This window comes from Mesorhizobium sp. U510 (assembly GCF_059180695.1).
Genome location: NZ_CP180532.1, coordinates 1,118,608 through 1,172,664, shown reverse-complemented (window position 1 = coordinate 1,172,664; position 54,057 = coordinate 1,118,608). Strand labels below are relative to the sequence as shown.

At 64.4% G+C, this 54,057-nt stretch carries 58 protein-coding genes (2 of these 58 cut by a window edge); 35 read left to right on the top strand and 23 right to left on the bottom strand.

The window, feature by feature from the left end:
• From gcvA to ACLGL5_RS07700, 8 genes are all read left to right on the top strand, one after another.
• On the top strand, nucleotides 1-961 hold the 3' portion of the coding sequence (gcvA, locus tag ACLGL5_RS07735; RefSeq protein WP_019862499.1) for a transcriptional regulator GcvA. 14 nt of this gene lie to the left of the window's left edge; only the last 961 of its 975 coding nucleotides appear in the window; its start codon lies beyond the left edge, outside the window; its stop codon occupies nucleotides 959-961.
• A gap of 135 nt (nucleotides 962-1,096) precedes the next feature.
• Entirely contained in the window at nucleotides 1,097-2,401 is a 1,305-nt protein-coding gene (gene pncB, locus ACLGL5_RS07730) for a nicotinate phosphoribosyltransferase (RefSeq protein WP_069090704.1), read from the top strand.
• 171 nt (nucleotides 2,402-2,572) lie between these two features.
• Complete coding sequence (locus tag ACLGL5_RS07725; RefSeq protein WP_069090703.1) at nucleotides 2,573-4,009, top strand: hypothetical protein; 1,437 nt, start codon at nucleotides 2,573-2,575, stop codon at nucleotides 4,007-4,009.
• 155 nt (nucleotides 4,010-4,164) lie between these two features.
• Nucleotides 4,165-5,487, top strand: coding sequence for an ABC transporter substrate-binding protein (locus ACLGL5_RS07720; protein WP_064985252.1), 1,323 nt, complete (start codon nucleotides 4,165-4,167; stop codon nucleotides 5,485-5,487).
• 217 nt (nucleotides 5,488-5,704) lie between these two features.
• The gene (locus tag ACLGL5_RS07715; RefSeq protein WP_069090702.1) at nucleotides 5,705-6,586 is read left to right on the top strand and encodes a branched-chain amino acid ABC transporter permease; all 882 of its coding nucleotides are present in this window, start codon (nucleotides 5,705-5,707) and stop codon (nucleotides 6,584-6,586) included.
• Nucleotides 6,583-7,545, top strand: a complete 963-nt coding sequence (locus ACLGL5_RS07710) for a branched-chain amino acid ABC transporter permease (RefSeq protein WP_069090701.1) — start codon at nucleotides 6,583-6,585, stop codon at nucleotides 7,543-7,545. Before ACLGL5_RS07715 ends, ACLGL5_RS07710 begins: the two co-directional genes overlap by 4 nt.
• A complete protein-coding gene (locus ACLGL5_RS07705) occupies nucleotides 7,542-8,267 on the top strand; it encodes an ABC transporter ATP-binding protein (protein ID WP_027047612.1) in 726 nt (241 codons plus the stop codon). The genes ACLGL5_RS07710 and ACLGL5_RS07705 overlap by 4 nt, the downstream gene beginning before the upstream one ends.
• Nucleotides 8,264-8,986 (top strand): ABC transporter ATP-binding protein, encoded by a 723-nt coding sequence (locus tag ACLGL5_RS07700; protein ID WP_069090700.1) that lies wholly within the window; start codon nucleotides 8,264-8,266, stop codon nucleotides 8,984-8,986. Before ACLGL5_RS07705 ends, ACLGL5_RS07700 begins: the two co-directional genes overlap by 4 nt.
• Here ACLGL5_RS07700 and ACLGL5_RS07695 read toward each other — a convergent pair whose 3' ends face one another.
• Both ACLGL5_RS07695 and pncA read right to left on the bottom strand, forming a co-directional pair.
• A complete protein-coding gene (locus ACLGL5_RS07695; protein ID WP_069090699.1) occupies nucleotides 8,987-10,396 on the bottom strand; it encodes a sodium:proton antiporter in 1,410 nt (469 codons plus the stop codon).
• Between the two features lie 45 nt (nucleotides 10,397-10,441).
• Nucleotides 10,442-11,056, bottom strand: coding sequence for a bifunctional nicotinamidase/pyrazinamidase (pncA, locus tag ACLGL5_RS07690; protein WP_064985256.1), 615 nt, complete (start codon nucleotides 11,054-11,056; stop codon nucleotides 10,442-10,444).
• Between the two features lie 297 nt (nucleotides 11,057-11,353).
• On the opposite strand from pncA, the gene ACLGL5_RS07685 reads away from it, so the two are divergent.
• Genes ACLGL5_RS07685 through ACLGL5_RS07660 form a run of 6 tightly spaced genes read left to right on the top strand, consistent with a single transcriptional unit; the run spans nucleotide 11,354 to nucleotide 18,670 of the window.
• Nucleotides 11,354-12,214 carry an FAD binding domain-containing protein gene (locus ACLGL5_RS07685; protein WP_032920839.1) on the top strand — a complete coding sequence of 287 codons (861 nt, stop codon included), beginning with the start codon at nucleotides 11,354-11,356 and terminating at the stop codon, nucleotides 12,212-12,214.
• Nucleotides 12,215-12,231: 17 nt separating this feature from the next.
• The gene (locus ACLGL5_RS07680; protein WP_083246508.1) at nucleotides 12,232-15,213 is read left to right on the top strand and encodes a molybdopterin-dependent oxidoreductase; all 2,982 of its coding nucleotides are present in this window, start codon (nucleotides 12,232-12,234) and stop codon (nucleotides 15,211-15,213) included.
• Complete coding sequence (locus ACLGL5_RS07675) at nucleotides 15,210-16,751, top strand: hypothetical protein (RefSeq protein WP_038651250.1); 1,542 nt, start codon at nucleotides 15,210-15,212, stop codon at nucleotides 16,749-16,751. Before ACLGL5_RS07680 ends, ACLGL5_RS07675 begins: the two co-directional genes overlap by 4 nt.
• Nucleotides 16,751-17,635: a UPF0280 family protein gene (locus tag ACLGL5_RS07670; RefSeq protein WP_069093237.1), complete on the top strand. Its 885-nt coding sequence runs from the start codon at nucleotides 16,751-16,753 to the stop codon at nucleotides 17,633-17,635. The genes ACLGL5_RS07675 and ACLGL5_RS07670 overlap by 1 nt, the downstream gene beginning before the upstream one ends.
• A complete protein-coding gene (locus ACLGL5_RS07665; RefSeq protein WP_064985259.1) occupies nucleotides 17,628-18,212 on the top strand; it encodes an amino acid synthesis family protein in 585 nt (194 codons plus the stop codon). Before ACLGL5_RS07670 ends, ACLGL5_RS07665 begins: the two co-directional genes overlap by 8 nt.
• Entirely contained in the window at nucleotides 18,209-18,670 is a 462-nt protein-coding gene (locus tag ACLGL5_RS07660) for a MarR family winged helix-turn-helix transcriptional regulator (RefSeq protein ID WP_019862484.1), read from the top strand. The genes ACLGL5_RS07665 and ACLGL5_RS07660 overlap by 4 nt, the downstream gene beginning before the upstream one ends.
• A gap of 32 nt (nucleotides 18,671-18,702) precedes the next feature.
• On the opposite strand, the gene ACLGL5_RS07655 is transcribed toward ACLGL5_RS07660, so the two are convergent.
• The 5 genes from ACLGL5_RS07655 to ACLGL5_RS07635 all read right to left on the bottom strand — a co-directional run bounded on the left by ACLGL5_RS07655 (nucleotide 18,703) and on the right by ACLGL5_RS07635 (nucleotide 23,885).
• The gene (locus ACLGL5_RS07655; protein WP_069090698.1) at nucleotides 18,703-19,497 is read right to left on the bottom strand and encodes an inositol monophosphatase family protein; all 795 of its coding nucleotides are present in this window, start codon (nucleotides 19,495-19,497) and stop codon (nucleotides 18,703-18,705) included.
• Nucleotides 19,498-19,634: 137 nt separating this feature from the next.
• Complete coding sequence (locus ACLGL5_RS07650) at nucleotides 19,635-20,636, bottom strand: LLM class flavin-dependent oxidoreductase (RefSeq protein ID WP_069090697.1); 1,002 nt, start codon at nucleotides 20,634-20,636, stop codon at nucleotides 19,635-19,637.
• Nucleotides 20,633-21,469 (bottom strand): arylamine N-acetyltransferase family protein, encoded by an 837-nt coding sequence (locus tag ACLGL5_RS07645; protein ID WP_069090696.1) that lies wholly within the window; start codon nucleotides 21,467-21,469, stop codon nucleotides 20,633-20,635. The genes ACLGL5_RS07650 and ACLGL5_RS07645 overlap by 4 nt, the downstream gene beginning before the upstream one ends.
• A 71-nt stretch (nucleotides 21,470-21,540) precedes the next feature.
• Entirely contained in the window at nucleotides 21,541-22,710 is a 1,170-nt protein-coding gene (locus tag ACLGL5_RS07640) for an AI-2E family transporter (protein WP_032921437.1), read from the bottom strand.
• Between the two features lie 113 nt (nucleotides 22,711-22,823).
• Nucleotides 22,824-23,885, bottom strand: a complete 1,062-nt coding sequence (locus ACLGL5_RS07635; RefSeq protein ID WP_069090695.1) for an LLM class flavin-dependent oxidoreductase — start codon at nucleotides 23,883-23,885, stop codon at nucleotides 22,824-22,826.
• A 221-nt stretch (nucleotides 23,886-24,106) separates the two neighbouring features.
• Between ACLGL5_RS07635 and ACLGL5_RS07630 the strand changes: the two genes are divergently transcribed.
• Complete coding sequence (locus tag ACLGL5_RS07630; protein WP_027047610.1) at nucleotides 24,107-24,535, top strand: DUF6481 family protein; 429 nt, start codon at nucleotides 24,107-24,109, stop codon at nucleotides 24,533-24,535.
• A 100-nt stretch (nucleotides 24,536-24,635) separates the two neighbouring features.
• On the opposite strand, the gene sugE is transcribed toward ACLGL5_RS07630, so the two are convergent.
• Both sugE and ACLGL5_RS07620 read right to left on the bottom strand, forming a co-directional pair.
• Nucleotides 24,636-24,950, bottom strand: coding sequence for a quaternary ammonium compound efflux SMR transporter SugE (gene sugE / locus ACLGL5_RS07625; protein WP_010912766.1), 315 nt, complete (start codon nucleotides 24,948-24,950; stop codon nucleotides 24,636-24,638).
• Nucleotides 24,951-25,153: 203 nt separating this feature from the next.
• Nucleotides 25,154-25,420, bottom strand: coding sequence for a hypothetical protein (locus ACLGL5_RS07620; protein WP_167470445.1), 267 nt, complete (start codon nucleotides 25,418-25,420; stop codon nucleotides 25,154-25,156).
• 72 nt (nucleotides 25,421-25,492) lie between these two features.
• Between ACLGL5_RS07620 and ACLGL5_RS07615 the strand changes: the two genes are divergently transcribed.
• From ACLGL5_RS07615 to ACLGL5_RS07600, 4 genes are all read left to right on the top strand, one after another.
• Nucleotides 25,493-26,302 (top strand): transglutaminase-like domain-containing protein, encoded by an 810-nt coding sequence (locus ACLGL5_RS07615; protein WP_069090694.1) that lies wholly within the window; start codon nucleotides 25,493-25,495, stop codon nucleotides 26,300-26,302.
• A 124-nt stretch (nucleotides 26,303-26,426) separates the two neighbouring features.
• On the top strand, nucleotides 26,427-27,380 hold the full coding sequence (locus ACLGL5_RS07610) for a cation diffusion facilitator family transporter (RefSeq protein ID WP_069090693.1): 954 nt from the start codon (nucleotides 26,427-26,429) through the stop codon (nucleotides 27,378-27,380).
• A gap of 76 nt (nucleotides 27,381-27,456) precedes the next feature.
• Entirely contained in the window at nucleotides 27,457-27,861 is a 405-nt protein-coding gene (locus ACLGL5_RS07605; RefSeq protein ID WP_069090692.1) for a GFA family protein, read from the top strand.
• An 81-nt stretch (nucleotides 27,862-27,942) separates the two neighbouring features.
• Nucleotides 27,943-28,755, top strand: coding sequence for a class I SAM-dependent methyltransferase (locus ACLGL5_RS07600; RefSeq protein WP_069090691.1), 813 nt, complete (start codon nucleotides 27,943-27,945; stop codon nucleotides 28,753-28,755).
• Between the two features lie 9 nt (nucleotides 28,756-28,764).
• Here the strand turns inward: ACLGL5_RS07600 and ACLGL5_RS07595 are convergent, their stop codons facing one another.
• Nucleotides 28,765-30,036, bottom strand: coding sequence for a DNA recombination protein RmuC (locus ACLGL5_RS07595; RefSeq protein ID WP_027047609.1), 1,272 nt, complete (start codon nucleotides 30,034-30,036; stop codon nucleotides 28,765-28,767).
• A gap of 103 nt (nucleotides 30,037-30,139) precedes the next feature.
• Between ACLGL5_RS07595 and def the strand changes: the two genes are divergently transcribed.
• From def to truA, 4 genes are all read left to right on the top strand, one after another.
• Nucleotides 30,140-30,670 (top strand): peptide deformylase, encoded by a 531-nt coding sequence (gene def / locus ACLGL5_RS07590; protein ID WP_069090690.1) that lies wholly within the window; start codon nucleotides 30,140-30,142, stop codon nucleotides 30,668-30,670.
• A gap of 8 nt (nucleotides 30,671-30,678) precedes the next feature.
• Nucleotides 30,679-31,632, top strand: coding sequence for a methionyl-tRNA formyltransferase (gene fmt / locus ACLGL5_RS07585; RefSeq protein WP_069090689.1), 954 nt, complete (start codon nucleotides 30,679-30,681; stop codon nucleotides 31,630-31,632).
• A complete protein-coding gene (locus tag ACLGL5_RS07580; protein ID WP_019862469.1) occupies nucleotides 31,629-32,135 on the top strand; it encodes a GNAT family N-acetyltransferase in 507 nt (168 codons plus the stop codon). The genes fmt and ACLGL5_RS07580 overlap by 4 nt, the downstream gene beginning before the upstream one ends.
• A 121-nt stretch (nucleotides 32,136-32,256) precedes the next feature.
• Nucleotides 32,257-33,006 (top strand): tRNA pseudouridine(38-40) synthase TruA, encoded by a 750-nt coding sequence (gene truA / locus ACLGL5_RS07575; protein ID WP_069090688.1) that lies wholly within the window; start codon nucleotides 32,257-32,259, stop codon nucleotides 33,004-33,006.
• A 105-nt stretch (nucleotides 33,007-33,111) separates the two neighbouring features.
• Here the strand turns inward: truA and ACLGL5_RS07570 are convergent, their stop codons facing one another.
• Both ACLGL5_RS07570 and dapE read right to left on the bottom strand, forming a co-directional pair.
• Entirely contained in the window at nucleotides 33,112-33,744 is a 633-nt protein-coding gene (locus ACLGL5_RS07570) for a hypothetical protein (RefSeq protein WP_019862467.1), read from the bottom strand.
• A 5-nt stretch (nucleotides 33,745-33,749) separates the two neighbouring features.
• Nucleotides 33,750-34,943: a succinyl-diaminopimelate desuccinylase gene (dapE, locus tag ACLGL5_RS07565; RefSeq protein WP_019862466.1), complete on the bottom strand. Its 1,194-nt coding sequence runs from the start codon at nucleotides 34,941-34,943 to the stop codon at nucleotides 33,750-33,752.
• Between the two features lie 125 nt (nucleotides 34,944-35,068).
• On the opposite strand from dapE, the gene ACLGL5_RS07560 reads away from it, so the two are divergent.
• Nucleotides 35,069-36,121: a 2-dehydropantoate 2-reductase gene (locus ACLGL5_RS07560; protein WP_083246909.1), complete on the top strand. Its 1,053-nt coding sequence runs from the start codon at nucleotides 35,069-35,071 to the stop codon at nucleotides 36,119-36,121.
• On the opposite strand, the gene ACLGL5_RS07555 is transcribed toward ACLGL5_RS07560, so the two are convergent.
• The 4 genes from ACLGL5_RS07555 to dapD form a co-directional block, all read right to left on the bottom strand.
• Nucleotides 36,024-36,797, bottom strand: a complete 774-nt coding sequence (locus ACLGL5_RS07555; RefSeq protein WP_019862464.1) for a hypothetical protein — start codon at nucleotides 36,795-36,797, stop codon at nucleotides 36,024-36,026. The two genes, ACLGL5_RS07560 and ACLGL5_RS07555, sit on opposite strands and share 98 nt — an antisense overlap.
• Before the next feature lie 127 nt (nucleotides 36,798-36,924).
• Nucleotides 36,925-37,302, bottom strand: coding sequence for a DUF805 domain-containing protein (locus ACLGL5_RS07550; RefSeq protein ID WP_019862461.1), 378 nt, complete (start codon nucleotides 37,300-37,302; stop codon nucleotides 36,925-36,927).
• On the bottom strand, nucleotides 37,295-37,648 hold the full coding sequence (locus tag ACLGL5_RS07545; protein WP_019862459.1) for a DUF805 domain-containing protein: 354 nt from the start codon (nucleotides 37,646-37,648) through the stop codon (nucleotides 37,295-37,297). Before ACLGL5_RS07545 ends, ACLGL5_RS07550 begins: the two co-directional genes overlap by 8 nt.
• A gap of 72 nt (nucleotides 37,649-37,720) precedes the next feature.
• A complete protein-coding gene (gene dapD, locus ACLGL5_RS07540) occupies nucleotides 37,721-38,575 on the bottom strand; it encodes a 2,3,4,5-tetrahydropyridine-2,6-dicarboxylate N-succinyltransferase (RefSeq protein WP_069090686.1) in 855 nt (284 codons plus the stop codon).
• A 225-nt stretch (nucleotides 38,576-38,800) separates the two neighbouring features.
• Here dapD and ACLGL5_RS07535 point away from each other — a divergent pair, with 225 nt between their 5' ends.
• Nucleotides 38,801-39,646 carry an LOG family protein gene (locus ACLGL5_RS07535; protein WP_081296171.1) on the top strand — a complete coding sequence of 282 codons (846 nt, stop codon included), beginning with the start codon at nucleotides 38,801-38,803 and terminating at the stop codon, nucleotides 39,644-39,646.
• Between the two features lie 48 nt (nucleotides 39,647-39,694).
• Here the strand turns inward: ACLGL5_RS07535 and ACLGL5_RS07530 are convergent, their stop codons facing one another.
• Complete coding sequence (locus ACLGL5_RS07530; protein ID WP_069090685.1) at nucleotides 39,695-40,423, bottom strand: pyrimidine 5'-nucleotidase; 729 nt, start codon at nucleotides 40,421-40,423, stop codon at nucleotides 39,695-39,697.
• Nucleotides 40,424-40,585: 162 nt separating this feature from the next.
• Between ACLGL5_RS07530 and ACLGL5_RS07525 the strand changes: the two genes are divergently transcribed.
• From ACLGL5_RS07525 to ACLGL5_RS07515, 3 genes are all read left to right on the top strand, one after another.
• Entirely contained in the window at nucleotides 40,586-41,347 is a 762-nt protein-coding gene (locus ACLGL5_RS07525; protein WP_019862455.1) for a GGDEF domain-containing protein, read from the top strand.
• Between the two features lie 184 nt (nucleotides 41,348-41,531).
• A complete protein-coding gene (locus tag ACLGL5_RS07520) occupies nucleotides 41,532-41,729 on the top strand; it encodes a hypothetical protein (RefSeq protein ID WP_027047606.1) in 198 nt (65 codons plus the stop codon).
• Complete coding sequence (locus tag ACLGL5_RS07515) at nucleotides 41,726-43,165, top strand: GMC oxidoreductase (RefSeq protein ID WP_069090684.1); 1,440 nt, start codon at nucleotides 41,726-41,728, stop codon at nucleotides 43,163-43,165. The genes ACLGL5_RS07520 and ACLGL5_RS07515 overlap by 4 nt, the downstream gene beginning before the upstream one ends.
• A gap of 43 nt (nucleotides 43,166-43,208) precedes the next feature.
• On the opposite strand, the gene ACLGL5_RS07510 is transcribed toward ACLGL5_RS07515, so the two are convergent.
• Both ACLGL5_RS07510 and ACLGL5_RS07505 read right to left on the bottom strand, forming a co-directional pair.
• Nucleotides 43,209-44,420, bottom strand: a complete 1,212-nt coding sequence (locus tag ACLGL5_RS07510; RefSeq protein ID WP_069093236.1) for an FAD-dependent oxidoreductase — start codon at nucleotides 44,418-44,420, stop codon at nucleotides 43,209-43,211.
• Nucleotides 44,421-44,422: 2 nt separating this feature from the next.
• On the bottom strand, nucleotides 44,423-44,590 hold the full coding sequence (locus tag ACLGL5_RS07505) for a hypothetical protein (protein WP_171903235.1): 168 nt from the start codon (nucleotides 44,588-44,590) through the stop codon (nucleotides 44,423-44,425).
• A 95-nt stretch (nucleotides 44,591-44,685) separates the two neighbouring features.
• Here ACLGL5_RS07505 and ACLGL5_RS07500 point away from each other — a divergent pair, with 95 nt between their 5' ends.
• Nucleotides 44,686-45,183 (top strand): MarR family winged helix-turn-helix transcriptional regulator, encoded by a 498-nt coding sequence (locus ACLGL5_RS07500; RefSeq protein WP_069090683.1) that lies wholly within the window; start codon nucleotides 44,686-44,688, stop codon nucleotides 45,181-45,183.
• 50 nt (nucleotides 45,184-45,233) lie between these two features.
• Here the strand turns inward: ACLGL5_RS07500 and ACLGL5_RS07495 are convergent, their stop codons facing one another.
• On the bottom strand, nucleotides 45,234-45,866 hold the full coding sequence (locus ACLGL5_RS07495) for a TetR/AcrR family transcriptional regulator (protein ID WP_069090682.1): 633 nt from the start codon (nucleotides 45,864-45,866) through the stop codon (nucleotides 45,234-45,236).
• A 102-nt stretch (nucleotides 45,867-45,968) separates the two neighbouring features.
• Here ACLGL5_RS07495 and ACLGL5_RS07490 point away from each other — a divergent pair, with 102 nt between their 5' ends.
• The gene (locus ACLGL5_RS07490; RefSeq protein ID WP_038651191.1) at nucleotides 45,969-46,373 is read left to right on the top strand and encodes a VOC family protein; all 405 of its coding nucleotides are present in this window, start codon (nucleotides 45,969-45,971) and stop codon (nucleotides 46,371-46,373) included.
• A gap of 66 nt (nucleotides 46,374-46,439) precedes the next feature.
• Here the strand turns inward: ACLGL5_RS07490 and phhA are convergent, their stop codons facing one another.
• Complete coding sequence (gene phhA, locus ACLGL5_RS07485; protein ID WP_069090681.1) at nucleotides 46,440-47,276, bottom strand: phenylalanine 4-monooxygenase; 837 nt, start codon at nucleotides 47,274-47,276, stop codon at nucleotides 46,440-46,442.
• Nucleotides 47,277-47,415: 139 nt separating this feature from the next.
• On the opposite strand from phhA, the gene ACLGL5_RS07480 reads away from it, so the two are divergent.
• The gene (locus tag ACLGL5_RS07480; protein WP_019862445.1) at nucleotides 47,416-47,892 is read left to right on the top strand and encodes an Lrp/AsnC family transcriptional regulator; all 477 of its coding nucleotides are present in this window, start codon (nucleotides 47,416-47,418) and stop codon (nucleotides 47,890-47,892) included.
• Between the two features lie 112 nt (nucleotides 47,893-48,004).
• Nucleotides 48,005-49,570, top strand: a complete 1,566-nt coding sequence (bchE, locus tag ACLGL5_RS07475) for a magnesium-protoporphyrin IX monomethyl ester anaerobic oxidative cyclase (protein ID WP_038651186.1) — start codon at nucleotides 48,005-48,007, stop codon at nucleotides 49,568-49,570.
• A 6-nt stretch (nucleotides 49,571-49,576) separates the two neighbouring features.
• Here bchE and argB read toward each other — a convergent pair whose 3' ends face one another.
• Nucleotides 49,577-50,470 (bottom strand): acetylglutamate kinase, encoded by an 894-nt coding sequence (argB, locus tag ACLGL5_RS07470; protein ID WP_038651183.1) that lies wholly within the window; start codon nucleotides 50,468-50,470, stop codon nucleotides 49,577-49,579.
• A gap of 162 nt (nucleotides 50,471-50,632) precedes the next feature.
• Nucleotides 50,633-52,129, bottom strand: coding sequence for an amidase (locus tag ACLGL5_RS07465; RefSeq protein ID WP_069090680.1), 1,497 nt, complete (start codon nucleotides 52,127-52,129; stop codon nucleotides 50,633-50,635).
• A 137-nt stretch (nucleotides 52,130-52,266) separates the two neighbouring features.
• Between ACLGL5_RS07465 and ACLGL5_RS07460 the strand changes: the two genes are divergently transcribed.
• The 3 genes from ACLGL5_RS07460 to ACLGL5_RS07450 all read left to right on the top strand — a co-directional run.
• Nucleotides 52,267-52,806 (top strand): sigma-70 family RNA polymerase sigma factor, encoded by a 540-nt coding sequence (locus ACLGL5_RS07460; protein ID WP_019862441.1) that lies wholly within the window; start codon nucleotides 52,267-52,269, stop codon nucleotides 52,804-52,806.
• On the top strand, nucleotides 52,803-53,525 hold the full coding sequence (locus ACLGL5_RS07455) for an anti-sigma factor (protein ID WP_027047605.1): 723 nt from the start codon (nucleotides 52,803-52,805) through the stop codon (nucleotides 53,523-53,525). The genes ACLGL5_RS07460 and ACLGL5_RS07455 overlap by 4 nt, the downstream gene beginning before the upstream one ends.
• A gap of 225 nt (nucleotides 53,526-53,750) precedes the next feature.
• Nucleotides 53,751-54,057, top strand: partial view of a fasciclin domain-containing protein gene (locus ACLGL5_RS07450; RefSeq protein WP_069093235.1) — the 5' portion only. The gene runs 251 nt beyond the window's last position; 307 of the gene's 558 nt are visible here — the first part of the coding sequence; the start codon lies at nucleotides 53,751-53,753; the stop codon falls past the right edge of the window.

Sequence of the window (54,057 nt, the reverse complement as noted above, 5' to 3'; positions counted from 1 at the left end):
GCCACCCCTGAACCCGCTGCGCGCCTTCGAGGCAACGGCGCGCCATGGCTCACTGACCAAGGCGGCGAGTGAACTGAATGTCACGCATGGCGCCGTCAGCCACCAGATCAAGGCGCTGGAGCAGTCGCTTGGCGTCAAGCTGTTCGAGCGTATTGGCCAGCGGGTCAGGCTGACGCCGCATGGCGCGGAGCTGTTGCCGGCGGTATCGACCGCCTTCGACGGCATCGCCGCCGCCACGCAGCGGCTTACGCGGCCGGCCAGCAGCGGCGCGCTGTCGGTATCCTGCGTGCCGGCCTTGCTGCTTTTGTGGATGACGCCGAGGCTGGGCAGCTTCACCGCGCAATATCCCGACATCCAGCTGACGCTGATCCCCTCAAACGACCCCAGGGATATCCGTGCGCCGCATATCGATGTCTGCGTGCACTATGGCGATGGCAGCTGGGCCGATTGCTGGATGCGCAAATGGTCGGGGCTGGAGCTGTTTCCCGTGGTCAGCCCGACTTTGATCAACAACCGGCCGATCCGCAGCGTCAGGGACTTGGCCGACCATGTCTTCCTGCATGGCGACGACGGCCGCGAATGGCACACCTGGCTGGCGGCCGCCGATGCGCTGGACCTCGAAAAGGGCCGCCGCCATCATCTGGGCGACGCGCGCATGGCGGCCGAGGCGGCGGTGCATGGCCATGGCGTGGCGCTTGGCGATTCCGTGACGGCAAGCGCGCTGCTGGCCAGGGGCATGCTGATCGCGCCGTTCAGCCTTTCGGTGCCGGCGGTCGACGATTTCTATGTCGTCTGCCGCAACGAGATGCGCGCGACGCCGATCGTGCAGGTGTTTATCGACTGGCTGTTTGCCGAGAAGGCCGGAGATGACGGCCGTGCCGACGCTCCGGTCGCCGGCCGCATCATCAGCCGCCGCAAGCGTCCGCAACTCAAGGTCATCGGCGCGAAGGCGGTCGGCTGAGACCGGCTGCTCATGGCCATGCGCAGGCCGTTCTTTTTGTCGGGCCAGCCTGAAAGCGGGCAGCGCTTTGGCCAATTCGATGCTATGAGGCCTGTCGCGGTTATGGATGGCAGGCAGCGAAGGCGGTGTTGAAACATGGCTAAGACCGATATTGCGCGGCGTGTCTACAACCACACCTGGAAGCTCGACCCGATCGTGCGCAGCCTGCTCGACACGGACTTCTACAAGCTTTTGATGCTGCAGATGATCTGGGGCATGTACCCCAAGGTCGACGCCACCTTCTCGCTGATCAACCGCACCACCTCGGTGCGTCTTGCCGACGAGATCGACGAAGGTGAACTGCGCGAACAGCTCGACCATGCCCGCACCTTGCGCTTCTCCAAGAAGGAAATGATCTGGCTCGGCGGCAACAATTTCTATGGCCGCAAGCAGATCTTCGAACCGGAATTCCTCGCCTGGCTGGAAGGCTTCCGGCTGCCCGACTACGAGCTGTCGAAGCGCGACGGCCAGTACGAGCTCTCCTTCAGCGGCCCGTGGATGTACACCACGCTGTGGGAAATCCCGGCGCTCGCGATCATCAACGAGCTGCGCTCCCGCGCCGCCATGCGGGCCTTCGGGCCGTTCGCGCTCGATGTGCTCTACGCCCGCGCCAAGGCCAAGATGTGGGCTAAGACCGAGCGGCTGAAGGCGCTGCCCGGTATCCGCATTTCCGATTTCGGCACGCGCCGGCGGCATTCCTTCCTGTGGCAGCGCTGGTGCGTCGAGGCGCTGAAGGAAGGCATTGGCGAAGCCTTCACCGGCACCTCCAACGTGCTTTTGGCCATGGACAACGACCTCGAAGCGCTCGGCACCAATGCGCATGAATTGCCGATGGTGTTTGCCGCCCTTGCCAATTCGGAGAAGGAGCTGAAACAGACCCCCTACAAGGTGCTGCAGGACTGGCAGCGCTATTATGGCGGCAATCTTTTGATCGTGCTGCCCGACGCTTTCGGCACCGCCTCCTTCCTGCGCGACGCGCCGGACTGGGTGGCCGACTGGACAGGCTTCCGCCCCGACAGCGCGCCGCCCATCGAGGGCGGCGAAAAGATCCTGTCCTGGTGGCGCGAGAAGGGCAAGGACCCGAAGCAGAAGCTGCTGATCTTCTCCGACGGCCTCGAGGTCGAAACCATCGAGGAGACCTACCGCCACTTCAAGGGCAAGGTGCGCATGTCCTTCGGCTGGGGCACCAACCTCACCAATGATTTCGAAGGCTGCGCGCCGACCGAAACCAACAGCCTCGATGCCATATCGCTGGTCTGCAAGGTGACGGAAGCGAATGGCAGACCGGCGGTGAAGCTGTCCGACAACCCGGCCAAGGCGACGGGGGATGAGAAGGAAATTCAGCGGTATCTCAGGATTTTTGGGGAGAAGGACCGGGTGGAGCAACTGGTCAAGGTGTGAAGAACAGGCGGGCTCTTGGATAGGTCGAGTTCCTTGGCGCCCCCCTCTGTCCTGCCGGACATCTCCCCTCCGAGGGAGGAGATCGGCTGTGATCTCCGCTTTCGCCAATTTTCAACGTCGCAAGAAGGGCGCCGATCGTGTCAACTGCCGATCTCCCCCCTTGTGGGGGAGATGTCCGGCAGGACAGAGGGGGGCGCCGTAGAGTGCCGTTGCCTGTCGTTGGCCTTGTTGTTTGTCGCGCTGCTTATCGCCCCCACACCCGCCTTCGCCCACGCCTCCGACCGTGGCCACGTCCTGCTCCTCCCAACCGGCTACTACCTGATCGGCGGCGCATTCGCCGTGGCCGTCAGCTTTCTCGTGCTGGCACTGCTGCCCGCGGCCTCCCTCGACCGTTTCTGGCGTAGGCGCCTGCCGCTGTTCACCCTCGGCGACAGCGCCCGCAGCGCCATCAGCCTGATATGCTTTGCCGGCTTTGCAATTCTCGTCGCCGCCGGCCTTTTCGGCAGCCGCGACCCGCTCTCCAACCCGCTGCCGCTGGTGATCTGGACGCTGCTTTGGGCCGGCCTGACGCTGTTGCAAGGGGTTTTCGGCGATCTCTGGTCATGGCTGAACCCTTGGTATGGGCCGCGGCGCCTCGTCTCGCGCCTGCTCAGCACAGACGATGAGGGACCTTGGCGCCTTCCACGATGGGTCGGCTGCTGGCCTGCCGTCATGCTGTTCTTCGCCTTTGCCTGGTTCGAGCTGATCGATGCGGCGCCCGACGACCCGGCACGGCTCGCCTTTGCCGCCGGCCTCTACTGGCTGTTCACATTCCTCGCCATGCTGGCCTTCGGCTATCGCGACTGGAGCCGGAGCGGCGAGTTCCTGACCGCGTTCTTCGCCATGGTGGCGCGCTTTGCACCGGTCGAGCGCGACGAGGCAGGCCGGCTAGTACTGTGCTGGCCGGCCGCCAAGCTGCTGGCGGCGGAGCCATTGCCGCCCAGCGGCATCGCCTTCCTGCTGCTGGCCCTGTCCTCGGTCTCCTTCGACGGCCTGTCGAAAACCTTCTTCTGGCTCGGCCTGTTCGGCGTCAATCCGCTTGAATTCCCGGGCCGCACGGCGGTGATCGGTAGCGGCACTTTTGGGCTCGTTCTGACATTCGTGCTGCTGGCAGCGGTGTTCCTTTTCGCGGTCTGGCTCGGCCAGCGCCTGGCCGGCAGCGGTCCGCCACTTGGCCAGGCGGCCGGACTGCTGGTGTGGTCGATCGTGCCGATCGCCCTCGCCTACCATGTCGCACACTATCTAACGGCGCTGCTGGTCGACGGCCAGTATGCACTAGCCTCGTTGTCCGACCCGTTCGCACTGGGCTGGAACCTGTTCGGCTCCGCCGACATACAGGTCGAGGCCGGCATCGTCGCCGGCGCGGAGTCGGCCTGGTGGCTGTGGAACATGCAGGCCGGCGCCATCATCCTGGGCCATGTGCTCGCCGTCCTCGTCGCGCACGGCTTTGCCTGGCGCCTGCATCCGCAGCCCGCCCGCGCCGCGCTCAGCCAGTTTCCGCTCACCCTGCTGATGATCGCCTACACGGTCTTCGGCCTCTGGCTGCTTGCCACGCCGACCGTCGGATGACAAAAGGGCGGCCCCGATGTCGTTGGGGAAAGCTCGCTTGCCACATCAGGGCTTTGGTGATTTAGTTTGTACACATGCAATTTTCCGCAACCTCCGAGCGAGGATGCCGAACCCGCACTATCGTTGGTCAAGACTGAAAAAACAGGGGAACGAACATGGCTGACAAGAACGGATTTTTCGACCTCTCCAAGACTGGCCTCATCTCCAAGACTGGCCTCACCCGCCGCACCGCACTGAAGGGCCTGGCCGCGGGCGCCGGCCTTGCCGTGGCGCCCGGTTTCGTCCGCTATTCCCAGGCGCAGAGTTCGGCGCCGATCAAGATCGGCTTCCAGTCGCACCGCACCGGCATCGGCGCCGCCTATGGCCGCTGGTACGAGAAGACCACCGCTGCCGCGGTCAAGGCGATCAACGCCGCCGGCGGCATCAATGGCCGTCAGGTCGAGGTGATCATCGAGGATGACGGCACCGATCCCGGCCGTGGTGCGGAAGTCGTCGGCAAATTCGCCACCCAGCACAAGACCGATATCGTCTTCGGCACGCTGTTCTCGCATGTCGTCATCGGTTCGGCGCCCGCCGCCGGCGAGGCCAAAATCCCCTACTTCGTCGTCAGCGAAGGCCACCACGTCGCCTCGACCAAGCTCAACCGCTATGTCTTCCAGCCCGGCATCACCGACGTGAAGAGCCAGATCCAGTCGATGGCGCCGTGGATCGCGGCCAATGCCGGCAAGAAGGTGACGCAGATCTTCCCGGATTTCGCCTTCGGCTACGACCATCGCGACTACCTGCCGCCGGCGCTGAAGGCGCAAGGCGCCGAGGTCATCGCGCAGATCGCCATCCCGCCGACGGAATCCTCCTTCACCAAATATTTTCCGCAGATCCCGCCCGAGACCGAGGTGATCTACCACGTCATGGTCGGCCCGGCCGTGCTCACCTTCGTCAAGGAGCTCGGCGAATTCTACGGCTCCAACCGGCCGCAGCTGTTCGGCTTCATCGATTCGCTCGAAGCCACCGACATCAACAGCCCCGGCCTGGAATTCCTGGACGGCAGCCATTTCTGGGAAGGCTCGCCACGCTACGCCCAGCCCGATGATAGCGCTGCGCAGAAGGCCTACCGCGCCGCCGTCGGCATCGACGACAATGGAGCGGCGGTCGGCGATCCCAAGGACGTTTCCACCGCGGCGCACATGTTCGGCTGCTGGGAAACGCTCTATGTCGTCAAGAAGGCGATGGAAGATGCCGGCTACAAGGGTCCGGAGGACCGTGCCAAGCTCGTCGAGGCGACCGAGGCGCTGACCGCCTTCGCCGAAGGTCCGGAGCATCCGCAGGGGCCAAAGACCTTCAACGGCAAGATCCACCAGTGCTTCGGCATCCAGAATATCTCCAAGGTCGAAGGCGGCAAGCTGAAGGTGGTGCACAAGACCAAGATCGAGGACGGGCTTTACGAGGCCGAGGGGGACTATACGAAGCAGGCGCTTTAGGCTTAGCCATCTAGCGAGCGTGAGCGCCAAGGCACCCCCCTCTGTCCTGCCGGACATCTCCCCCGCAAGGGGGGAGATCGGCAGTTTGTGTGGCAGCGCCCATCCGCCAGCGTTGATGATTGGCGAAACCAGAGACGACATCCAATCTCCCCCCTTGCGGGGCAGATGCCCGGCAGGGCAGAGGGGGGTGCCTCGCGCATCCCTCGGTGCCTAGCCGATGCACTTCGGTCCCCACCTTCTCCTCGCCGCCCTCGAAGGCCTCGTCACATCAGCCGTGCTGGCGTTGACCGCGCTTGGGCTGTCGCTGGTGTTTGGCGTCATGCGCGTCGTCAATGTTGCGCATGGCGAGTTCTTCATGCTGGGCGCAGTGCTCGCCTGGGCGATCTCGACGGCGATATCGGGTCACCCCGCGCTCGGCTTCCTGGCAGCACTGGTGATCGCGCCGCTGATCGTCGGCGCCATTGCGCTGGTGGCCGAACGGCTGGTGCTGCGCCGGCTCAACTACAATCCGGAAGCCACCATCGTCGCCACGATCGGCATGCTCTACATCATCCAGCAGCTGGCGCTGACCTTCTATGGCCCGGAGGCGCGGCCGGTGGAGCCGCCCTTCAGCTACCGCATCCTTTTGCCGTGGTTCGGCTACTCCGGTTACAAACTGTCCGTCATTGCCGCCTCCGCGCTTCTCTTGCTCGCGACGTGGCTGGTGCTGACGCGCACCAGGATCGGCCTCATCATGCGCGCCACCCAGTATGACAGCGAGACCGCGCAAGCCTTCGGCATTCCGGTCGACCGCGTCTATGGCGGCGTATTCGCGCTCGGCGCCATGCTGGCGGCGATCGCCGCGGTGCTGATCGTGCCGATCAGTCAGGCGCATTACCTGATGGGGCAGGATCCGCTGCTCTTGTCCTTCATCGTCGTCATCATCGGCGGCCTCGGCTCGCTGCGCGGCACCGTCGTTGCCGCCGTGCTGATCGGCCTTTCCGACGGCATCATTTCGATGTTCTTCTCGCCGACCTTGGCCAAAATAATCGCCACGCTGCTGGTCGCCATGGTGCTGGTGTTCCGGCCGCAAGGCTTGTTCGGGACGGCATCGCGATGAGCGAAGCTTCGCCGGCAAAGGCCTATGCGCTGCATCTCGGCGTGATCGCCCTGCTCTTCGCGCTGAGCTTCGTTCTGCCGGAGTACTACCACGGCCTGCTCGCCCGCATCATGGTGCTGGCGGTGTTCGCGATGGGCTACAACATGCTGTTCGGCTATGTCGGCCTGCTCAGCCTCGGCCACGCCATGTTCTTCGGCGCCGGACTTTACGGCGCCGGCCTTGCCATCATCCAGCTCGGTTGGGGCGTGCCGTTGGCCTTCCTTGTCGGGATTGCCTGCGGCACCGTGCTGGCGCTGGTGATCGGCCTGCTGGCGTTGCGCACCACGGGCGTCGCCTTCATGATCGTCACCATGATGTTCGCGCAGGTGTTTTCGCTGTTGATCCTCTACTTCGCGACGTGGACCGGCGGCGATCAGGGCCAGGTCGTGCCGCAGTCGGCGCGTGTCCTCAATCTCGGTGCGACGTCGCTGGACCTCACCGACCCGACCGTGCGTTACATGAGCGCACTGCTGCTGTTCTCGCTCGTGCTTTTGGTTACGCTGGCCATCGTCCGCTCCCGGTATGGCCGCGTTCTGGTCGCCATCCGCGAAAACGAGGACCGCACGAAGATGCTGGGCTACGACACCTTCTCCAACAAGCTCATGGCCGTCGTCGTCTCCGGCACGATCTGCGCGGCGTCGGGCGCCGCCTACGCGCTGCTGTTCGGCTATGTCGGCTCGAGCTTCGCGTCGGTGCAATATTCTATCCTGCCGCTGCTGTGGGTGCTGCTTGGCGGGGCCGCCACGACGCTCGGGCCGCTGATCGGCACCGTCTTCATGTACTATGTCATCGACGTCTCCAGCGGCTACACCTCGGCCTATCTGCTGATCGTCGGCATTGCGCTGATCCTTCTGGTGCTGTTTTTCCCGAAAGGCATTCTCGGCACCATCCGCCAGCGCTGGCTCGGATGGCTGCCATGACGCCGCTTTTGGCCACCAAGGGCCTGTCGCGCCATTTCGGCGGCCTGCGCGCCGTCGACAACGTCGACTTCACCTTGATGCCCGGTGAAATCCGTGCCGTCATCGGCCCCAACGGGGCGGGGAAGACGACCTTCGTCAGCATGGTCAGCGGCCGCATCCAGCCGTCTTCAGGAGCGATCGTGTTCGATGGCGCCGACATCACCGGCATGCCGGCCTATGTCAGGGTGCGCCAAGGCATCGCCTACACGTTCCAGATTACCAGCATCTATGCCAACCTGTCCGTTTACGCCAACGTCGCGCTGCCCGTGCAACTGACACTGAGGCACGGGCCTTCCAAGAGCGCGATACAGGCCGCTGTCATGACGGCGCTGGAACGCACCGGGCTCGCGGACCGCGCCCATATGCCGGCCGGGCAATTGTCCTATGGCCACCAGCGCCTGCTCGAAGTGGCGATGGGCCTGGCGCTCAAGCCGCGCCTGCTGATCCTCGACGAGCCGACGCAGGGGCTCGCCGACAGCGAGATCGACAATTTCATCGTGCTGGTGCGCGACATCGCCAGCAGCGCCACGGTGCTGCTGATCGAACACAATATGCCCGTCGTCATGCAACTCGCCGACCGCATTACCGTCTTCAACGCCGGCAGGATCCTGGCGGAAGGCACCCCGGAAGCGATCCGCGAGAACGCGGCGGTACAGCAAGCCTACCTGGGGACCGCCCCATGAATGAGACGAGCAAGGCCGAGGCATTGCGGATCGCCGGACTGAACTGCTTCTACGGCGAGGTCCAGGTGCTCTACGGTCTCGACCTCGTGCTCAACAAAAGCGAGGTGCTGTGCCTGTTCGGCCGCAACGGCGCCGGCAAGACGACGACGCTGAAGGCGATCATGGGCCTGCTTCCTTCGAGCGCGGGCTCGATCAAACTCGACGGCCAGGAATTGACCGGCCTGCCGGCGCACGAAGTGCCGAAGGCCGGCGTCGCCTATGTGCCGCAGGGCAGGCGGCTGTTTGCCGAGATGACGGTGGCGGAGAACATCGAGATCGGGCTGATGGCGCGCGGCAAGGGCAAGGCCGTGCGGGAAAACGTCCTCGACCTCTTTCCGCTGCTGCGCCAGCGGCTGCGGCAGCGCTCGGGCACCTTGTCGGGCGGCGAGCAGCAGATGCTGGCGATGGCGCGTGCGCTGTGCCTCGAACCGCAAGTGCTGTTGCTCGACGAGCCGACGGAAGGGCTGATGCCGTCGATGATCGCCAAGATCCGCGAGACAGTGGCTAAGCTGCGCGAGATGGACGTCTCGACCATCCTGGTGGAACAGCGCGTCGATGCGGTGCTTTCGGTCGCCGACCGCGTCTCGTTCATCGAGAACGGCCGCAACCGCGAGACGGTGAATGTCGAGGAGTTGCGCGCCGATCCGTCGGCGGTCAGGCGCTATGTCGGCGTCGGCTGATCAGCCGAAGAACACAAAGCCCGCGATCAAAAAAGTCGGGATCAGCACCAGCCCGGACCACAGCATGTAGCCGAAGAAGCCGGGCATCTTCACGCCACGCTGCCTGGCGATGGCATAGACCATGAAGTTGGGCGCGTTGCCGATATAGGTGTTGGCCCCCATGAACACCGCACCCGCCGAGATCGCGGCAAGCGTCGAGGCGAATTCGGTCATCAGGTGATGTGGATCGCCGCCGGCAAGCTCGAAGAACACGAGATAGGTCGGCGCATTGTCTAGGAAGGACGACAGCGCTCCGGTCAACCAGAAATAGGCGAGATCGTTAGGCGTGCCTTGCGCCGAGGTGACGAGCGCGACCAGCGGCGCCAGCGCACCCTCGTGACCGGCCCTCAGGATGGCGATGACCGGCACGATGCAGATGAAGATGCCGGCAAACAATTTTGCCACTTCCGCGATCGGACCCCAGTTGAAGCCGTTCGCCGCGCGGTATTCCTTGCGCGAAACCGCCAGCGACACGAAGGCGAGCGCCAGGATGACGGCGTCGCGCACCAGGTTCTGCAGTTCCAGCGCCACGCCTTGAATGGAGAAGGCGACATCAGGCTTCCACGTCGCCGACAGCAGGATGGCGCCGATAACGCCGGCCAGCAGCGGAATGTTGGGCAGGCCGCGGATGCGAACCTTCGAATCCGGCGTCGGGTCCTTGATCTTCGGCGCGCCGGCCTCGCGCCGGTGCAGGATGATGTCGATCGCCAGGAACACGGCCAGCACCAGGCCGCCGACGAACAGCGTCTCGCGCCAAAGGTTGGCGGTTGTCCAGAAGAAGTCGACGCCACGCAGGAAGCCGACGAACAGCGGGGGATCACCGAGCGGCGTCAGCGAGCCGCCAATGTTGGACACAAGGAAGATGAAGAAGACGACGACATGGGCGTTGAACGGCCTGTTATCATTGGCGCGGATGATCGGCCGTATCAGGATCATCGAGGCGCCCGTCGTACCGATGACCGAGGCGAGCAGCGCGCCGACCAGCAGCAGCCCGGCATTGACCAGCGGCGTGCCGTGGATGTTGCCAGCGACCAGGATGCCGCCCGAAATGGTGAACAGCGCAAACAGCAGGATGATGAAGGACATGTATTCGGTGAGCAGCGCATGCAGCACCGCCTCGGCCGCCTGGGGGATCCCGAAGGCGAGCGCCAGCGGCACGACGACCAGCGCCGCCCACAGGGCCGCGATCTTGCCGTAGTGATGCTCCCAGACAGGGTGGAACAGCAGCGGGCCGGTGGCGATGGACAGCAGCAGGCCGGCAAAGGGCAGTGCCCACCACAGCGACATCGCGGCACCGGGCAGAGCATGTTCCTCGGCCGCTACGGCTACGTCCGGGAACAGCATGGGGACGGCGATGCCAGCGCCCACCATCACGCCTGCACTGATCCGCGAAAAGCCCCCTCGATGCCCCACCGTTCAGTCCGACAGTTGGTCTTCGAGCGTCACGCCGGCATCGCGCATGCGTTGCAACATCGCGTCGAGCGAGCCGTTGAGATCGATGCCGCGACAGGCGTCGAGCCGCACGGTGGTCTTGAAACCCTGGCTGACGGCGTCCAGCGCCGAAAAGCCGACGCAGAAATCGGTCGCAAGGCCAACCAGGGTGATGGTGTCGATACCGCGCTCCCTGAGGTAGCCCCCGAGGCCGGTCGGCGTCGCGTGGTCGTTTTCGAAGAAGGCCGAATAGCTGTCGATGGCGGGGCGAAAGCCCTTGCGGATGACGAGTTCGGCCTTGGTCCAGGCAAGGCCGGAATGGAAATCCGAACCGAGGCTGCCCTGGATGCAATGGTCCGGCCACAGCGTCTGCTGGCCGTAAGGCATCTCGATCACGGAGAAGGGTTGCGCGCCGGGATGGCTGGAGGCGAAGCTCGAATGCCCGGCGGGATGCCAGTCCTGCGTCAGCACGACATGGTCGGCGTGCCGGATCATGTCATTGACCAGCGGCACGATCTCGTCGCCGCCGGTCACGGCCAACGCGCCGCCCGGGCAAAAGTCGTTCTGCAGGTCGATCACAACAAGCGCTTGGTCGGCCATTGGGCCTCCTTCTTCTCTGCGTTGGGCTCAGGCTCCAGTAGAAAGATGCCGCTGACGCGACCGGAGGCAGAAACTTGACCAGATGGCCTGCCGCGTCAACCTCCGAAGGCGTAACAATCTCGTTGCATGCACCGTGGCAAGCACGGCGGCCCAAACTCTGGCTTTGACAATTTCCACCGGCTTGATATCATTTGCATACGAATGAATTTCCGGTTTGCGGACCGGCAAGATCATGCCTGGGGTAAACGCCCTGGGAGGGCCATTTCGGGGAAGGCCCACTCTCTGGGAAGGCAAAGCGTGATCCGTTACGCGAAACCCACCACTGTCGACGAGGCGCTCGCTTTGCTTGGCGAGGGCGCCTGGCGCATTCTTGCCGGCGGCACTGATTTCTATCCGGCACAGGGCGCGAAGCCGTTCCGCGACAATGTCCTCGACATCAACGGCCTCGCTGCGCTGCGCGGCATCGCCGAGACGGACGACCACTTTGTCATCGGCGCGCGCACGACCTGGACAGACCTCATCCACCACCCCTTGCCGCCAGCATTCGATGCGCTGAAACAGGCCGCGCGCGAGGTCGGCTCGCCGCAGATCCAGAACGTCGCTTCCGTCGCCGGCAATCTCTGCAACGCCTCGCCGGCCGCCGATGGCGTGCCGGGCCTGCTCGTGCTCGATGCCGAGGTCGAACTGCGTTCGGCGATAGCGACACGGCATCTGCCCTTGCCCGATTTCATTCTCGGCAATCGGCGCACGGCCTTGCAGCCTGGCGAAATGGTGACCGCCATCCGCGTGCCGAAGCCAGCCGCCGGTACATCGGCTTTCGTCAAGCTCGGCGCACGGCGCTATCTCGTCATTTCCATCGCCATGGTGGCGGCGCGCCTGGTCGTCGACAACGGCAGGGTTACTGAGGCGGCCATCGCCGTCGGCTCCTGCTCGGCTGTCGCCAGGCGGCTTGCCGGCGTCGAGACGGCGCTGCTCGGATTGCCTAGGGATGGCGGGCTCGCCGGCGCCATCCAATCCGCGCCGATGACCGAACTGTCGCCGATCGCCGATGTGCGTGGCAGCGCCGAATACCGGCTCGACGCGGTGCGCGAGATCGTCGCGCGGGCCGTGCTGACGGCCGCCGGACCGATGAACGATCATATGGTGGCGGCGGCATGAGACAAGCTCAGCCTGACATGAACCAGGTTCTGCCTGAAGTCAGTGAAGCTCGGCCCGAATTGGGCGTAGTCCAGCCCGGTCTCGGCCGCGCCGACATCGCCTTCGCGGTCAATGGCGCCGCCGTCTCGGTCAATGTGCCGCCGCTGCGCCGGCTGTCCCAGGTGCTGCGTGAAGAATTGCGGCTCACCGGCACCAAGGTCGGCTGCGATGCCGGCGATTGCGGCGCCTGCACGGTGCTGGTCGACGGCGATCCGGTCTGCGCCTGCCTGATGCCGGCGGCTTCGGCCGCCGGCGCATCGGTGACGACGGTCGAGGGGCTGGCCAACGGCCGGCTTTCGGCGCTGCAGGCCTCTTTCCTCGCCCATGGCGCGGCGCAATGCGGCATCTGCACGCCGGCGCTGCTGGTGGCAGCGACAGCGCTGCTGGACACGACTCCCAGACCGACCGAGACCGAGGTGCAGGATGCGCTGGGCGGGATTCTGTGCCGCTGCACCGGCTACCGGAAGATCATCGCGGCGGTGATGGAGGCAGGACGATTCGAACCGTCAACCGACAGCGCGGCCCCTCATCCGCCTGCCGGCACCTTCTCCCCGTATAGTGACGGGGAGAAGGGAGAAGCTCCAGCGCTGGCGACCCCCTCTCCCCGTTCTTCACGGGGAGAGGGTGAGGAGCAGCGCGAACGTCATTCGTTCGATCTCGGCCTTGACCGTAGAATGCCAATTTCGGGCAATGCCGTAGGCGCGTCGCCCGTCAGGCTCGACGGTGTGCCAAAGGTGACCGGGGCTGAGAAATTCGGCGGCGATTCCTTCCCGGCCGATGCGCTTGCCGTGCTGGTGGTCCGCTCGCCGCATTATCACGCCGGCTTCGCCTTCGGCGATCTCGACGGCTGGGCAAACAAGCACCCCGGCATGGTTGGTGTCTTCACGGCCGCCGACATTCCGGGCAAAAACTGTTTCGGCGTCATCGGTCCGTTTGCCGACCAGCCGGCGCTCGCCGAAGGATTTGCGCGGCTGCGCGGCGAGGCGGTGGCGCTGGTCGCCGGCGAGCGCGAGGCGATGTTCGATCTCGATATGTCGGATTTCCCGATCCGCTGGACCGAGTTGCCGCATATCCTGCAGCCCAGCGAAGCGCAGGCCAAGGATGCTGCGCTGATCCATGGGAACCGCCCTTCGAACCTGCTGACCTCCGGCTTCGTCGAGCGCGGCGACCCCGAGACGGCGCTTGCCAATGCGGCCGTTGCCGTGACGGGCGCAATCGAAACCTCCTATGTCGAGCACGCCTATATCGAGCCGGAAGCCGGCCATGCCTATATGGACGGCGATACGCTGGTCGTCGTCGCCTGCACCCAGGCACCCTATATGGACCGCGACGACACGGCGAAGGTGCTTGGCCTGCCCGTCGACAAGGTGCGCATCGTGCCGACCGCGACCGGCGGTGGCTTCGGCTCGAAACTCGACGTTTCGCTGCAGCCGCTGATCGGCCTTGTGGCGCTTAAGACCGGCCGGCCGGCCGCCTTGGCCTACACCCGCAACGAATCGATGATGTCGACCACCAAGCGCCATCCGGCCGAAATGAAGGCGACCATCGGCGCCGATGCCGACGGCCATGTCACCGGCATGATCTTTTCAGGCGATTTCAACACCGGAGCCTACGCCAGCTGGGGGCCGACCGTCGCCAACCGCGTGCCGGTGCATGCTTCCGGCCCCTATGCGACGCCGAACTACCGCGCCGAGGGCCGCGCCATCCATACGCATGGCCCGATCTCCGGCGCCTTCCGTGGCTTCGGTGTGCCGCAGGCGACGATCATGCAGGAGACGCTCTATGATGAGCTGGCCGGCAAGCTCGGCATCGACCGGCTCGACTTTCGCCTGAGAAACTGCCTTCGGAACGGCTCCGAAACGGTTACCGGCCAGACGCTGGAATCCGGCGTCGGCATTGCCGAATGTCTTGAGGCCCTGCTGCCGCATTGGGCGCGGGCGCAGGCTGATGCGGATACTTTCAACAGCAACCATGAAGAAAAAAAGCGCGGCGTCGGCGTGGCTTCGTGCTGGTATGGCTGCGGCAACACCTCGCTGCCCAATCCGTCGACCATCCGGGTCGGCATCGCGGCTGACGGCACCGTCATCCTGCATCAGGGCGCCGTCGATATCGGCCAGGGCTCGAACACCGTCATCACGCAGATCTGCGCCGACGCGCTTGGCCTGCCGCTGGAAAAATTCCGGCTGAAGAGCGCCGATACGGCAATCAGCCCCGACGCCGGCAAGACCTCGGCCTCGCGCCAGACCTTCGTGACCGGGAAGGCGGCCGAAAAAGCCGGGCGGGCCTTGTGGGAAAAGATCCTGCGCTTCGCCAATGTCTCCGAAAAGGCAACTTTGCAACTGGACGGCGCGGCGATCGTCATCCGCGAGGGCGAAGCCACGCGCCGCATCGATCTCGCCTCGCTCGACATGGATGCCGACGGCTTCGTCTTCCGCGCCGAGGAGACCTACGACCCGCCGACGCTGCCGCTCGATGCCAAGGGCCAGGGCAAGCCCTACGCCGTCTATGGCTATGGCGCGCAGATCGCCGAACTCGAGGTCGATCTCAAGCTCGGCACAGTGAAGCTGATCAAGATCACCGCCGCGCATGATGTCGGCAAGGCGATCAACCCGCTGCTGGTCGAGGGCCAGATAGAAGGCGGCATCGCGCAAGGCATCGGCATGGCGCTGATGGAAGAATACATTCCCGGCCGCACCGAGAATCTGCACGACTATCTCATCCCGACCATCGGCGACGTGCCGCCGATCGAGACCATCCTGGTCGAGGTTCCCGATCCCGAGGGGCCGTTCGGCGCCAAGGGGCTGGGCGAACATGTGCTGATCCCGACCGCACCCGCGATCCTCAACGCCATCCGCCACGCCACCGGCGTGCTGGTCACCAAGGTTCCGGCGACGCCGACGCGCATCCGCGCCGGCATCCTTGAAAAAGATGGCATCCGCGAAAAGGAGGCACGCGCATGAGCGAGCTTGCCGAGCGTTTTGAGACCCATGACCCCGGCGAGAAGCAGGTGGCGGAGAAGATCCGCTGCGATGCCTGCCCGGTCATGTGCTACATAGCCGATGGCCGCACAGGCGCCTGCGACCGCTACGGCAATGCCGGCGGCCGGATCGTGCGCATGGATCCGCTGACCATTCTCGACCACGCGGCCGAGTCCGGCGGGACAATCGTGCCCTTCGTCGCCGAAGGCGAGGCATGGGACGGCGAACTGGTCAACACCGGGCGCCGCTTCGTCACGGCAATCGGCGCCGGCACCACCTATCCCGACTACAAGCCGGCGCCGTTCATCGTCAGCCAGCAGGTCGAAGGCGTCGATCTCGTCACCGTCGTCACCGAAGGCATTTTTTCGTATTGCGGCGTCAAGGTGAAGATCGACACCGACCGTCATATCGGACCCGAAACGCAAATCGTGCGCTCGCAAGGCGAGGCGATCGGCCATGTCACCACGGGCGAATACGGCTCGCAGATGCTGTCGCTGGGCGGCGTGCATCATCTGACCGGCGGCTCCAAGGCGGAAGGCCGGGCAACCTGCGACGCGCTGCTCAATCTGTGCAACCGCAAGCCGGTGGAACTGACCATCGATGGCGGCGCCACCATCATCGTCGAAGCCGGCAAACCACCTGTCATCGACGGCAAGCAGGAGCACCGCATGCGCGTCGGCTGCGGCTCGGCCACGATCGGCATGTTCGCCACGCAATGGCGCGGGCTGGTCGACGAGGTGGTGGTGGTCGACGACCATATCACCGGCGTCGTCTCCGAACACCAGGCCGGCAAGGTGCTGGGCTGGCAGGACACCGGCATCAAGATCATCGGACGCCGCTCGACGCCGGGTCGCTATTTCAAGGTCTCCGAGCCCGGCCTCGGCTGGGGCGGCACCTCGATTTCCGACCCGCTGTCGATCCTTGGTGAGTGGAACGCCAAGAAGGGCGCGCGGCCGGGCCTGTCGATGCTGATGGTTTCGACCACCGGCGAGCAGTACGCCTATTACGAACTCGACGACGAACTGAAGCCGGTCGAAAAGCCGTTTCCAGAACGGCTGCAGAAGTCCGTGAACCTGATCGAGGACAATTGCGAGCCGGCGCTATGCACCGTGCTGTTCATCGGCGGCGCCGGCGGCTCGCTGCGCGCCGGCGTCACCGAAAACCCGGTCAATCTCACCCGCTCGGTGCAAGGCCTGACGACCTATGTGACGGTCGGCGGCGCGCCGGTCTATGTCTGGCCGGGCGGCGGCATCACGCTGATGGTCGACGTGACGCGCGTGCCGGAAGGCGCCTTCGGCTATGTGCCGACGCCGGCGCTGGTGGCGCCGATCGAGTTCACCTTGCGCCGCGACGACTATGTCAGGCTCGGCGGCTACGAGGCCGAGATCCGCAGCGTCGAGGACATCGTCGCGAAGGGCGGCGAATACCTCAACCCGCGCCACGGCACCGGTGCGCCGTCCGACAATCCATGGCCGCCGCTGGCGCAATTGCGGCGCGCCGCGTCGAACGGAGCCGGATGATGGACGGCCCGCAAGCGCATTGGCTGCAGGACGGCAAGCGGCTGCATCTCAACCATGGGCCGATCGACCTGATCATCGAGGCCTTTGGCGAGGCGCAGGAATGCCGTCTGGCCTATGAGCAAGCCGTGGCGCGCTTCCAGACGATCCTGATCGAGCTGGTCAGGGAGCTTCCCGAATTGCGGCTCCCGGCATTTTTCCTGGCGCCGCGCGCCTTTGACGGCCCGACGGCGCGCCGCATGGAAGCGGCCGTCATGCCGCTCGCGGAATGTTTCATAACACCGATGGCCGCCGTTGCAGGATCGGTAGCCGACGAAATTCTCGCCGCATTGCTTGCCGGCCGCAAACTCGAGCGCGCCTATGTCAACAATGGCGGCGACAGCGCCCTCCACCTCGGCAAGGGCCGGTCGATCGGCCTGGCGGTCGCCGGCACCGGCAACGGCATGGCCGACCGGATCACGATCCGCGCGGAGGATGGCGTTCGCGGCGTCGCCACCAGCGGCTGGCGCGGCCGTTCCTTCTCGCTTGGCATTGCCGACGCCGTCACCGTGCTGGCGCGGACCGGCGCTGAGGCCGATGCGGCGGCGACACTCATTGCCAATGCGGTGGACCTTCCCGGCAATCCCGCCATCAAGCGCATTCCCGCACGCGAACTGTCGCCCGACAGCGACCTCGGCGCGCGGCTGGTGACGCAAGGCGTCGGCATGCTTGCGCCTGGCGAGGTGGCGCGGGCGCTGGACAATGGCCTTGCCGTCGCCGAAGCTTTTCGTCGGCGCGGCCTGATTGCCGGATCGGCGCTGTTTCTTGGCGGTGAGGCCCGCATCAGTGGTTCCGTGGCGCTTGCCGCGCCCAACAAAAATCCGAGGGAGGAAGTTGCCCATGCCTGAGTTTCCGATCCGCAAGATCGCGGTGCTGAGCGAAGAGATCTTTCATGATGGCGGTCCGGTCGCGGACGTGCCGCGCCGGCGTGCGGCGGCCATGGCCGTGGTCAAGAACCCATTCGCCGGGCGCTATGTCGAGGATCTGCAGAGCGCCATGGACGATCTGAAGCCGCTTGGCCTGCTGCTTTCCGACAGGCTGGTCGCCGCGTTGGGCGGCGACGTCAAACAGATCGATGGCTACGGCAAGGGCGCCATTGTCGGCACGGCGGGCGAACTGGAGCATGGCGCGCTCTGGCATGTGCCGGGCGGCTACGCCATGCGCGAGCGGCTCGGCGACGCCAAGGCGATCGTGCCGTCGGCCAAGAAGGTCGGCGCGTTCGGCTCAAAGCTCGACGTGCCGCTCGGCCACATCAACGCCGCCTATGTGCGCAGCCATTTCGATGCCATGGAAGTCGGCATCAGCGACGGGCCGCGTCCCGACGAGATTCTTTTTTGTCTGGCCATGACCTGCGGGCCGCGGGTTCACAACCGCATGGGCGGGTTGGCGGCAGCCGACATCAAGGCCTGGGACGGGCTGCGGTGAGCGGCGAGGACAATCTGCTCAAGCTGGTCGAGGTCGAAGAGCCCGAGGACCAGGATTACCTCCTGCAGGAGCAGGTCGGCTTCATCCTGCGCAAGGCGCACCAGCGCCATGTCTCGATCTTCGCCGCGCATATAGGCGACCTGACGCCGCCGCAATTCGCCGCACTGGCCAAGCTGCGCGATGTCGGCGAGACCTCGCAGAACCAGCTCGGCACGCTGATCGCCATGGATGCGGCGACGGTGAAGGGCGTGATCGATCGCTTAAAGGCACGCGGCCTGGTCGAGCTCTCCAAGCATGAGGTCGACAAAAGGCGGCTGCTGGTCAATCTGACCGCCGAAGGCCGCGACGCCATCGAACGCCTGATCCCGTTGGCGCGCGAGATCACCAGGGAAACGCTGGCGCCGCTCTCGGCCAAGGAGATCGCCACCTTCATGAAGCTGCTGGCCAAGCTGGCGTAGGTGCCGCCACGATCCATCGCGTCAAATGGCGATCAGAGCGGGAACGCTTCCCTGCACAGGTCCTGCAGCTTCGAAAAGACGCCCTTGCCGCCGGTAATGACCTGCGTGCCGCTCTGCAGCACCGTCTTGGGATCCGCCTTCAGGACGGTGCCGCCGGCCTCTTCGATCAGCAGCATGCCGGCCAGGCAGTCCCAGGCGTTCATGTGTTCCTCGACATAGCCAAGCAGCCGGCCCGAGGCCACATAGGCCAGCATCAGGGCGCCGGACGCATTGCGGAAGAAGACACCGCCTTCGGCGAGGAGCTTCTTGATCAGCACGGCGATGTTCTCGGCCTCGGCCCGGTTCGAGAATCCGGTCCCCACCGAGCCTTCTTCCAGGCTGGCCGCGGCACTTGCCTTGATCGGCCTGCCGTTGATGAAGGCGCCGCCACCGAGCCTGCCGTGAAACGTCTCGCCGGTCGACGGTTCGTGGATGACGCCGACGACCGTCTCCCCGTCCTTTGCGCAAGCGATCACCACGCACCAGGCCGGAATGCCGCGCACGAAATTGGCGGTGCCGTCGATGGGATCGATGACCCAGGCATAGCCGCTCGAGCCGGAAACCGAGGCGTGTTCCTCGCCGACGATGCCGTCCTGCGGATAGTCCTTGGCGATCGCCGCGCGGATGAACAGCTCGACCTCGCGGTCGGCTTGCGAGACCAGGTCCTGATGACCCTTGCTCTCGATGGTCAGGCTTTCCAGATCGCGGAAATATTCGAGTCCGCGTTCGCCGGCCCGCCGCGCCAGATCGATGGCAAACTGCGTGCGGGCGTCAAGGTCATGGGTCACGGCAAGGCTCGCTCTGCGGAAGGATGCGCCGCACTTAGAGCAATTCCAGGAAAAGTGTAAGCGGTTTTCCGTCTGGAATTGCGTCAAAACAAAGAGTTAGAGCATCGCTGCCGGCAAGAGCATCTAGCGGATAAATGTCAGGCCGCTTGCGACAGCGATTTGTGAGCGTCAGCCAGGATCTCGAACGACCGCACCCGCGCCGCGTGATCGAAGATCTGCGCGGTGACCATCAGCTCGTCGGCGCCGGTGCGGCGCACGAAGGCATCGATGCCCTGGCGGACCGTTTCGGGAGAGCCGACGACGGCGCAGGACAGCGCCTGGCCGAGCATGGTCTTGGCCATCGGGTCGAGATCGCGGTCATAATTCTCGACCGGCGGCGGCAAACGTCCGGGACGGCCGGTGCGCAGATTGACGAAGGCCTGCTGCAGCGACGTGAACAGCAGCCGTGCCTCGGCATCGGTGGGCGCGGCAAAGACGTTGAGGCCGAGCATCACATGCGGTCTGTCGAGCTGTTCCGACGGCTGGAAGCGCGAGCGGTAGATGTGCAGCGCATGATCGAGCTCGGCCGGCGCGAAATGCGAGGCGAAGGCGTAGGGAAGGCCAAGCATGGCGGCGAGCTGCGCACCGTAGAGGCTGGAGCCGAGAATCCAGATCGGCACGGTCTGGCCCTCGCCGGGCACGGCGCGCAAGCGCTGGCCTTCCTCCGCGGGCAGGAAATAGCCCATCAGTTCGACGACATCCTGCGGGAAACTGTCGGCGCCGGCCTCGAGGTTGCGGCGCAAGGCCCGCGCGGTGTTCATGTCGGTGCCTGGCGCCCGGCCGAGGCCGAGATCGATGCGGCCCGGAAACAGGGCGGCCAGCGTGCCGAACTGCTCGGCGATGACCAGCGGCGCATGGTTGGGCAGCATGATGCCGCCGGCGCCGACGCGGATGGTTTTGGTGCCGCCGGCAACATGGGCGATGACCACGGATGTGGCGGCGCTCGCAATGCCCGGCATGTTGTGGTGCTCGGCCAGCCAGTAGCGCTTGTAGCCCAGCCGCTCGGCATGGCGGGCGAGATCGAGCGAGTTGGCCAGGGACTGCGAGGCATCGCTGCCTTGGATGATCGGCGACAGGTCGAGAACGGACAGTTCGGTCATGCGGTGGTCTCCACGATCTTCGTCTCACGCACTTTGGCCTCGAAAGCCGTGCGGTCGGGAATGATGATGCCGAGCAGGCCTTGCAGCGTGTCGGCGAGTTCGGCGGCGGTGGCTATCTCTGTCTGCTCGGTGCGGCCGCCAAGGTGATAGATCGACAGGCGGTTTCCGCGCAGCGCGTAACGCCGGTCCGCCGCGGCGCGGGCCGCTATGACGGAGGAGAGGAAATGCGATGTCGGGCTGGTCGACAGGAAGTAATTGGTGACGGAGTAATCGACCTCGTATTGCGGCTGCAGATCGAAGCGGTAGAGCGAGCGCCAGTCGCCGCCGATGGCGGCCTGCAGGCGGAAATGATCGCCGGCCTCGACGATGCGGAACGGCTCATGCGGGGTTTTCTGTTCGCGGCCCGGTTCCAGCTGCAATGGCGCGGTCAGGGTCAGGCCGCCGAAGCCGACATCGGCGATACAGGTCCGGCCATCGAGCTCGACGCGCAAAAGCATGTGGCTGCGCGCGGTGATGGCGTCCTCGCTCTGGCCCCAGAGCACGCGCGCGGCCAGGCCGACGACCTCGAAGCCGAGCGCCCGCAGCGCATGCATGAAGAGCAGGTTATGCTCGAAGCAATAACCACCACGCCCACCAAGGACGATCTTGTCCTGAAGCGCGGCGAGGTCGAGCCGGACCGGGCGGCCAAGAAACGGATCGATGTTCTCGAAGGGGATCGACTGCGGATGCGCGAAATGCAGCGCCCTCAGCGTATTCAGCGACGCGTCACGCGGACCGGCGTAACCGATGCGCGCGAGATAGGCGTCGAGGTCGAAGGCGGGAGCATCGCTCATAAGGAAGGCACCGGGCGTTGATCGGCCGGATATAGGCATTCGATCCAGCCGCCGCAAACGGCGTCCGCCTTCTATGCCGTGGCCTTGCCGTTCTCCTCGACGGGTTCGTCCTCGACCACGGCGGTTTGCTGCGCGGCGAGGAAGTTGCCGACATGGCCAAGTCCCTCGAAATGGTCGCAGAACACCTTGATGACGACCAGCAGCGGCACCGCCATCAGCGCGCCGACGAAACCCCAGAGCCACGACCAGAAGGCAATGGCGATGAAGATCGCCACCGCGTTGATCTCGAGACGCCTGCCGACCACCATCGGTGTCACGAACTGGCCTTCGACGACATCGCACAAAAGCACGAAGGCCGGCGCCAGAAGCGCGTAGGAGATGGTGTCGAAGCTGATCAGCGCCATCACCGCGACCAGCACGATGGTCAGCAGCGCGCCGACATAGGGCAGGAAGTTGAACAATGCCGCGGCGACACCCCAGACCAGAGGGTTCGGCATGCCGAGCGCCCACAGGCCTAGGCCGATGACCAAACCGAGGCCGACATTGATGATGGTGACGGTGAGCAGATAGTGCGAGATTTCGCGCTCGACGTCATAGACGACGCGCAGCGCCCGCTTCTTCTCGCTGAGGCTGGCGAAGGACTGGATGATCTTCTCGTAGAACATCGTGCCCGAGGCGAGCAGGAACAGCGACAGCACGAAGATGATGGTCAGGCTTGTTCCCGCCGCCAGGATGTTGCCGGCGGCCGACGACAGGATGCCGGACTGGGCGACCGCCACCTTCTGGACGCCAGGCTCCTGCGAGGTCTCGGTCATCTGCTCGACCTGATGCGAGACCTGCATGATCTTTTCAAGCGGACGCCGCAACTGCGCCAGCCGCTCGGTGAGCTGCTGGCCGATCGACGAGGTGTTGTTGAGGAGATCGATGACAGGACCTGAGAGCAAATAGCCGGCGATGGCGAAGACGCAGATCGACAAAAGCACCAGGAGCGTCGCCGAAACCGCTTCGGGAATACCGCGCTTGCGCAGCAGCCGCACGATCGGCGTCAATGTCAGCGCCAGCAGGAAAGCCAGCATGACCGGCATGAAGAAGGCGCGGCCGAAATAGAGCGCATAGACGCTCATGAATATGAATATGCCGACCAGCAGCGAACGCATCAAATGCGTGTCCGCGCGGGCCTCGACGCGCGGATCCGGGCTTTCGGCAACGCCTGCGCCCGTAGCGGCGGGTTCGGCTTTCATCATGGACCCTCAGCGGTGCACCGCAACTGGTGCAGTCCGTTGATGGAAACGCCCGCGTCGCTTCAAGGTTCCTTTAGCCGGCAAGGCCGCGGGTACGGAGCTTTGCCGTTGGCTCATGCGACGGGCGCTGCCACCGCCGGCGCGGACTTCGCCGTTTCCTTGCGCACGATCGGCGCCACTTTGGTGCCGTAGAGTTCGATCGCCTTCATGATCTTGGCATGCGGCATGGCGCCGATCGCCATCTGCAGCAGGAAGCGGTCATTGTTGAAGATCCTGTGCTGGGCGACGATCTTCTCGGCCACCTGCTCTGGACTGCCGACGAACAGGGCGCCGTTCGGACCACGCAACTGGTCGAAATGCGCCCGCGACGTCGGGCCCCAGCCCCGCTCGCGGCCGATGCGGTTCATCACCTCGGCCTGCGGGCCGTAGAAATCGTCGGCCGCTTGTTCGGTCGTCTCGGCGATGAAGCCATGCACGTTGATGCTGGTCGCGAGACCCGCCGGGTCACTGCCGGCGCGCCTGGCGGCCTCGCGGTAGAGGTCGAACAGCGGCGCGAAGCGCGCCGGCTCGCCGCCGATGATGGCAAGTGCCAGCGGCAGGCCGAGCGCACCCGCGCGGGCCGCGGACTGTGGCGTCCCACCAATCGCGATCCAGACCGGAAGCCTGTCCTGGAAGGGCCGGGGATAGACACCGCGATCGTTGATCGGCGCGCGCAGATTGCCAGACCAGGTGACCTTGACGCTGTCGCGGATGGCGAGCAGCAGATCGAGCTTTTCGGCGAAGAGCTCGTCATAGTCTTCCAGATTGTAGCCGAACAGCGGGAAGGATTCGATGAACGAACCGCGCCCGGCCATGATCTCGGCACGGCCGCCCGAGAGAAGATCGAGCGTGGCGAACTGCTGGAAGACGCGTACCGGATCGTCGGAGGACAATACCGTGACCGCGCTGGTCAGCTTGATGCGCTTCGAGCGCTCGGCGGCAGCGGCGAGCGCCACGACCGGCGCGGAGGCGGCATAGTCGGGCCGGTGATGTTCGCCCAGACCGAAGACGTCGAGACCGACCTGGTCGGCGAGTTCGACCTCCTCGATCAGGTTGCGCAAGCGCTCATGCGGCCCGATGGCGCCCGGGCCGGGCTGGGGGCTGACGTCGGCGAAAGTGTAGAGACCGAGTTCCATGTGATGTCATCCTGGTGTTGGGTTTTGCCGCTAGAAGTAGCCACCGGCTCGCCTCGCCGCCAGAGGGGCTATTGGTGAACAGTGCATGTCGGTTTGGGCGGCAAAAGGCGTCTCCCGGCTGCAACATCGCGGAATTTCATGGCTGGCATACCGATTTGGCGCTTGAACTCTCGGCATTCGCGCGTATGTAAGCCTCGCGAATTGACTTCAGGGAAGTGGACTTGGCTATCTACAGGGAAAAAGACATTTTCGAGCGGCGCAATGCCGCGAACGAGGCAAAGAAGGCGCTTCTGGAGCGCTTCAAGTCAAAGCCGGCGGCAGATGATCCTGCGGTGCTGGCGCGACAGGCTGAACGCAAGGCAATCCTCCAGGCTCGTGAGATCCGCGAAGCCGAGAAGGCCAGGCTGAAGCAGGAAAAGCTGGCACGCGAAGCCGCAGAGAAGGCCGAGCGCGAGGCAGCAGCCGAAGCGGCACGGATCGCCGCCGAAGAGGCAGCCCAAGCCGAGGCCAAAATTCGGGAAGCCGAAGAGACCGAGCGCATTGCCCGCCTGCTCGCCGACGAGGCCGAGCGCAAGGCCAAGCGTGACGCACGCTATGCGGCGCGCAAGGCACGGACCGGCCGAGCTCCTCCGGGCTTCTCGGCCCGCTAGCAGCTTCGGCGCAGCCAAGTTCGAACATTGAATCAGGGTCGCCTCGCAGCGGCCCTGAAGGTGTTTGTGCGGAAGGTGCGCTTTTTTGGGCGACTTCCGCTCAGGCCGCGAATTTCAGCCCCATAATGCCGCAGACGATCAGCGCGATGCAGGCAAGCCGGATCGCGGTGGCGGGCTCGCCGAGCAGCCAGATGCCGAGCAGGGCCGTGCCGACCGTACCAATGCCGGTCCACACCGCATAGGCGGTGCCGACGGGAAGCGCCTTCAGCGCCAGGCCCAGCAAGGTAAGACTGACGATCATCGAGGCGACCGTGAGCACGGTCGGAACAAGCCTGGTAAATCCGTCAGTGTATTTGAGGCCGATCGCCCAGCCGATTTCGAAGAGGCCGGCGAAAAACAGAAAAGTCCAAGACATCGGAACGCTCCATCCAGCATCGGGCCGGAGACAGGATCCGATCCTCAGATGCCGATCATTATGGCGGGTCGTCCCGACCGAATTGTTGGGGAGGCGCGGGGTCGTCCCCGCACTATCGATATAGGTTATCCAAATACCCGATCAAACCCGGCGGCATTGTCTGACGCCGCCGGTGGGATTTGCCGCGCCTGACCTGCCGAGGCCTACTTTTCCTTGATGCGCATCGCCTTGACCGGCGGCGCCTTCAGGACGGGAGCGGGCGCCGGCTTCTTGGCATCCTTCTTCGGCTTGCGGGCTTCCTTGCCTGCCTTCATCGCGCCTTTAGCCATGATTCGTTCCTCCTGTTGCGGGGAGCGAAGTGAAACAAGAGAAACGCTTTGCTGCAAGAGGGCAGCGCTGGCGGGAAGCCTCAGGCTGACTGCTTTCAACCAATTTCTAATTTGCTCGTAAACCATGGCCGTCCGTGCCATTCTCTTCTTCGCACTGCAACATCGACCCGCGCTTTCGCCGGGTGATCGTCGGGCAGGCCGGTCAGGACGAAAATGCGGATCCACATCGGCTGCGAGATGAGCTTCGACTTCCCGCAGGAAACGCCGCTCATAGCGATGCTCAATGTCCACTATTCGCGCGCCTCCGACCTCGAGCGGCCGGATTTCCTAACTTCCAGCCCGCCGGTACCGATCGAGAGCTACCGCGACAGTTTCGGCAATTGGTGCAACCGCTTCGTCGCGCCGCCCGGACGGTTCACCTTCGGCACGGATGCGGTGATCCGCGCGCCCGGCACATTCGAGATGGCCGAGCTGATGGCCTGGCAGCACGAGGTGCGCGACCTGCCGGCCGAAACGCTGCTGTTCCTGCTGCCCAGCCGGTTTTGCGAGAGCGACCTTTTGGCCAGCGAAGCGTGGCGGCTGTTCGGCCACACGCCGCTCGGCATCCCGCGCGTGCAGGCGGTGTGCGATTTCGTTCACAACCATATCGCCTTCAACTACGGCAATGCGCGGCCGACGCGCACCGCGGCGGAAGCCTATCGGGAACAGAGCGGCGTGTGCCGCGACTTCGCGCATCTTGCCGTCACCTTCTGCCGGGCGCTCAACATCCCGACACGCTATTGCACCGGCTACATCAGCGATATCGGCATGCCGAAGCCGTGGTCGAGCATGGATTTCGCCGCCTGGATGGAAGTCTATCTCGGCGGACGGTGGCATGTCTTCGACCCGCGCAACAATGCGCCGCGCATCGGCCGCATCCTGATCGCTTCCGGCCGCGATGCGGCGGATGTGCCGCTGACCCATATTTTCGGACCGGGGACACTGGCCGGCTTCAAGGTGTGGACCGACGAGATCGTCGAATAGTCGCCGTCTCCGCGGCCGATCCCAAACAAATCGCGTCTTGAACGACCCGGCCGTTGGTGCGTTATGGTGGAACTGCGGCCGTCCGGCCGTTAGACTGGGCACGTTGAAACGGGGACCAGACCGCATGGCCGGGCACGGCGGCTCCAAGATGGTCATCTATGCGGCGCTCGCCGGCAATCTGGCGATCGCACTGACCAAATTCGCCGCCGCCTTCTTCACCGGCAGCTCGGCGATGCTGTCGGAAGGCGTGCATTCGCTGGTCGATACCGGCAATGGCGGCCTGCTGCTCTACGGCATGCACCGTGCCGCGCGCCCGGCCGACCGCACGCATCCGCTCGGCTATGCCCGCGAACTCTATTTCTGGAGCTTCATCGTTGCCCTCCTGGTCTTCGCCCTGGGCGCCGGCGTGTCGTTCTACGAGGGCATCGTCCACATCATGGCGCCGGAGCCTGTCGCCAACGTCAAGGTGAACTATGTCGTTCTCGGCTTGTCCTTCCTGTTCGAGGGCAGCTCCTGGCTGGTGGCGCTGAAGGAATTCCGCCGAGAGAAAGGCAAGCAAGGCTGGCTGCAGGCCGTGCAATCGAGCAAGGACCCGAGCGTCTATACCGTGCTGTTCGAGGACAGCGCGGCGCTTCTCGGCCTGATCGTCGCCTTTGCCGGCATATTGGCGGCGGAGCAGCTGGAGATGCCGGAGCTCGACGGCGCCGCCTCGATCGGCATCGCGCTCATTCTCGGCGCCACGGCGATTTTCCTCGTCCGCGAAAGCAAGGGGCTGCTCATCGGTGAGCCGGCTTCGCCCGAGGTGCAGAAAAAGGTGCTGGCGATCGCGCAGCAGGATCCGGCGGTGCAGCGCGCGAACGGTGTCCTGACCGTCCATATGGGACCGCAAGAGATCGTTGCAGGGCTCAGCATCGAATTCGAGGACCATCTGTCGGCGCCGGAGATCGAAGCCTGTGTCGAGCGCATCGAGGCACGGCTGAAGAAGGAGATGCCGGAGATCACGCGGCTGTTCGTCAAGCCGCAGACCACGGGCACCTGGGAGCAGCGGCGCAAGCTGATCGAAGCCGCTTCCAATTAGTCCTGGACCAGCGTTGCACCGTTGCCCCGTCGCATTGCCTTGCTAAGATCAGGCGATGGATTTCGGAGGATTGACCATGAAGATCGACGGCGGGTGCCATTGCGGCGCCATCACCTACGAGGCGGAGGTCGACCCGACAAAGACCTCGATCTGCCATTGCACGGATTGCCAGCAATTGACCGGCACGGCCTTTCGCGTCACCGTTCCCGCGCCCGAGGATCACTACCAGATCACCAGAGGCACGCCAAAAATCTATATCAAGACCGGATCGAGCGGCGCCAAGCGCGCCCAGGCCTTTTGCGGCGACTGCGGGGCGCATCTTTACGCGACGTCGGTTGGCGACGGCCCGAAGATCTATGGAATCAGGACGGGCACCGCGCGGCAACGCGAGGATCTGGTGCCGACACAACAGAAATGGCACCGGTCGGCCCTGCACTGGCTTCCCGAATTCGAAGGCATGAGCATCGTGGAGGAGCAGTAGCACCTGCCTCCCGGCCGAAAGCCGCCCAAGACAGGCAATTCTGTGCTAGCTTCGCTCACCTCAGACGGGCGGATAATAGCGATGTTGGAAACGGACAAGCTGTTTGCCGGCTCGATCCCGGAAAACTACGACCGCTATATGGTGCCGTTGATTTTCGAGCCGTTCGCCGCGGACCTTGCACGGCGGGCAGCGTCCTTCTCGCCCAAAGCCGTGCTGGAAGTCGCCGCGGGCACCGGGGTCGTCACCCGTGCCTTGGCGCCGAAACTGTCCCCTGACGCAAGCTATGTCGTGACCGACCTGAACCAGCCGATGCTCGACTACGCCGCTTCGCTACAGGCTCCCGACAGTCGCATCAAATGGCGCCAGGCCGATGCCATGGCGCTGCCGTTTGAAGACGCGGCCTTCGATCTGGTTTGTTGTCAGTTCGGCGCGATGTTCTTTCCCAGCCGTCCATCCGCCTACCGCGAGGCCAGGCGGGTGCTGAAGCCCGGCGGACATTTCCTGTTCAACGTATGGGACCGCATCGAGGAGAATGTCTTTGCCGATGATGTGACCAATGCGCTGGCTAGGCTTTTTCCGAACGATCCGCCGCGCTTTCTGCCCCGCACGCCGCATGGCTACCACGATACGGCGCTGATCCGCGGAGACCTTGAGGAGGCCGGCTTCTCCGATGTGGCGATCGAGACGAGAGCCGAACAGAGCCGTGCGCCCTCACCGCGCATTCCGGCCGTTGCCTATTGCCAGGGAACGGTGCTTCGCACCGAAATCGAGGCCAGGGATCCCGGGAAACTGGACGCTGCAACGGACTACGCCGCATCCGCGATTGCGGCCAGGCATGGTAGCGGCGCAGTCGCCGCCAAAATTCAGGCACATGTCATCGTGGCGGTGGCCTAGATTAGCCGTTCAGTCGTCGCCTTCGACGACCCGCAGCCTGAGCTGCCCGGTTTTTGAATCGGCAACGCGCGGGCCGGGTTCGAGTTTCGCCGCCGGCACCCGTGACGGCGTCTCCGGGCCGGCATCGCCATCGGCCTGCGCGCCGAACTCCAGCGCCTCGATCTTCTGGCCGCGCTTGGTCACCTTCGACGTCGAGACGAGGATGTCGTCGATGTCCTTGGCCGACTGGCCGAAATGCACCTGCAGCTTGCGCACACGCTCGTCGACGCGCGCGACATCCTCCATCAGCCGGATGACCTCGCCCTGGATCAGATGCGCCTGTTCGCGCATGCGGGCGTCCTTGAGGATGGCCTGAATGACCTGGATCGACAGCATCAGCAGCGACGGCGAGACGATGACAACGCGGGCGCGGTGCGCCTTGTGGACGATCGCCTCGAAATTCTCGTGGATCTCGGCGAAGACCGATTCCGACGGCACGAACATGAAGGCGGTGTCCTGCGTCTCGCCCTGGATCAGGTATTTTTCCGAGATGTCGCGGACATGGATTTCGATGTCGCGGCGGAAAGCCTGCGACGCGACCTTCTGCAGGTCCGCACCGTCGGCGGCGCGGATGGCGTTCCAGGCTTCAAGCGGAAATTTGGCGTCGATGGCAAGTGACGGCGCGCCGTTCGGCATCTTCACCAGGCAATCGGGCCGGCTGCCATTCGACAGCGTCGCTTGGAATTCATAGGCGCCATGCGGCAGGCCGTCGGCGACGATCGCCTCCATGCGCGACTGGCCGAAGGCACCGCGCGTCTGCTTGTTGGAGAGGATGGCCTGCAGCTGCACGACCTGGCCGGCGAGCGACTGGATGTTGCCTTGCGCGGTGTCGATGATCGCCAGCCGCTCCTGCAGTTTCGCCAGGCTCTCATGCGTGGATTTGGTCTGCTCGGTCATGGTCTGGCCGATGCGGCCGGTCATGGCGTCGAGGCGCTGGCCGATCGACTGCGTCAGCTCCGCCTGGCGCGCGCCGAACACTTCGGCAATGGCGCCCATGCGGCCCTGCATCTCGGCCTGGCTTTGCAAGATGCCGGCCATCCGCGCCTCGGCGTCGCGGGCATGGTCGGCGGCTTCCGCGGCAGCGACGGCGCGCGCCTTGGCCGACCGCCACAGCGCGATGACCAGCGCCACGAACAGGCCGAGAAACAACAAGGCGCCGAAGGCCAAGGCGTGGCCCAGCGTGATTGTCGACGCGCCAAGCCGTGCGACAGGCTCGGAAAGGATGGTGCTCAGATCATTCATGTGGACAGCATAGCCGATTCGTGGGGCCGGCACAGATCAAAACGTGAACGAGGCTCAGGTCCACCGGTTGACGCTTTTCGCTGGACGTCTTACGTGGGACGCCATGCCGATCAAGCAGCTCATCATCCTTCCCGATCCCATCCTGCGCCAGGTTTCCAAGCCGGTGGAGCGCATCGACGCGCCTTTGCGCAAATTGGCCGACGACATGCTGGCGACCATGTATGACGCGCCCGGTATCGGCCTGGCGGCAATCCAAATCGGCGAGCCGCTGCGCATGCTGGTGATCGACCTCGCCAAGGAAGACGAAACGCCGGCGCCGCACGTCTTCATCAACCCGGAGATCCTGGAAAGCGCTGAGGCGCGCTCGGTCTACGAGGAAGGCTGCCTGTCGATCCCGGACTATTATGCCGAGGTCGAACGCCCGGCTTCGGTGCGGGTGAAATATCTCGACCGCGACGGCAAGCTGCAGGAGATGGAGGCCGAGGGGCTGATGGCGACCTGCCTGCAGCACGAGATCGACCATCTCAACGGCGTGCTGTTCATCGACCACATCTCGAAGCTGAAGCGCGACATGGTGGTGAAGAAATTCAAGAAGCTCGCCAAGGACAAGGCGCCGGGCAAGCTGGTGGGATAGGGGAAAAAATGCCCCTTCGCGTCATCTTCATGGGCACGCCGGAGTTTTCGGTGCCGACGTTGCGCGCGATCGCCGAGGCCGGACATGAGGTATCGGCCGTCTACACCCAGCCGCCACGCGCGGCCGGCCGGCGCGGGCTGGAGCTGACGCCGTCGCCGGTGCAGCGCGAGGCCGAGCGGCTCGGCATCGCGGTGCGGACGCCGACCTCCCTCAAGGGCGAGGCCGAGCAGGCCGCTTTCAGCGCCCTGCGGGCCGATATCGCCGTGGTCGTGGCCTATGGTTTGCTGCTGCCAAAGGCAATTCTCGACGCGCCCCGGCTTGGCTGCATCAACGGCCATGCATCGCTTTTGCCGCGCTGGCGCGGCGCCGCCCCCATCCAGCGCGCCATCATGGCGGGTGACCTGGAAAGCGGCATGATGGTGATGCGCATGGAAGAGGGTCTCGACACCGGTCCGGTGGGATTGCTTGAAAAATGCGCCATCGACCCCGATATGACAGCCGGCGATCTGCATGATCGGTTGATGAGCGTCGGTGCTGCCCTGATGGTGGAAGCGCTGGCGCGGCTGGAAGGGAACGCCCTGACATTTGCCGCGCAAGCGGCGGAAGGGGTGACTTACGCCAGAAAAATCGATAAATCCGAGACGCGGGTGGATTGGACGCGGCCCGCGGCCGAGGTCCACAACCATCTTCGTGGCCTGTCGCCCTTTCCCGGCGCTTGGTCCGAAATTGACATTGGCGGCCGCGTGGAACGGCTGAAACTGCTTCGCTCGACACTATCCGAAGGCCTGTCGCTTTCGGAAGGTTCGGGCGAGTCGGGAGGAATTCTCGATGACCGGCTGACGGTCGCCTGCGGGGCAGGCGCGATCAGGCTGGTCGAAGTTCAACGTGCGGGCGGAAAGCCCGCCGCCGCGTCGGAATTCCTGCGCGGAGCCAAGATCGTAAAAGGAATGAAGTTCTCATGAGCATGATGTCGATACGCGCGGCGACGCCGCGGGATCGCGAGGCCATTCGCCTCGTCGAGGAACATGCATTCGGCCAGCAGGCGGAGGCCGGGTTGGTCGACGCGCTGGTCACCGGCGGCGACGCCGTCGTCGAACTGGTGGCGGAAGAAGACGGCCAGGCGGTAGGCCACATACTGTTTTCCCGGCTGTTCGTCCAGAATGGCGGCAAGAGCTTCGCGGCCGTGGCGCTGGCGCCGCTGGCGGTGGAACCTTCGTTCCATGGCAGCGGCATTGGCGGCGCGCTGATCCGCGAGGCGCATATTCGCCTGAAGGATGCCGGCGAGACGCTGGCCGTGGTGCTGGGCGACCCCGCCTATTACGGCCGTTTCGGCTACAGCCATGCGCGGGCCGAAAAATTCGAGAGTGAGTACCAAGGCGAGGCGCTGCAGGCGCTGGCCTGGGGCGACGCTCCGGAGGCCGGCAGGCTGGTCTACGCTTCCGCCTTCACCGCTCTCGCCGCGTAGAGCAGTTGACCGTTTCATGGAAACGGTGACCTGCTCTACCTCTTTGTTTTAACGCAATTCCGGACGGAAAACCGTTTCACACTTTTCCTGGAATTGCTCAAGGCGAGAGCTCTAGCCGCAAATGCCGCGTTTTCGCCTCGACATCGAATATGACGGCGGCCTGTTTGCCGGCTGGCAGCACCAAGCCGACCAGCCTTCGGTGCAGCAGGCGATCGAGCAGGCGATCGAGAAATTCTGCGGCGAGGCGGTGCGGTTGCGCGCCGCCGGCCGCACCGATGCCGGCGTGCATGCGACCGCTCAGGTGGCGCATGTCGACCTCGCCAAGCCATGGCCCGGCGACAAGGTGCGCGATGCCGTCAATGCCCATCTGCAGGCAGCCGGCGCGCATGTCGCCATCCTGAAGGCGGCGATCGTCCCGGACGATTTCGACGCCCGCTTCTCTGCCACCGGCCGCCACTATCTCTATCGCATCCTCAACCGCCGCGCGCCCGCGGCGCTGGAAAAGGGCAAGGTGTGGTGGGTGCCGAAGCGGCTCGATGCCGGCGCCATGCACGAGGCCGCGAAACTCCTGCTCGGCCGGCATGACTTCACCACCTTCCGTTCGACCCAGTGCCAGGCCAACAGCCCGGTCCGGACACTGGAACGGCTAGATGTGAGCCGGGCGGGCGACATGATCGAGGTGAGAGCTTCGGCCCGTTCCTTCCTGCACAACCAGGTGCGCTCCATGGTCGGCTCGCTCAAGCGCGTCGGCGATGGCGGCTGGACCGAGGCCAACCTCAAGGCGGCGCTCGAAGCGCGCGACCGCGCCGCCTGCGGCCAGGTGGCGCCGCCCGACGGGCTTTTCCTCATTGGCGTCGATTATCCCGGATGAGCCGGCAGGCTCTATTCTGAACAGTGCCCAGAAGCTGTTCAGAACAGAGTCCGTAGCCGCTATTCAGAGCCAGGCAGGCTCTACCCCGGTAGAGCCAGGCAGGCTCTACCCCGGGAACGGTCCGGAAAGGCTCTGAGCCCCGATATCGTCCGGCACGGTGATGCCAAGCAGTATCTGCAGCCCGAACAGCACCAGCAGCGAAGCAATGAACATGCCGACGAAAACGGCGGTGCCGACCGCCGCGCCCTTGCCGATCGTGGCATTGGTCATGCGCCAGGTCAGCGCCATCGACAAGGCAAACAGCAACAGCGACACAAGGCTCGCGACCTGGCTTGCCGACGACAGGAAAAGCCTGATCAGCGCCGAGGGCAGCATGAGCCAGGCGGTGATGGCGGAGGCCCAGTTGCTGGCGACGACATAGTGCACGAAGCGCCCACCAATGCCGGCGCGCGGCGCGACCAAGGCGAGCGCGACCAGCGGCAGCACCCAGGAACCGATGTCGACCGTCGCCAGGCGCAACAGCATGCCGAAACGGCCCACGAAGGCGTCGGGATCGCCGATCTGGTTGGCGATGCCGACCCAGCCCACGATCAGCGCCGGCGCGGCAACGACGATGGCGAAGAAGGAATTCCAGAAGCCGTCGGCCGACAGGTCGAGCAGGCGCAGGCCGTCGGCCTTGCCGAGCATCAGCCGCCAGGCACCGGTCAGCGAAGCTTGGGTTTCATCCGCCGAAAGCATGCTGCTCAGCCCTGCCCGAACCAGTCTTCGATGAAGCGCTGGTAGATCCGCGTCAGCGTTTCGAGATCGGCAAGGGCGACGCGCTCGTCGACCATATGCATGGTCTTGCCGACCAGACCGAACTCGACCACCGGGCAGTAATCCTTGATGAAGCGCGCATCCGATGTGCCGCCCGAAGTGGACAGCGCCGGCTTCTTGCCGACCGCCGCCTTGATCGAACCGGCAAGCGTGTCGACCAACTTGTCGTCGCGGGTCAGGAAAACATGGCTTGGCCGGTCGCGCCAGACAAGGTCGTAGTCGACCGGCGTCTTCTTGCCCGGCCGGTACTTCTTGCGCTTCGCCGCCTGGTCGAGCCGGTTGTGGATTTCGGCCTGGACGGTCTCGGCCGTCCAGGTGTCGTTGAAGCGGATGTTGAAGGTCGCGGTGGCCTTGGCGGGGATGACATTGGTGGCCGGGTTGCCAACATCGATGGAGGTGACCTCCAGATTGGTCGGCTGGAAATCCCTGGTTCCCTTGTCGAAGACGGGATGCAGCAAGGCGTCGACCAGGCCCATCAAGCCGCGCACCGGATTGTCGGCAAGCTGCGGATAGGCGGCATGGCCCTGGCGGCCATTGACCATGATCGACCCGGACAGCGAGCCGCGCCGGCCGATCTTGATCATGTCGCCGAGCGCATCCGGATTGGTCGGTTCGCCGACGATCGAGGCATCCCATTTCTCGCCCCTGGAAGCGGCCCATTCGAGCAGCTTGACCGTGCCGTTGATGGCCGGGCCTTCCTCGTCGCCGGTGATCAGCAGCGAGACCGAACCCTTGGGGCCGCCATTGTTCTCGACATGGCGCGCTATCGCCGCGACGAAGCAGGCAATGCCGCCCTTCATGTCGACGGCGCCACGGCCATACATCTCGCCATTGGCGATCTCGGCGGCGAAAGGCGGATGCGTCCAGGCGGCTTCGTCGCCGACCGGCACGACATCTGTATGGCCGGCGAACATCAGATGCGGACCGTTGCCGGACCGCCTTGCATAGAGGTTCTCGATGTCTGGCGTGCCGTCTTCCGAAAAGACCGGCCGGTCGACCAGGAAGCCGAGCGGCTTCAGCATCGTTTCCAGCGCGCTCAGCGCGCCGCCTTCGGCTGGTGTCACCGAGGCACAACGGATAAGGGCGGCGAGGTTTGCGGCGGGGTCGGTCGGCAGCGTCATGGCAAAAGCGATAGTCGAAAGCTGAGGGCCTGTCACGGGCAGACATAGGGGCCAGCGCAATGGCAGACGATGCCGCCGACATTATGGTTTTCATGTCGTATAGTCGGGCCGGTGCGGAGCAAGAGATGGCAGACGGGGAAAAACGGATCGTCATCGCAGGCGCCGGCAGCATCGGCTGCTATGTCGGCGGTTGCCTGGCGCTCGCCGGGCGGCAGGTTGTCCTGCTGGCCCGGCCGCGCATCGAGGCAGCGCTGCGACAGGGCGGATTGCGCGTCAGCGACCTTGAAGGCCGCGATCGCCTGGTCAAGCCGGACGCGCTCGGGGTCACCGCCGATCCCGCCGTCGCTCTGCCGCAGGCGGATGTGATCCTGGTGACCGTCAAGAGCGGCGCGACACAGGAGATGGCGGCGCTGATCAAGGCCCATGCCCGACCCGATGCGGTGGTGATCAGCCTGCAGAACGGCGTCGACAACGCCGACAGGCTGCGCGCCAGGTCTGGCCAGCGAACCGTGCTGGCCGGCATGGTGCCGTTCAATGTGGTGCAATCGCCTGACGGCGAGCTGCCGCTGCGCCTCCACCGCGCCAGCGAGGGCAAGGTGATGATAGAGGATGGCGGCCTTGCCGGCCTTCTCGATGTCGCCGGTCTTCTCGATGTTGAAGGGCTGGCGGTCGAGACGCATGGCGACATGAAGGCTGTGCTGTGGGGCAAGCTTTTGATGAACCTCAACAACGCGCTGGTGGCGTTGTCCGACCTGCCGCTGGCGCGCGAACTCGCCGATCGGCGCTGGCGGCTGATCCTGGCCGGCCAGATCGACGAGGCGCTGCGGGCGATGAACGCCTCCGGCATCGCGCCGGCGCGTATCGCCGGACTGCGGCCGGCGCTGCTGCCGAAAGTGCTGCGGCTGCCGGACTGGCTGTTCAAACTGCTGGCGCGGCGCATGCTGGCGATCGACCCTCAGGCGCGCTCGTCGATGTGGGACGATCTGCAGCGCGGCCGGCCGACGGAGATCGACGAACTGCAAGGCGCGGTGCTCGGCCTCGCCCAGAGAACGGGGACGCCGGCGCCGCTCCTGAAAAGCGTTACCGCTTTGGTGCGCGCGGCGGAAGCGGCACGGCTTGGCTCGCCCGGCCTGGCGCCGGAACAGGTTGTGCCGCCGGGTGCCTCTCGATCAGCGTGATCTTCTGCCAGATCTTGCGCGACAGGTTGGACGCCAGGTTCTCGATGTCATTGACGCCGTCGATGACGACATCGTCATTGACCGACTGCGCGAACAGAGCGGCGATCTTGCCGGTGATCGACAGCATTTCGGAGCAATAGTCGAGGTAACGCGCGAGATCAGCGGCATTGGTGATGCGGGCCGGGGAATGCGCCGTTGGCCTGAAATCGGCCGAAAGAGCCGCCGGATCCTTGGTCAGTTGATGCATGTCGATGACGTGGATCAGCGAGCGCAGACCGTGCAGCTGGCGAAACACCCGCTTGCGCTTTATGCGCTCCTCGGTGCGAATCAACGCCAGCAGGCCGAGCACGGCAAGGATGATCATGTTGATCGTGGCTTCGATGCCTTGCACCGACTGCACCGCATCGTCAGCCTGGGAGATGTGGATGAGCGGCAGGATGGTGCCGACGAACAGGAAGATCAACGCGCCGGCGAGGACGGCGGCGATGATGAGCCCGCGCAGCCACCAGATCGGCGCTTCGAGCGCCTGGGCCGCCTTGGCCAGATCGCGAGACAGCGACACCAGTTCGGCGGCGACGCCGCGCAGCCCGGCCTGGGGAAACCGTTCCGCAACGCGCTCTTCAAGCCGTTCGGCGGTCTCGATGATCAGTTTCGGATCAAGCGTGCGGTAGCGCATGTCCGATCGGCCCTCAGAGCATGATGCCGAAAAATGTGAAGCGGTTTTCGGACGGCATCATGGTCTATCTCTTTGATTTAGAGACGGATTCAGATTTCAGGTCGATTCGACCTGAAATCATCCGGCTCTAGGGTTGTGCCGGCTCGTTGGTGCGCCGGCCATAGCGGTTGGGTCCAGGCTGCCCTGGAAACAGACACAACACAAGAAAGGCGACGATCGAGACGACCGGTACGAACAGAATCAGCGCGGCAATGCCCGGCTTGTCGAGGTCGTGCAGCCGCTTCACCGCCAGCGCGATGTTCGACCATAGCGAGGCAATGAAGGCGATGAAGAAGATGAACGACCACATATTGCTCTCGGCCGAGCCTTCCGGAACCAGCGTGAAGCGGTAGAGCGGGAAGGCCTGGATGATGGCGACGAGCAGGCCACCAAGAAAATAGGCCGCGCGGCTGACGCGGCCCGATATCTTGAAGAAAAGCCAGGTGAGATTTGAACTGTCAGGCAAGCGGGTCCGGTCCGTATTGATTGGCACCCCTGGCGCCTTCGAGAATGCCGCATTCCACCAGAAACCAGATCGCGCCGATAAAGGGTACCAGGATGATCAGGCTCCACCAGCCGGACTTGCCCCGATCATGCCAGCGCTTGGCGTAGACGGCGAAGACCGAATAGAGCATGGCCAGCCCATAGAGCAAATAGATAAAGCCGTAGGGCATTTGGTTGAATGTCGTGCCCAGAATGTTGTCGAGGATCATCGCGATGACCGCGCCAACGAAAATGATGCCAACGCAGGCCCAGAACTTGGCGCGGTTGATGCGGCCGTCGAAACTTGTGAGCAGATATTTCCAGTCCATGTCACCCCTCCATGTCGAACCAGCGCGACGGATTGTCGCGCCGGCGGAAGGTGCGCCCGCTTTGCGGAAAGATCAATCGCGCAGCAATTCGTTGATCGAGGTCTTGGACCGGGTCTTGGCGTCGACGCGCTTGACGATGACGGCGCAGTAGAGGCCGGGGCCGGGCTCGTTGTTCGGAAAAGGCTTGCCCGGCAGCGAGCCGGCGACGACCACCGAATTGGGCGGCACTTCGCCGTAGAAGATTTCACCGGTGGCGCGGTCGACGATCTTGGTCGACTGGCCGATGAAGACGCCCATGCCGAGCACCGAGCCTTCGCGCACGATGCAGCCCTCGACGACTTCTGAACGCGCGCCGATGAAGCAATTGTCCTCGATGATGGTGGGGCCGGCCTGCATCGGCTCCAGCACGCCGCCGATGCCGACGCCACCCGACAAATGTACGTTCTTGCCGATCTGGGCGCAGGAGCCGACGGAGGCCCAGGTGTCGACCATGGTCCCCGTATCGACATAGGCGCCGACATTGACGAAGGATGGCATCAGCACGGCGCCCGGAGCGACATAGGCGGAACGGCGCACGATCGACGACGGGACGGCGCGGAAGCCTGCCTTCTCGAAATCGACGGCGCTCCAGCCATCGAACTTGGACGGCACCTTGTCCCACCAGACGGCCTGGCCCGGGCCACCCTTGATGATCTCCATCGGGTTGAGCCGGAAGGAGAGCAGCACGGCCTTCTTCAGCCACTGGTTGACGTGCCACTTGCCGTCGGCCTGGCGCTCGGCGACGCGCGCCGTGCCGCGGTCGAGCAGGTCGAGGGCCGACTGGATGGCGTCGCGCGTCTCGCCGCGGGTCGCGGTCGAAATCGTATCGCGTTCGTCGAAGGCCTTCTCGATGGTCTTTTCGAGGCTCGCCAGATCGGGCTTCGACATGAATTCGCTCCATTACCAAGCTGTTAAGGGGCTGCGCCTTAACCTGTTTTGAAGTCGCGTGGACCGCAGGCATGCTTCGCCTGCCTGGGTCTTTGCATGTAGCAGGTTCTTGTCGCAAAACCGCCGGACACGTTTGCGCGACCTGCTTATGTTAAGGCTCAGTGAGGGTCAATCGCACCTGCGTCATGGGACGGCGCAGTCAAGGAAATTTGGACGGGTAATTTGATGACACCTATGGAAAAGGCGGGGTGGACGCCGCTGCCGCATTCGGACGAGGATCTGGAGCGGTCGAAAAGCGTGCCGGACACGCCGCAGACGCGGGCCGAGACCTACCGGCTTGCCTGGAACGATCCCGACTTCATGACGCGGCGCGAATTGCGCGCGGTGCGTCTGCAGCTCGAACTCTTGAAGCCGGAAATGATCCTGGCCGAGCGCGGCATCCGATCGACGGTGATCCTGTTTGGCGGCGCGCGCCTGCCGGAACCCGGCGGCGAGGCCTGGGCGGCCAAGAACGAGACGCAGAAGAAGAATCTCGAGGAAAACAGCAAATATTACGAGGAGGCGCGCAAATTCGCTCGCCTGTGCTCGCAGCAATCGGCCGCCTCGTATTACCGCGAATATGTCGTGGTGACCGGCGGCGGCCCCGGCGTGATGGAAGCGGGAAACCGCGGCGCCGACGATGTCGGCGCACCGTCGATCGGGCTCAACATCGTGCTGCCGCATGAACAGGCGCCGAACGCCTATGTGACGCCGGAGCTGTGTTTCAACTTCCACTATTTCGCTATCCGCAAGATGCATTTCGTCATGCGCGCCAAGGCGGTGGCCGTGTTTCCCGGCGGCTTCGGCACGATGGACGAGTTCTTCGAGACGCTGACGCTGATCCAGACCGGACGCATGGAGCGCGTGCCGGTGATCCTGTTCGGTAAATCGTTCTGGAAACGCGCGATCAATCTCGACTTCCTCGCCGAGCAAGGCACGATCAGCCCCGGCGACCAAGACATCATCGATTTCGTCGACACCGCCGACGAAGCCTGGGGGATTGTCAGCCGGTTCTACAAGTTGGGGGAGTAAGGCAGTAGGCAGTAGGAGAATAAGGCGTTTGCAGTCGCTGCATCCAGATCAATTTTCCCTACTGCCTACTGCCTGTTCTCCCGCAACTATCGCGGTCAGAAACCCCGCCAGATCGTCGGTGACGAAATCGACGTCGTCTTCCTGCGCGGGGTCGCGTTCCCAGATCTCGGCGAAGGTCGGCTCGAAATTGCGCGGCACGACGAGCACGGTGGTCATGCCCAGTGCCTTCGGCACCTCCAGGTTGCGGGCGAGGTCCTCGAACATCACCGCATTGTGGCCGGTAACGGCATGTAGCTCGGCGAACTTCTCGTAGGTCTGGCGCGCGGGCTTGGGATTGAGGCCGGCGGCGACGATATCGAAAATGTCGTCGAAATGGTCGAGGATGCCGAGCTGGCGCGCGGTGCGCTCGGCGTGCCGGCGGTCGCCATTGGTGAAGATGAACTTACGGCCGGGGAGCTGGCGGATGGCGGTGCCCAGGACAGGGTCGGGCACCAGCCAAGAATAGTCGATGTCATGCACCTTCTCGAGGAAATCATCGGGATCGATGCCATGGCGTGTCATCAGCCCGTTCAGCGTCGTGCCATATTCGCGATAAAGCTCCTTCTGCAGCTTGCGCGCCTCCTCGCGCGGCAGCGACAGCAGTTCCCCGACATAGGCGGTCATCTTGACGTCGATCTGCGAGAACAGATTCGAATGATGCGGATAGAGCGTGTTGTCGAGGTCGAACACCCAGTCGGTGACATGGGCGAAGCGGGCGGGATCAGGCTGCGTGGTCATGCGCTCCTTATGGCATGAAACGCGGATACTGAAAGAGACTTTATCCACAACTTCCACGCGCTTTTAGTGGCAGAAATGGCCGCACGATTCAAATTTTATGCAACCGGGAAAGGTGGCCTTCAGGGCTTGCTGGCACAGAGACAGTCCTGTGGGGAGCCCGCGATGAACAGCATCATTCTGAAATCCGCCGCTATCGCTTTCGCCTCCGTCGCCGCCTCGCTTCTTCTGACGCTGATCATCGTTCCGGCCCTGGGATTCCCGGTCAACCGAACGATCTGGCTGAGTTCGACGCTCTGTCCGCTGGTGCTTGCATGGGTGGCCTGCGCCAGCACCTTCTGGCAGAGCGACCGGCTGAAAAACGCGCACCGCGAACTGGCCCGGGCGCACGCCCAGCTTGCAGCCGCGCACCGCCGCCTGTCGGAGAAGGCTAGCCGCGACGACATGACCGGCATGCTCAACCGGGAAAGTTTCTTCGCCGCGCTCGACGGTTCGCGGCGCAAGTCCGACCGCGGCGCGCTGCTGATCATCGACGCCGATCATTTCAAGAAGATCAATGACAGTTTCGGCCACCTGACCGGGGACGACGCGCTGCTGCTGATCGCCAGCGCCATCGAGCGCGGCGTGCGCAGCGGCGACGTGCTTGGCCGCATCGGCGGCGAGGAATTCGGCGCCTTTCTGGTCGGCGCCACCGAGCAGGAAGCCAAGCGTGTCGCCGAGCGCATTCGCCGCGAGGTCGAGCTGATCCGCTTCCGGCCGGTGGACGAACGCACCATTCCACTGACCGTCAGCATCGGCGGCACCGTGTGCGGCGAGGACGTCAACGTATCGGAGCTGATGCGCGCCGCGGACCGGCGCCTCTACCAGGCCAAGCATGGCGGCCGCAACCTGACGATTCTCGATACGGACATTTCCGCGGCCGCGTGAGCCGGCCGGTCCGGCACACCTCGCCCGTTAAGGAATTTCTAACCCTGTTTGCATTCGGTTGTACCGCTTGCCCGCCTTTTCACGCCTTGGGGCCGGGCTTGGCACGATACTGGCCTCTGTGACGATGCGTGTGCCGTTCGGGGATTGTCATGCGCGCATCGAGGCCCTATCCGAGAGACCTGGCATGAGTTTCTTCAAAAAAATGTCGCGCCGCACGCTCGTGCAGGCGCTGATCGCCCTGCCTGCCCTGTCCTTGTTCCGCAAGCTGCCTGAAGCCGACGCGGCCCGTGCCGGTCCTTCAAGGTCCGATCCATCACCGGACGACCCGAATGAGATCGTCGAGGTCAATGGCTGGATCCTGAAGCGGAGCGACCTGGCATGATCTTCGACAGCTATGAGGCGTATCGCGCCGCCAACTTCAAACCCAAGGTCTGCATCCTCGGTTCGGGTCCGGCCGGCACCACCATTGCCCGCAAGCTGGGCGCCGCCGGCATCCCGGTCGTGGTGCTGGAGGCCGGCTCGCGGGAGTTCAGCGACGAGTCGCAGGATTTCTACCGCGGCACCACGGTCGGCGATTTCTATTTCGACCTCGACATCACCCGGCTGCGATATATGGGCGGCAGCTCCAACCATTGGGCCGGCTGGTGCCGCGTGCTCGACAAGCAGGATTTCGAGCCGAAGGCCTGGGCACCCGACACAGGCTGGCCGATCCGCCGCGCCGATATCGAGCCCTATCTGCCCGAGGTGCACGATATCCTCGAACTTCCCGATTTCCGGCCCGATGTGCCGATCTCGGACGACATTCGCTGGGTGCAGCTGATCAAGAGCCCGGCGGTGCGCTTCGCCGAGAAATTCGCCGACGAACTGGACAAGAGCCGCAACATCGCCGTGGTGCTCAGCACCTATGCCACCGAGCTTGCCGGCGACGGCAAACGCGTGACCAGCGCCAAGCTATGGTCCAACGGCCAGGAGGCCGGCGCCTTCAGCGCCGACTATTTCATCGTTTGCACCGGCGGGCTGGAGAATTCGCGGCTGCTTCTGTGGTCGAACCAGCGCTCCAACGGCGGCGTCGTCCCGAACGCCACGGCACTTGGCCGCTACTGGATGGAGCACCCGACCTTCGAGGGCGGCAATGCCATCCTGGCCGACTATGGCGAGTTCGAGGTCGATGCCGTCAACGAGGCCTTCTTCTCGCCGACGCTTGCCGCGATGGAGCGCCTGCGGATCATGAATTTCGGCATCAGGCTGATCGAGACGCCCTATGCCGGCGTCAAGCATGTGATTGCGGATCTCGCCTGCACGGCGCCCGACATGGCCGAATGGGTTGCCTATCAGCTCAGCCAGAACCTGCGCTGCGCGGCCCAGCTCTACGTCGCCTGGGAACAGGCGCCGCTGGCCTCCAACCAGATCGAGCTGTCCAAGACCGATGTCGACCATGCCGGCGTGCCGCGCATCGCGCTGAACTGGAAGAAATCGGAGCTCGAGCGCCGCACGCTTGTCGAAGGCCTGAAGCTGTTCGGCACGACGCTCATCGAAAAGGATCTCGGGCGCGTCCGTCTCATGGACTGGATTGCCAATGGCGAGGATTATCCGACCGACGAGGAGACCGCTGGCCACCATCATATGGGCGGCACGCGCATGGGCACCGACATCACCAGAAGTGTTGTGGACGCCAACTGCAAGGTGCACGGCATGGAGAACCTCTATGTCGGCGGCTCCTCGGTGTTCTGCACATCCGGTCAAGCCAACCCGACGACGACGATCACCGCGCTGGCCTGCCGGCTGGGCGATCATCTGAGCAAGGTGGTCGCTGTCTAAACGGCTGGGGTCTTCCGCGCCCGCGACCGGCGCGGAAATCCAGTCAGACCGACGGTTTTTCGAGCGGCGTCAGGTCGGCACGGTAACGCGTCATGGCGCGGTTCGTGCGTGCGCCCAAGCGGACGAAGAACGGCAACATGAGGTCACGCAGGAACAGAGCGACGCGGCCTTTCACCTGTTTTTGCGCGCCGATCCGCCGGCTGACCTTGACGATGTGCTCGACGCGGTCCTGACGCAGCGCCTGAAAGGCGGCGAAGGCCTGCGCCGGCAATGGTGTCGCATCCAGGCACGCGGCCAGCACCACGGCGTCCTCGATGGCCATCGACGCGCCCTGCCCGGAATGCGGCGCGACGGCATGCGCGGCATCGCCCAGCACGACCACCCGGCCGGTGTGCCGTTTTGGTAGATGCAGCATGTCGAACACGGGGTAGGCGCGCGGGATTTGCGTGACGGTGTCGACGATCTGGCGGATCGTCCGGGGATCGCCGGCATGCAACTGGCGAACGGTTGCCGCCAGATGCAAGGGATCGGGTCTCGCCAGGGCAGCATCCTCGTCCAGCGGGAAGGACGAGAACCACAACACCGGTCCGTCATGCGGTTTCATGTAGCCGAAGAAGGCTTTCCTGCCGAACACCATATGCATCAGGCCGTCGGTGGACTCGACAAAGGGCAGTTCCGCCACGCCGCCGACGCCGGTCAGTCCAGTATAGACCGGATCCGGGGAGGCCGGAAAACAGACGCGACGGACGCGCGACCAGACGCCATCGCAGCCCGCGAGCCAGGCGGCATCGACGGTGACGCCATTGCCGAAGGCAAGGCGCACACAATCAGGCTGGTCTTCGATTTCGGCGAGCGCATGGCCAAAACGGATGTCGGCGCCAAGCGCCAGCGCCTCATCCAGCAGCGCGCCGAGCAGGTCCGAGCGCCGCAACGTGACGCTTTCGGCGCCGGCCTCGCGCATCGATAGCTGCTCGTCAAGATGGATGAGCCGGCGCCCGGCGGCGTTCATGATCTCGAAGCCAAGGGTGCGAATGCCCAGCGCGCTTACCCGCTCGGCGAGCCCAAGCGCACGCAGCGCGTTGATGCCGTTGGGGGCCAGAGTGAGGAAGGCGCCTTCGCTCAACGCTTCGCGCGACCGCGCCTCGAACAGGCGGACGGCAAGCCCCTGCCGCCGAAGCATGACGGCAAGGGCCAGCCCGGCAACACCGGCGCCAATGATGGCAACCGGCAATGCCGAGGGGGTGGTGACGGCCATGGTCATAGGCCGTGGATGGCGATGCGCACCAGCACCGCCGCGGCGGCCAGCGCCACGAGCAGGATGCCGAGGCCGATGGGGGAACCCCAGCCATACCATTCCATCGCCAGCTTGGCGTATTTGAATTCATCCTCGTGGGAGAGAGGGGTACGTTGTTGAATCAAGCTCATTTTTTCACTCCTTGTCGGCGGCCGGCTCTTGCCTTGCCGGTGCTACGGCCGCATATTGCTGCGATAGTCTAAATGTTAGACGGATTGATAGTTAGATGGTCGAAATAAATTCGTCAAGCAGGTTTCGCGACGAAATCGCGGCCGCGATCGGCCTTGCCGTGATGCAATGGCAGGACGCGACGCAGGCCTATGACGAGGCGGTGGGGGCGAGGCTCGGGCTGAACATGGCCGAGCGCCATTGCATCGGACTGCTCCATGGCGGCCCGCAATCGGCCGGCGCGATCGCGACCGCGACCGGGCTGACGCCGGCCGCCGTGACGGCGCTGATCGACCGGCTCGAGGCACGCGGGCTGCTGACGCGCACGCGCAGCCTTGAGGACAGGCGCAAGGTGGTGATCGAAGCGACCGAGGCGACGCGGGACCTGTCGGCGCGCTATTACGGCGCCATCGCCAAGGAGGGAGAGAAGGTGATCGCCACCTTCAGCGACGCCGAACTCGCGACCATATCACGGTTCGTCAACGCCGCGCTCGACCTGCAGCGCGCCCAGCTTGCGCGGCTGAAAGCCGAGGGGTCGGACACCTCAGGGCGATAGGGGCGCATTTTTTGTTCGCGGCGTTACCGCAGTGTCGGCGGGGAACGCGACTATTTCGGCTGGACCCCATAGACGGCCAGAAATGCCTCCACCGAGGCATCCGCGTGCCGTTCCAGTTCGGCTTTGGAGCGCCGGTTGCTTCCCGTGAACATGGCTTCATTCATGGGGATCCAAAGAAGCATTCCAAAAAGATGGCTGGCTGCCAGATAGGGATCGCTGGTCTGTATCAGTCCTCGATCGGTGAGCTTTTGAAAGCAGGACGCCGTCGAGGCAAGCATGCGCTCAAAACCTTTTTCGTACCAAGCGCGGCCAAGCTGCGGCATTCGATCCGCGTTGGCGATGATCAAGCGCCGCAGCTTCAACAACTCTTCGTCCATGAGAACCGCTATCAGACGTCGGGCAAGCTGCTGCAGGCCGCCTTCCATGAATTTCGCCTCGGAAAGCAGCGTCGTCACGGACTCGATAATATCGTTGACCTGGCCAGCGGTTGACAGAACGACTTCGCCGAACAGCGTCTCCTTGTCGGTGAAATGCTTGTAGACGGTCTGCTTGGAGGCCCCCGCTTTGGTAGCGATTTCCTCCATGCTGGTCCCGTCATAACCCTTGCTGATGAACGCCGCCGTGGCCGCCTGGATGATCTCGCGATCCTTGCGTTCCGATCTGGTCTCACCGTCGATTTTCAAGGCGCTCTCCTGACCAGTACTAGACGGTACCGTTCCCGCATGGTAGCCATGAAACGGTACTGGACTGACTAGTACCTGTCAACGAAGGCAAGGCTTAGACCGATGACCAAGATGATATTCATAAATCTGCCGGTGCGCGATCTGCAGGCGGCGACCAACTTCTATCTCGCGATCGGCGGCACGCTCAATCCGCAGTTCTCGAACGACCAGGCCAGCTCGATCATGTTCTCCGACTCGATCGGGGTGATGCTGCTGACGCACCAGCACTACGGCCAGTTCACGACGCGCCAGATCGGCGACGCCAGGCGCGACAGCCAGATGCTGATCGCGCTCACCGCCGGCAGCAAGGACGAGGTCAATGCCACGATCGAGAAGGGCGTGGCGGCCGGTGGCCGCGCCGATCCCAACCCCGCGCAGGACCTCGGCTTCATGTTCAACCGCCACATCGAAGACCCCGACGGCAACGTCTGGGAATTCCTGTGGATGAACCCCGCCGCCATGCAATAGCCCAGCGGGATCAAAGCGTCCAAAGCGCGTCGCGTTGAAACGGATTCATGCGACGCGCTTTGTGTTTTAGACCGTCGCCGGGTCGAGCGCCTTCTGGTCCTTGTGGCGCGCGACAATCGCCTCGAAATCGGCGGTCTGGAAGGCATCGCGCAAGGCGTCGAAGGACGGCAGCACGAAATAGGCGCGCTGGAACTTGTCGATCTCGTAGCCGGTGCGCATCACCATTTCCAAGTCGAAAGGCACATGGTGGGCGTCCTTGCCCTCGACGGCGAATTGCAGTTCGGTAAAGGACGACATCAGGCCGGCGCCAAAAGCCTTCAGCGGCTGGCCGGCCTCCTGCATCAGGCCGTATTCGGCCGTGTACCAGTAGAGCCGGGTGATCATCTCGTCGCCGCCGAGCGCGATGATGTCGCCGGCCTTCTTGCCGTACATCTGCATGAAGTCGGCGAAGACCGGCTGCGACAGCACCGGCACGTGGCCGAAGAAATCATGGAACATGTCCGGCTCGACGATGTAGTCGAGTTCCTGCCTGGTGCGCAGCCAGTTGGTGACCGGGAAGCGGCGGTTGGCGAGATGGTCGAAGAAGGGGGCGGCGGGAATAAGACCCGGCACGGCGACGATCTCCCAGCCGGTCAGCTTGCGCAGCTTGGCGCTGACGTCCTCGAAATCGGGAATGCGGTTGAGCAGGCCAAGTTTTTCAACACCGTCGAGATAGGAATGATGGGCGAGCTTGCGCGTCAGCTTCGTCTGGCGATCGCACAGAGTGCGCCACACCGCCTGTTCCTCGTCGCTGTAGTCATAACCCTGGGCCACGGTGAAATCGGCACGGCAGACCGAATAGTCGCCGCGCAACCCCTGCGCCGCGCAATCGCGGGCATATTCGGCAACACTCATCGTCGTCATGGTTTTTCTCCTCGCAAATCGGCAATTGCAGACGTGTCCGTAGCGTAACCGGATTTGGTGAGGCAATTCGGTTTTGATGATGGCTCATCAGCGATGTTCGGGATAACATTCACTCACAATGCGCATCAGAGGAGTGAAAATGCCTCAATTCGATGATTTCGAGATCAAGATGCTCGATGTGCTGCAACGCGACGGGCGCAAGCCCGTCTCTGAACTGGCGCAAGAGATCGGCCTGTCGACGACGCCATGCGCGCGGCGCTTCGAGGCGCTGCAGGATGCAGGCGTCATCAAGGGTTTTGCCGCGGTGATCAGCCGCCGCGCGGTCGGCCTGACAGTCGAGGTGTTCATTCAGGTGCGCCTAGTCAGCCACAGCGACGGCTCGCCGGAAAAGTTCATTGCCGCGGTGCAGCGCATGGACGAGGTGTCTTCGTGCTGGACGATGACCGGCGACCACGACTTCCTGCTGCATGTGATGGTGCCTTCGGTCGACGAGCTGAACGCCTTCGTCATGCACCGGCTGATGCGGCTCGACGGCGTGCGCGACGTCCACACACAGCTGGTGCTGCAAAACATCAAGGGACCCGGCCACGTGCCGCTCGCGCATCTCAGGAAGTAGCGCCATCTCCAGCGCTCCTGCGGAAAAGCTGCACGCAAACTGCTGAAACGGGCCAATTGGGCGGCTAGATCGCCGGCCAGCATATGCGGACCAACTGCCTAAGAGGTCCGCCATGAAAATCGTCCTGATCAATCCACCGCACACAGCCATCGGCAGCCGGGTGCCGGACGATCATTTGCCGCCGCTTGGCCTGCTGGCGATCGGCGGCCCGCTGATCGATGCCGGCCATGATTTGCGGCTCGTCGATGCCGAACTCGGGCCGATGCCGCTCGAAAAGGTGGTGCGCGACGCCCTGGACTGCTTTCCGGACTTCGTCCTGATCGGCCATTCCGGCTCGACCTCGGCGCACCCGACCGCCTTGCTGATCGCCAAAATGATCAAGCAGCGCGAGCCGGCGACGATCGTCATCTATGGCGGCGTCTTCCCGACCTACCACTGGCGCGACATATTGGCGGCGACCGACGTCTTCGACTTCATCGTGCGCGGCGAGGGCGAAGCGACCGTCGTGGCGCTGGTCGAGGCGCTGGAAATGCACCAGCCGCCGGCGAGCGTCGCCGGCATCGCCTTCCGTGACGATCTGCGCCGTCCCTTTGCCACGCAGGGCGCCATGACCATCGCCGATCTCGACGCTTACCGCGTCGGCTGGGAGCTGATCGACCACGGCCGATATAGTTACTGGGGCGGCAAGCGCGCCGTGGTGATGCAGTTTTCGCGCGGCTGTCCGCATCTGTGCAACTATTGCGGCCAGCGCGGTTTCTGGACCCGATGGCGGCACCGCGATCCCGTAAAATTCGCCAAGGAGATCGCCTGGCTGCACCGCGAGCACGGCGTCAAACTGATCAACCTCGCCGACGAGAACCCGACCGTTTCGAAGAAGGCGTGGCGCGCCTTTCTCGACGCGCTGATCGCCGAGAACGTGCCGGTGCTGATAGTCGGCTCGACCCGCGCCGACGACATCGTGCGCGACGCCGACATCCTGCATCTCTACCGCAAGGCCGGTGTCATCCGCTGGCTGCTCGGCATGGAGAACACCGACGAGCAGACGCTGCAATTGATCCGCAAGGGCGGCAGCACCTCATCCGACCGCGAGGCGATAAGGCTGCTGCGAAAGCACGGCATATTGTCGATGGCGACCTGGGTGGCCGGCTTCGAGGATGAGGGGTTTCGCGACCTGTGGCGCGGCTTTCGCCAGCTCATCGCCTATGACCCCGACCAGATCCAGGCGCTCTATGTAACGCCGCATCGCTGGACGCCGTTCTTCCGCATCGCGCGCGACCGCAAGGTGATCCAGAAGGATGCCCGGCTGTGGGACTACAAGCACCAGGTGCTGCAGATGACGCGGCTGAAGCCGTGGATGCTGTTCTTCAGCGTCAAGCTCATCGAGCTCGCCGTGCAATCGCGGCCGAAGGCGCTGGCGCGCATCCTGTTCCACCCCGATCCCGAGCAACGGCATTCGATGCGCTGGTACACCAAGATGGGCCGCCGGGTCTGGTTTCGCGAGGTCTGGGGTTTCCTGGCCCGTGATGGCAGGGTGAAGGACGGTCCGACGCTTGCCGAATTCTGGGGCGCGCCGCAGGACGCGGAGGAGGAATCGATGATCGTCGCGCGACAGCCGCGCAAGCCGGAGCTTTCCGCCTCCACAAATAGCGGGCTGCCGGCCAGAAGATTAGCCGGCTGAGGCCGACTAAGGCACGATCAGCGTGCCGGCGCCGTGTTCGGTGAAGAGTTCGAGCAGCACCGCATGCGGCGTCTTGCCGTTGAGGATGACCACGCCTTCGACGCCGCGCTCGATCGCCTCGATGCAGGTCTCGACCTTGGGGATCATACCGCCCGAGACCGTGCCGTCCTTGATCAGCGCCCTGGCCTCGGCGACGGTCAATTCGTCGATCAGCTTCTTGTTCTTGTCGAGTACGCCCGGCACGTCGGTAAGGAACAAAAGGCGCGAGGCCTTGCAGGCGCCGGCAATGGCGCCGGCGAAAGTGTCGGCGTTGATGTTGTAGGTGTGGCCGTCGCGGCCCGGCGCCACCGGCGCCAGCACCGGGATCATTTCGGAGCGGGCCAGGAGGTCGAGCAGCGTGCGGTCGACCTCGACCGGCTCGCCGACGAAGCCGAGATCGAGCACGCGCTCGATGTTGGAATCGGGGTCGATCATGGTCTTGCGCGCCTTTTCGGCGAACACCATGTTGCCGTCCTTGCCGCAGAGGCCGATCGCCCATTCGCCTTCGGCGTTGATGAGCGCAACGATCTCCTTGTTGATCGAGCCGGCCAGCACCATCTCGACGATCTCGACCGTCTTCTGGTCGGTGACGCGCAGGCCGCCCTCAAACTTGGATTCGATGCCCATCTTGGTCAGCATGGCGCCGATCTGCGGCCCGCCGCCGTGAACGACGATCGGGTTGACGCCGGACTGCTTCAGCAACGCGATGTCGCGGGCGAAGGCCTTGCCGAGCTCGATATCGCCCATGGCGTGGCCGCCATATTTCACCACGACGGTCTTGTGTTCGTAGCGCTGCATGTAGGGCAAAGCGCGCGACAGCAGGGCGGCCTGCATTTCGGCGGTGGCGGCGATGTCCGTCATCGGGCGGTTCCCTGGCTTTTTGGTTTATGCATGTCGTTGCTCCAAAACCGCCGGGCACTTTTGGGCGACATGCATCAGGTAAAGACGGCGGCGTCTTAGCGGGATTTGGCCCGGGGGGCAAATGGCATTGCTGTCATATTCGCCGCGTTCACGGCCTCGTCATCATGACGGCACCATCAGCGGCGCCCGCCGTTTCAGCCAACCCGAAAGCTTCTCCATCTGCGCGGCGAAGGACAAAAGCGTCTCCTCGTCGCCCGGGCGCCCGGCGGCCTGGATGCCGAGCGGCAGGCCGGCCTCGGTGACATGGACGGGCAGCGCGATCGACGGCTGGCCGCTGACATTGTGGATTGCCGGCCAGTGCGTGAACAAAAGGCTCTTGTCCATCAGCTGGCCGAACAAGGGTTTCAGCTTGAGCAAAGACGTCAGGTGAAGCTTGTCGAGAAGGTTTTCGACCAGCTCATCGGTGCCTTTCGGGTCCATGGCGCCGCAGGCGAGCGGCGGGTGCGCGATAACAGGCATCAGCACAGCGTCATATTGCGCGGTTTCCTCGATCATCCGGCGCGAGGCGGCATGTAGCCGCTGCAGGCCGGCATAGATTTCGCCGGCCGAGACCATTTCGCCCAACCGGCCGAGCACCCGCGTGGCGCGCTCGACGTCGCCGGTGACGGGACGGCCGACGCGCAGCGCTTCGGCCCGCAGCGTGCCGGCGACGGCGGAAGCAACCGTCCTGCAGAAGTCGGCCATGAAATCGCGGCCGATGAAGGGCAGGTCGATTTCCACGGTGGTGTGGCCGCCCTCGCGCGCAAGCGCCACAGCCGTGTCGAGCGCTTTCATCGTCTCGGCCGAGATCGGCAGGCCAAGCGGCGACTTGCGGTAGACGGCCAGGCTGAGCTTGCCGGGATCTCGCGCGGCGGCGGCGGCGAACGTGCCCTTCGGCTGAAGTGCCGCATAGGGCGACAGGGAGTCGGGACCGTGGGTGAGGTCGAGCAGCAGCGCGCTATCGCGCACCGAGCGGGTGACGGCATGATCGACCACCATGCCGTACCAGCTTTCGCTGACCAGCGGCGTCAGCGGGATTCGACCCCGCGAGGTCTTGAGGCCGACCAGGCCCGTGCAGGCGGAAGGCACGCGGATCGAGCCGCCGCCATCGGAGGCATGCGCCACCGGCACCACGCCGGCAGCGACGAGGGCCGCCGCGCCACCCGATGAGCCGCCGCTGGTGTGGCCGGTGTTCCAGGGATTGCGGGTGATGCCGAAGGCCTTGGATTCGGTCATCAGCCGCAACCCGTGCTCCGGCGAAGTCGAAGTGACGATCGGGATCAGCCCGGCGGCAAGGTAGCGGTCGGTCATCAGCGAATTGACGTCGGGCACCGAGGCCGGAATGCGGCTGCCGCCATGCGAGGGCACACCCTTGATGGCGATGCCGAGGTCCTTGATGGCAAAGGGCACGCCGGCCAGCGGCAGCGAGCGGTCCATGGTTTTCGCCCGCGCCCGCGCGGCCTCGTAGAGCGGCTCGGCCGTGGCATTGATTTCAGGCCTTGAGGCCTCGGCGCGCGCGATCGCCGCTTCGGTCAACTCGATCGCCGACAGTTCGCCCTTGCGCACCAGACCGGCGAGGCCGGTGGCGTCTTCTTGCCACAGAATGCGTTCGACCGACATCGGCGCCTCCCCGTTCCCGCCAAGCTAGCCAGCGGCTGATCCCTTGGCAATCGAAGCCTGCGCCAGAACGCCGGACTTTAGGTGCACGGAATATTTCCAGCGTTGCAAATACAACGCAATCGCCTAACTTGGCGCACATGACGCCGCAGGACATCACCAAGCTGATCGTCCGGACTTCGATGAAGGATCGGGCAGCGTTCGATCTGCTCTACCGGCAGACCAGCGCGAAACTTTTCGGCGTGTGCCTTCGTGTATTGAACGACCGAGGAGATGCTGAAGAAGCGCTGCAGGAAGTCTTCGTGAAGATATGGACGAAGGCGGATCGTTTTGCCGTCTCCGATCTGAGCCCGATCTCCTGGCTGGTGGCAATCGCCCGCAACCACGCGATCGATCGCGTCAGGGCACGGCGCAAGCCTGCCGCCGATATCGATGCCGCGCTCGAGGTGGCCGATCCGGCACCGGGACCTGAAGCGATGGTGGTGGCGGGCGACGAATCCGTACGCATCCATCATTGTCTCGAGGAGCTGGAGAAGGACCGGGCGGCGGCCGTCCGGGGCGCTTATCTCAAGGGCGAAAGCTATGCCGAACTGGCGGAGCGCCACGGCGTGCCGCTGAACACGATGCGTACCTGGCTGCGCCGCAGCCTGATGAAACTGAGAGAATGTCTGGAAAGATGACACTGGCAGAGGACAACGGACCGGAACGTGGAGGCGACGAGCTGTTCGCCGCCGAATACGTTCTCGGCGTTCTGCCGGCAGAAGAGCGGCAGATCGCGTCCAGGCGCGTCGACACCGACACCGATTTCGCGCGGCTCGTCGATGGCTGGGAGGTTCGCCTGTCGCCGCTGGCATCAGCCTATGCCGAGGTCGAGCCGCCGGCTTCGGTGAAGGCGGCTGTCGACCGCCGGCTGTTTGCATCGACCGCCGCCACTCCGGCCGAGGCCCGTGCCGGCCTGTGGTCCAGCCTCGCCTTCTGGCGCGGCCTTGCCGTCGCTGCTGTTGCAGCGCTGGCTCTCTATATCGCCGTGCCCTATGTCAATCGGCCGGCCGAACAGCCGCAGGCGCGGCTTGTCGCCTCGCTGGCGGCCGACGGCAGCGATGTAAAATATCTCGCCGTCTATGATTCCGAGCGGCATGACGTCAGCCTTTCGCACGTTTCCGGCACGCTTGCTTCCGGCAAGGACTTCGAACTTTGGATGATCGAAGGCAAGAACGCACCGGTCTCGATGGGCGTCATCCCGGCCGGCGCGACCGCGCATATCGGGGTCTCGCCCGCCACGCAGCAGAAGCTGGCGCAGGGCGCGGTGCTGGCCGTCAGCCTGGAACCGGCCGGCGGCTCGCCGACGGGACAACCGACCGGACCGGTGGTTGCCGCTGGCGACCTGAAGGGCATCTGACCTGCTGCATCTCGCAGCGAATCCGTTTCCGCAATTTCCCAAATATATCTTATGTAACACCTGCCTAAAATAGGTGTGCGTGCCGGTAAGAAGGTGCGCCATAAAATCTCTTTGCCCGAGCGAAAAATTCAAAAATCCAAAAATATTCTGAAACTCGCGCGTTTGTGTTGCGTATCTCCTCGCGTCCCCAAAAATGGGAAGAGAAAACCGAGGAGTTTGAACATCATGCGTAGATACGCCACCCTTTTGCTTGCCGGTGCGATCGCTGTTTCCGCGCTTGCCACCGCCGCCTATGCCGAAAACCCAATGGTCGGCGGCGCCGCCATGTATGCCCAGAAGAACATCGTCGAGAACGCCGTCAATTCGAAGGACCACACCACGCTGGTCGCCGCCGTCAAGGCGGCCGGCCTGGTCGACACGCTGCAGGGCGCCGGTCCGTTCACCGTCTTCGCGCCGACCAACGAGGCCTTCGCGGCACTGCCGGCCGGCACGGTCGACACACTGCTCAAGCCCGAGAACAAGGACAAGCTGA

What these genes read in the sequence shown, in the direction of transcription:
- pncB (WP_069090704.1), top strand. Translation starts at nt 1,097, where the DNA reads ATGGCTAAGACCGATATTGCGCGGCGTGTCTACAACCACACCTGGAAG.
- ACLGL5_RS07725 (WP_069090703.1), top strand. Translation starts at nt 2,573, where the DNA reads ATGTCCGGCAGGACAGAGGGGGGCGCCGTAGAGTGCCGTTGCCTGTCG.
- ACLGL5_RS07720 (WP_064985252.1), top strand. Translation starts at nt 4,165, where the DNA reads ATGGCTGACAAGAACGGATTTTTCGACCTCTCCAAGACTGGCCTCATC.
- ACLGL5_RS07715 (WP_069090702.1), top strand. Translation starts at nt 5,705, where the DNA reads ATGCACTTCGGTCCCCACCTTCTCCTCGCCGCCCTCGAAGGCCTCGTC.
- ACLGL5_RS07710 (WP_069090701.1), top strand. Translation starts at nt 6,583, where the DNA reads ATGAGCGAAGCTTCGCCGGCAAAGGCCTATGCGCTGCATCTCGGCGTG.
- ACLGL5_RS07705 (WP_027047612.1), top strand. Translation starts at nt 7,542, where the DNA reads ATGACGCCGCTTTTGGCCACCAAGGGCCTGTCGCGCCATTTCGGCGGC.
- ACLGL5_RS07700 (WP_069090700.1), top strand. Translation starts at nt 8,264, where the DNA reads ATGAATGAGACGAGCAAGGCCGAGGCATTGCGGATCGCCGGACTGAAC.
- ACLGL5_RS07695 (WP_069090699.1), bottom strand. Translation starts at nt 10,396, where the DNA reads ATGGTGGGCGCTGGCATCGCCGTCCCCATGCTGTTCCCGGACGTAGCC.
- pncA (WP_064985256.1), bottom strand. Translation starts at nt 11,056, where the DNA reads ATGGCCGACCAAGCGCTTGTTGTGATCGACCTGCAGAACGACTTTTGC.
- ACLGL5_RS07680 (WP_083246508.1), top strand. Translation starts at nt 12,232, where the DNA reads ATGAACCAGGTTCTGCCTGAAGTCAGTGAAGCTCGGCCCGAATTGGGC.
- ACLGL5_RS07675 (WP_038651250.1), top strand. Translation starts at nt 15,210, where the DNA reads ATGAGCGAGCTTGCCGAGCGTTTTGAGACCCATGACCCCGGCGAGAAG.
- ACLGL5_RS07670 (WP_069093237.1), top strand. Translation starts at nt 16,751, where the DNA reads ATGGACGGCCCGCAAGCGCATTGGCTGCAGGACGGCAAGCGGCTGCAT.
- ACLGL5_RS07665 (WP_064985259.1), top strand. Translation starts at nt 17,628, where the DNA reads ATGCCTGAGTTTCCGATCCGCAAGATCGCGGTGCTGAGCGAAGAGATC.
- ACLGL5_RS07650 (WP_069090697.1), bottom strand. Translation starts at nt 20,636, where the DNA reads ATGACCGAACTGTCCGTTCTCGACCTGTCGCCGATCATCCAAGGCAGC.
- ACLGL5_RS07645 (WP_069090696.1), bottom strand. Translation starts at nt 21,469, where the DNA reads ATGAGCGATGCTCCCGCCTTCGACCTCGACGCCTATCTCGCGCGCATC.
- ACLGL5_RS07640 (WP_032921437.1), bottom strand. Translation starts at nt 22,710, where the DNA reads ATGAAAGCCGAACCCGCCGCTACGGGCGCAGGCGTTGCCGAAAGCCCG.
- ACLGL5_RS07635 (WP_069090695.1), bottom strand. Translation starts at nt 23,885, where the DNA reads ATGGAACTCGGTCTCTACACTTTCGCCGACGTCAGCCCCCAGCCCGGC.
- sugE (WP_010912766.1), bottom strand. Translation starts at nt 24,950, where the DNA reads ATGTCTTGGACTTTTCTGTTTTTCGCCGGCCTCTTCGAAATCGGCTGG.
- ACLGL5_RS07620 (WP_167470445.1), bottom strand. Translation starts at nt 25,420, where the DNA reads ATGGCACGGACGGCCATGGTTTACGAGCAAATTAGAAATTGGTTGAAA.
- ACLGL5_RS07615 (WP_069090694.1), top strand. Translation starts at nt 25,493, where the DNA reads ATGCGGATCCACATCGGCTGCGAGATGAGCTTCGACTTCCCGCAGGAA.
- ACLGL5_RS07610 (WP_069090693.1), top strand. Translation starts at nt 26,427, where the DNA reads ATGGCCGGGCACGGCGGCTCCAAGATGGTCATCTATGCGGCGCTCGCC.
- ACLGL5_RS07605 (WP_069090692.1), top strand. Translation starts at nt 27,457, where the DNA reads ATGAAGATCGACGGCGGGTGCCATTGCGGCGCCATCACCTACGAGGCG.
- ACLGL5_RS07600 (WP_069090691.1), top strand. Translation starts at nt 27,943, where the DNA reads ATGTTGGAAACGGACAAGCTGTTTGCCGGCTCGATCCCGGAAAACTAC.
- ACLGL5_RS07595 (WP_027047609.1), bottom strand. Translation starts at nt 30,036, where the DNA reads ATGAATGATCTGAGCACCATCCTTTCCGAGCCTGTCGCACGGCTTGGC.
- def (WP_069090690.1), top strand. Translation starts at nt 30,140, where the DNA reads ATGCCGATCAAGCAGCTCATCATCCTTCCCGATCCCATCCTGCGCCAG.
- fmt (WP_069090689.1), top strand. Translation starts at nt 30,679, where the DNA reads ATGCCCCTTCGCGTCATCTTCATGGGCACGCCGGAGTTTTCGGTGCCG.
- ACLGL5_RS07580 (WP_019862469.1), top strand. Translation starts at nt 31,629, where the DNA reads ATGAGCATGATGTCGATACGCGCGGCGACGCCGCGGGATCGCGAGGCC.
- truA (WP_069090688.1), top strand. Translation starts at nt 32,257, where the DNA reads ATGCCGCGTTTTCGCCTCGACATCGAATATGACGGCGGCCTGTTTGCC.
- ACLGL5_RS07570 (WP_019862467.1), bottom strand. Translation starts at nt 33,744, where the DNA reads ATGCTTTCGGCGGATGAAACCCAAGCTTCGCTGACCGGTGCCTGGCGG.
- dapE (WP_019862466.1), bottom strand. Translation starts at nt 34,943, where the DNA reads ATGACGCTGCCGACCGACCCCGCCGCAAACCTCGCCGCCCTTATCCGT.
- ACLGL5_RS07560 (WP_083246909.1), top strand. Translation starts at nt 35,069, where the DNA reads ATGGCAGACGGGGAAAAACGGATCGTCATCGCAGGCGCCGGCAGCATC.
- ACLGL5_RS07555 (WP_019862464.1), bottom strand. Translation starts at nt 36,797, where the DNA reads ATGCGCTACCGCACGCTTGATCCGAAACTGATCATCGAGACCGCCGAA.
- ACLGL5_RS07545 (WP_019862459.1), bottom strand. Translation starts at nt 37,648, where the DNA reads ATGGACTGGAAATATCTGCTCACAAGTTTCGACGGCCGCATCAACCGC.
- dapD (WP_069090686.1), bottom strand. Translation starts at nt 38,575, where the DNA reads ATGTCGAAGCCCGATCTGGCGAGCCTCGAAAAGACCATCGAGAAGGCC.
- ACLGL5_RS07535 (WP_081296171.1), top strand. Translation starts at nt 38,801, where the DNA reads ATGACACCTATGGAAAAGGCGGGGTGGACGCCGCTGCCGCATTCGGAC.
- ACLGL5_RS07530 (WP_069090685.1), bottom strand. Translation starts at nt 40,423, where the DNA reads ATGACCACGCAGCCTGATCCCGCCCGCTTCGCCCATGTCACCGACTGG.
- ACLGL5_RS07525 (WP_019862455.1), top strand. Translation starts at nt 40,586, where the DNA reads ATGAACAGCATCATTCTGAAATCCGCCGCTATCGCTTTCGCCTCCGTC.
- ACLGL5_RS07520 (WP_027047606.1), top strand. Translation starts at nt 41,532, where the DNA reads ATGAGTTTCTTCAAAAAAATGTCGCGCCGCACGCTCGTGCAGGCGCTG.
- ACLGL5_RS07515 (WP_069090684.1), top strand. Translation starts at nt 41,726, where the DNA reads ATGATCTTCGACAGCTATGAGGCGTATCGCGCCGCCAACTTCAAACCC.
- ACLGL5_RS07510 (WP_069093236.1), bottom strand. Translation starts at nt 44,420, where the DNA reads ATGGCCGTCACCACCCCCTCGGCATTGCCGGTTGCCATCATTGGCGCC.
- ACLGL5_RS07505 (WP_171903235.1), bottom strand. Translation starts at nt 44,590, where the DNA reads ATGAGCTTGATTCAACAACGTACCCCTCTCTCCCACGAGGATGAATTC.
- ACLGL5_RS07500 (WP_069090683.1), top strand. Translation starts at nt 44,686, where the DNA reads ATGGTCGAAATAAATTCGTCAAGCAGGTTTCGCGACGAAATCGCGGCC.
- ACLGL5_RS07490 (WP_038651191.1), top strand. Translation starts at nt 45,969, where the DNA reads ATGACCAAGATGATATTCATAAATCTGCCGGTGCGCGATCTGCAGGCG.
- phhA (WP_069090681.1), bottom strand. Translation starts at nt 47,276, where the DNA reads ATGACGACGATGAGTGTTGCCGAATATGCCCGCGATTGCGCGGCGCAG.
- ACLGL5_RS07480 (WP_019862445.1), top strand. Translation starts at nt 47,416, where the DNA reads ATGCCTCAATTCGATGATTTCGAGATCAAGATGCTCGATGTGCTGCAA.
- bchE (WP_038651186.1), top strand. Translation starts at nt 48,005, where the DNA reads ATGAAAATCGTCCTGATCAATCCACCGCACACAGCCATCGGCAGCCGG.
- argB (WP_038651183.1), bottom strand. Translation starts at nt 50,470, where the DNA reads ATGACGGACATCGCCGCCACCGCCGAAATGCAGGCCGCCCTGCTGTCG.
- ACLGL5_RS07465 (WP_069090680.1), bottom strand. Translation starts at nt 52,129, where the DNA reads ATGTCGGTCGAACGCATTCTGTGGCAAGAAGACGCCACCGGCCTCGCC.
- ACLGL5_RS07460 (WP_019862441.1), top strand. Translation starts at nt 52,267, where the DNA reads ATGACGCCGCAGGACATCACCAAGCTGATCGTCCGGACTTCGATGAAG.
- ACLGL5_RS07455 (WP_027047605.1), top strand. Translation starts at nt 52,803, where the DNA reads ATGACACTGGCAGAGGACAACGGACCGGAACGTGGAGGCGACGAGCTG.